Origin of the sequence: Niallia oryzisoli, from assembly GCF_043641075.1 — a bacterium.
Classification (GTDB): Bacteria; Bacillota; Bacilli; order Bacillales; family Cytobacillaceae; genus Bacillus_BD; species Bacillus_BD oryzisoli_A.
The window spans coordinates 76,383-134,053 of the sequence record NZ_JBHZRC010000007.1 but is presented as its reverse complement, the minus strand read 5'-3'; the positions used below and the strand labels follow the sequence as shown (position 1 = coordinate 134,053).

General features: G+C 38.3%; 55 protein-coding genes (2 of these 55 cut by a window edge). 37 read left to right on the top strand and 18 right to left on the bottom strand.

Annotated features, from left to right (window positions below; all coding sequences use genetic code 11):
• Window positions 1–146 carry the 5' portion of a hypothetical protein gene (locus tag ACHUFV_RS18710; protein WP_394236813.1) on the bottom strand. It extends 31 nt beyond the left edge of the window, so only the first 146 of its 177 coding nucleotides appear in the window; it begins with the start codon at window positions 144–146; its stop codon lies beyond the left edge, outside the window.
• Between the two features lie 296 nt (window positions 147–442).
• Between ACHUFV_RS18710 and ACHUFV_RS18705 the strand changes: the two genes are divergently transcribed.
• Complete coding sequence (locus tag ACHUFV_RS18705; protein WP_394236811.1) at window positions 443–847, top strand: VOC family protein; 405 nt, start codon at window positions 443–445, stop codon at window positions 845–847.
• Window positions 848–915: 68 nt separating this feature from the next.
• Here ACHUFV_RS18705 and ACHUFV_RS18700 read toward each other — a convergent pair whose 3' ends face one another.
• A complete protein-coding gene (locus ACHUFV_RS18700; protein WP_394236809.1) occupies window positions 916–1,752 on the bottom strand; it encodes an AraC family transcriptional regulator in 837 nt (278 codons plus the stop codon).
• A 618-nt stretch (window positions 1,753–2,370) separates the two neighbouring features.
• On the opposite strand from ACHUFV_RS18700, the gene iolE (ACHUFV_RS18695) reads away from it, so the two are divergent.
• From iolE (ACHUFV_RS18695) to iolG (ACHUFV_RS18610), 18 genes are all read left to right on the top strand, one after another.
• The gene (iolE, locus tag ACHUFV_RS18695; RefSeq protein ID WP_394236807.1) at window positions 2,371–3,285 is read left to right on the top strand and encodes a myo-inosose-2 dehydratase; all 915 of its coding nucleotides are present in this window, start codon (window positions 2,371–2,373) and stop codon (window positions 3,283–3,285) included.
• Window positions 3,286–3,335: 50 nt separating this feature from the next.
• Window positions 3,336–4,748 (top strand): sugar porter family MFS transporter, encoded by a 1,413-nt coding sequence (locus ACHUFV_RS18690; protein ID WP_394236911.1) that lies wholly within the window; start codon window positions 3,336–3,338, stop codon window positions 4,746–4,748.
• 143 nt (window positions 4,749–4,891) lie between these two features.
• Window positions 4,892–5,929 (top strand): bifunctional inositol 2-dehydrogenase/D-chiro-inositol 1-dehydrogenase, encoded by a 1,038-nt coding sequence (gene iolG / locus ACHUFV_RS18685; RefSeq protein ID WP_394236805.1) that lies wholly within the window; start codon window positions 4,892–4,894, stop codon window positions 5,927–5,929.
• Window positions 5,930–6,008: 79 nt separating this feature from the next.
• Window positions 6,009–6,872, top strand: coding sequence for a sugar phosphate isomerase/epimerase family protein (locus ACHUFV_RS18680; protein ID WP_394236803.1), 864 nt, complete (start codon window positions 6,009–6,011; stop codon window positions 6,870–6,872).
• 205 nt (window positions 6,873–7,077) lie between these two features.
• Window positions 7,078–7,923: a sugar phosphate isomerase/epimerase family protein gene (locus ACHUFV_RS18675; RefSeq protein WP_394236801.1), complete on the top strand. Its 846-nt coding sequence runs from the start codon at window positions 7,078–7,080 to the stop codon at window positions 7,921–7,923.
• A gap of 235 nt (window positions 7,924–8,158) precedes the next feature.
• The gene (gene iolG / locus ACHUFV_RS18670; RefSeq protein ID WP_394236799.1) at window positions 8,159–9,181 is read left to right on the top strand and encodes an inositol 2-dehydrogenase; all 1,023 of its coding nucleotides are present in this window, start codon (window positions 8,159–8,161) and stop codon (window positions 9,179–9,181) included.
• 78 nt (window positions 9,182–9,259) lie between these two features.
• Window positions 9,260–10,168, top strand: coding sequence for a myo-inosose-2 dehydratase (iolE, locus tag ACHUFV_RS18665; RefSeq protein ID WP_394236797.1), 909 nt, complete (start codon window positions 9,260–9,262; stop codon window positions 10,166–10,168).
• 124 nt (window positions 10,169–10,292) lie between these two features.
• The gene (locus ACHUFV_RS18660; protein ID WP_394236795.1) at window positions 10,293–11,213 is read left to right on the top strand and encodes a sugar phosphate isomerase/epimerase family protein; all 921 of its coding nucleotides are present in this window, start codon (window positions 10,293–10,295) and stop codon (window positions 11,211–11,213) included.
• A 184-nt stretch (window positions 11,214–11,397) separates the two neighbouring features.
• Complete coding sequence (locus ACHUFV_RS18655) at window positions 11,398–12,261, top strand: sugar phosphate isomerase/epimerase family protein (RefSeq protein WP_394236793.1); 864 nt, start codon at window positions 11,398–11,400, stop codon at window positions 12,259–12,261.
• Window positions 12,262–12,709: 448 nt separating this feature from the next.
• Complete coding sequence (locus ACHUFV_RS18650) at window positions 12,710–13,912, top strand: Gfo/Idh/MocA family protein (RefSeq protein WP_394236792.1); 1,203 nt, start codon at window positions 12,710–12,712, stop codon at window positions 13,910–13,912.
• Between the two features lie 225 nt (window positions 13,913–14,137).
• A complete protein-coding gene (locus tag ACHUFV_RS18645) occupies window positions 14,138–15,574 on the top strand; it encodes a sugar porter family MFS transporter (protein ID WP_394236790.1) in 1,437 nt (478 codons plus the stop codon).
• Between the two features lie 72 nt (window positions 15,575–15,646).
• Entirely contained in the window at window positions 15,647–16,588 is a 942-nt protein-coding gene (locus ACHUFV_RS18640; RefSeq protein ID WP_394236788.1) for a sugar phosphate isomerase/epimerase family protein, read from the top strand.
• A 149-nt stretch (window positions 16,589–16,737) separates the two neighbouring features.
• Entirely contained in the window at window positions 16,738–17,661 is a 924-nt protein-coding gene (locus ACHUFV_RS18635) for an AraC family transcriptional regulator (RefSeq protein ID WP_394236786.1), read from the top strand.
• 466 nt (window positions 17,662–18,127) lie between these two features.
• Window positions 18,128–19,147: an inositol 2-dehydrogenase gene (gene iolG, locus ACHUFV_RS18630; RefSeq protein ID WP_394236784.1), complete on the top strand. Its 1,020-nt coding sequence runs from the start codon at window positions 18,128–18,130 to the stop codon at window positions 19,145–19,147.
• Window positions 19,148–19,244: 97 nt separating this feature from the next.
• Window positions 19,245–20,756 carry a sugar ABC transporter ATP-binding protein gene (locus tag ACHUFV_RS18625; RefSeq protein WP_394236782.1) on the top strand — a complete coding sequence of 504 codons (1,512 nt, stop codon included), beginning with the start codon at window positions 19,245–19,247 and terminating at the stop codon, window positions 20,754–20,756.
• Between the two features lie 4 nt (window positions 20,757–20,760).
• A complete protein-coding gene (locus ACHUFV_RS18620; RefSeq protein WP_394236780.1) occupies window positions 20,761–21,753 on the top strand; it encodes an ABC transporter permease in 993 nt (330 codons plus the stop codon).
• A 121-nt stretch (window positions 21,754–21,874) separates the two neighbouring features.
• The gene (locus ACHUFV_RS18615; protein ID WP_394236778.1) at window positions 21,875–22,855 is read left to right on the top strand and encodes a sugar ABC transporter substrate-binding protein; all 981 of its coding nucleotides are present in this window, start codon (window positions 21,875–21,877) and stop codon (window positions 22,853–22,855) included.
• Between the two features lie 122 nt (window positions 22,856–22,977).
• Window positions 22,978–24,000: an inositol 2-dehydrogenase gene (gene iolG, locus ACHUFV_RS18610; protein ID WP_394236776.1), complete on the top strand. Its 1,023-nt coding sequence runs from the start codon at window positions 22,978–22,980 to the stop codon at window positions 23,998–24,000.
• A gap of 112 nt (window positions 24,001–24,112) precedes the next feature.
• Here the strand turns inward: iolG (ACHUFV_RS18610) and ACHUFV_RS18605 are convergent, their stop codons facing one another.
• Window positions 24,113–24,943, bottom strand: a complete 831-nt coding sequence (locus tag ACHUFV_RS18605; protein ID WP_394236774.1) for an AraC family transcriptional regulator — start codon at window positions 24,941–24,943, stop codon at window positions 24,113–24,115.
• Between the two features lie 178 nt (window positions 24,944–25,121).
• Here ACHUFV_RS18605 and ACHUFV_RS18600 point away from each other — a divergent pair, with 178 nt between their 5' ends.
• From ACHUFV_RS18600 to ACHUFV_RS18590, 3 genes are all read left to right on the top strand, one after another.
• Window positions 25,122–26,267, top strand: a complete 1,146-nt coding sequence (locus ACHUFV_RS18600) for a Gfo/Idh/MocA family protein (RefSeq protein ID WP_394236772.1) — start codon at window positions 25,122–25,124, stop codon at window positions 26,265–26,267.
• Window positions 26,264–27,157, top strand: a complete 894-nt coding sequence (locus tag ACHUFV_RS18595) for a sugar phosphate isomerase/epimerase family protein (RefSeq protein WP_394236770.1) — start codon at window positions 26,264–26,266, stop codon at window positions 27,155–27,157. The genes ACHUFV_RS18600 and ACHUFV_RS18595 overlap by 4 nt, the downstream gene beginning before the upstream one ends.
• 109 nt (window positions 27,158–27,266) lie before the next feature.
• Window positions 27,267–28,223, top strand: a complete 957-nt coding sequence (locus ACHUFV_RS18590) for a sugar ABC transporter substrate-binding protein (RefSeq protein ID WP_394236768.1) — start codon at window positions 27,267–27,269, stop codon at window positions 28,221–28,223.
• A gap of 212 nt (window positions 28,224–28,435) precedes the next feature.
• Here ACHUFV_RS18590 and ACHUFV_RS18585 read toward each other — a convergent pair whose 3' ends face one another.
• Window positions 28,436–29,200 (bottom strand): DeoR/GlpR family DNA-binding transcription regulator, encoded by a 765-nt coding sequence (locus ACHUFV_RS18585; protein WP_394236766.1) that lies wholly within the window; start codon window positions 29,198–29,200, stop codon window positions 28,436–28,438.
• A gap of 338 nt (window positions 29,201–29,538) precedes the next feature.
• On the opposite strand from ACHUFV_RS18585, the gene pdxS reads away from it, so the two are divergent.
• The 3 genes from pdxS to ACHUFV_RS18570 all read left to right on the top strand — a co-directional run bounded on the left by pdxS (window position 29,539) and on the right by ACHUFV_RS18570 (window position 32,149).
• A complete protein-coding gene (gene pdxS, locus ACHUFV_RS18580; RefSeq protein WP_394236764.1) occupies window positions 29,539–30,420 on the top strand; it encodes a pyridoxal 5'-phosphate synthase lyase subunit PdxS in 882 nt (293 codons plus the stop codon).
• 12 nt (window positions 30,421–30,432) lie between these two features.
• On the top strand, window positions 30,433–31,020 hold the full coding sequence (gene pdxT, locus ACHUFV_RS18575) for a pyridoxal 5'-phosphate synthase glutaminase subunit PdxT (protein WP_394236762.1): 588 nt from the start codon (window positions 30,433–30,435) through the stop codon (window positions 31,018–31,020).
• 157 nt (window positions 31,021–31,177) lie between these two features.
• On the top strand, window positions 31,178–32,149 hold the full coding sequence (locus ACHUFV_RS18570; RefSeq protein ID WP_394236760.1) for an MBL fold metallo-hydrolase: 972 nt from the start codon (window positions 31,178–31,180) through the stop codon (window positions 32,147–32,149).
• A 46-nt stretch (window positions 32,150–32,195) separates the two neighbouring features.
• On the opposite strand, the gene pdxR is transcribed toward ACHUFV_RS18570, so the two are convergent.
• The 5 genes from pdxR to ACHUFV_RS18545 all read right to left on the bottom strand — a co-directional run bounded on the left by pdxR (window position 32,196) and on the right by ACHUFV_RS18545 (window position 39,069).
• A complete protein-coding gene (gene pdxR, locus ACHUFV_RS18565; RefSeq protein ID WP_394236758.1) occupies window positions 32,196–33,623 on the bottom strand; it encodes a MocR-like pyridoxine biosynthesis transcription factor PdxR in 1,428 nt (475 codons plus the stop codon).
• 152 nt (window positions 33,624–33,775) lie between these two features.
• Window positions 33,776–34,828 (bottom strand): DNA-processing protein DprA, encoded by a 1,053-nt coding sequence (locus tag ACHUFV_RS18560; RefSeq protein WP_394236756.1) that lies wholly within the window; start codon window positions 34,826–34,828, stop codon window positions 33,776–33,778.
• Window positions 34,829–34,833: 5 nt separating this feature from the next.
• A complete protein-coding gene (locus tag ACHUFV_RS18555; RefSeq protein ID WP_394236754.1) occupies window positions 34,834–36,369 on the bottom strand; it encodes a YifB family Mg chelatase-like AAA ATPase in 1,536 nt (511 codons plus the stop codon).
• 1 nt (window position 36,370) lies between these two features.
• On the bottom strand, window positions 36,371–36,931 hold the full coding sequence (locus ACHUFV_RS18550; protein WP_394236752.1) for a transposase: 561 nt from the start codon (window positions 36,929–36,931) through the stop codon (window positions 36,371–36,373).
• A 791-nt stretch (window positions 36,932–37,722) separates the two neighbouring features.
• A complete protein-coding gene (locus ACHUFV_RS18545; RefSeq protein ID WP_394236750.1) occupies window positions 37,723–39,069 on the bottom strand; it encodes a sodium-dependent transporter in 1,347 nt (448 codons plus the stop codon).
• A gap of 293 nt (window positions 39,070–39,362) precedes the next feature.
• Between ACHUFV_RS18545 and ACHUFV_RS18540 the strand changes: the two genes are divergently transcribed.
• Together ACHUFV_RS18540 and ACHUFV_RS18535 are read left to right on the top strand one after the other, a co-directional pair.
• Window positions 39,363–39,644 (top strand): iron-sulfur cluster biosynthesis, encoded by a 282-nt coding sequence (locus ACHUFV_RS18540; RefSeq protein WP_394236748.1) that lies wholly within the window; start codon window positions 39,363–39,365, stop codon window positions 39,642–39,644.
• 63 nt (window positions 39,645–39,707) lie between these two features.
• Window positions 39,708–40,139, top strand: a complete 432-nt coding sequence (locus tag ACHUFV_RS18535) for a DUF2935 domain-containing protein (RefSeq protein ID WP_394236747.1) — start codon at window positions 39,708–39,710, stop codon at window positions 40,137–40,139.
• A 52-nt stretch (window positions 40,140–40,191) separates the two neighbouring features.
• Here ACHUFV_RS18535 and ACHUFV_RS18530 read toward each other — a convergent pair whose 3' ends face one another.
• On the bottom strand, window positions 40,192–40,599 hold the full coding sequence (locus tag ACHUFV_RS18530) for a hypothetical protein (protein ID WP_394236745.1): 408 nt from the start codon (window positions 40,597–40,599) through the stop codon (window positions 40,192–40,194).
• A 235-nt stretch (window positions 40,600–40,834) separates the two neighbouring features.
• Here ACHUFV_RS18530 and ACHUFV_RS18525 point away from each other — a divergent pair, with 235 nt between their 5' ends.
• Together ACHUFV_RS18525 and ACHUFV_RS18520 are read left to right on the top strand one after the other, a co-directional pair.
• The gene (locus tag ACHUFV_RS18525; protein WP_394236743.1) at window positions 40,835–41,062 is read left to right on the top strand and encodes a DUF1858 domain-containing protein; all 228 of its coding nucleotides are present in this window, start codon (window positions 40,835–40,837) and stop codon (window positions 41,060–41,062) included.
• A gap of 43 nt (window positions 41,063–41,105) precedes the next feature.
• The gene (locus ACHUFV_RS18520; protein ID WP_394236741.1) at window positions 41,106–42,350 is read left to right on the top strand and encodes a DUF438 domain-containing protein; all 1,245 of its coding nucleotides are present in this window, start codon (window positions 41,106–41,108) and stop codon (window positions 42,348–42,350) included.
• Between the two features lie 134 nt (window positions 42,351–42,484).
• Here the strand turns inward: ACHUFV_RS18520 and ACHUFV_RS18515 are convergent, their stop codons facing one another.
• The 6 genes from ACHUFV_RS18515 to ACHUFV_RS18490 form a co-directional block, all read right to left on the bottom strand.
• A complete protein-coding gene (locus tag ACHUFV_RS18515) occupies window positions 42,485–43,327 on the bottom strand; it encodes an undecaprenyl-diphosphate phosphatase (RefSeq protein ID WP_394236739.1) in 843 nt (280 codons plus the stop codon).
• A 26-nt stretch (window positions 43,328–43,353) separates the two neighbouring features.
• The gene (locus ACHUFV_RS18510; protein WP_394236737.1) at window positions 43,354–43,965 is read right to left on the bottom strand and encodes a DedA family protein; all 612 of its coding nucleotides are present in this window, start codon (window positions 43,963–43,965) and stop codon (window positions 43,354–43,356) included.
• 292 nt (window positions 43,966–44,257) lie between these two features.
• On the bottom strand, window positions 44,258–45,235 hold the full coding sequence (locus ACHUFV_RS18505; RefSeq protein ID WP_394236736.1) for an ABC transporter permease subunit: 978 nt from the start codon (window positions 45,233–45,235) through the stop codon (window positions 44,258–44,260).
• The gene (locus ACHUFV_RS18500) at window positions 45,228–46,136 is read right to left on the bottom strand and encodes an ABC transporter ATP-binding protein (protein WP_394236734.1); all 909 of its coding nucleotides are present in this window, start codon (window positions 46,134–46,136) and stop codon (window positions 45,228–45,230) included. Before ACHUFV_RS18500 ends, ACHUFV_RS18505 begins: the two co-directional genes overlap by 8 nt.
• Complete coding sequence (locus ACHUFV_RS18495; protein WP_394236732.1) at window positions 46,129–46,938, bottom strand: SGNH/GDSL hydrolase family protein; 810 nt, start codon at window positions 46,936–46,938, stop codon at window positions 46,129–46,131. Before ACHUFV_RS18495 ends, ACHUFV_RS18500 begins: the two co-directional genes overlap by 8 nt.
• Before the next feature lie 219 nt (window positions 46,939–47,157).
• A complete protein-coding gene (locus tag ACHUFV_RS18490) occupies window positions 47,158–48,126 on the bottom strand; it encodes an ABC transporter substrate-binding protein (RefSeq protein WP_394236731.1) in 969 nt (322 codons plus the stop codon).
• A gap of 214 nt (window positions 48,127–48,340) precedes the next feature.
• Between ACHUFV_RS18490 and ACHUFV_RS18485 the strand changes: the two genes are divergently transcribed.
• Both ACHUFV_RS18485 and ACHUFV_RS18480 read left to right on the top strand, forming a co-directional pair.
• Window positions 48,341–48,919 carry an IMEF encapsulin system ferritin-like cargo protein gene (locus ACHUFV_RS18485; protein ID WP_394236729.1) on the top strand — a complete coding sequence of 193 codons (579 nt, stop codon included), beginning with the start codon at window positions 48,341–48,343 and terminating at the stop codon, window positions 48,917–48,919.
• A gap of 23 nt (window positions 48,920–48,942) precedes the next feature.
• Window positions 48,943–49,791 (top strand): family 1 encapsulin nanocompartment shell protein, encoded by an 849-nt coding sequence (locus tag ACHUFV_RS18480; protein ID WP_394236727.1) that lies wholly within the window; start codon window positions 48,943–48,945, stop codon window positions 49,789–49,791.
• A gap of 95 nt (window positions 49,792–49,886) precedes the next feature.
• Here ACHUFV_RS18480 and ACHUFV_RS18475 read toward each other — a convergent pair whose 3' ends face one another.
• Window positions 49,887–50,351, bottom strand: coding sequence for a hypothetical protein (locus ACHUFV_RS18475; RefSeq protein ID WP_394236725.1), 465 nt, complete (start codon window positions 50,349–50,351; stop codon window positions 49,887–49,889).
• 140 nt (window positions 50,352–50,491) lie between these two features.
• On the opposite strand from ACHUFV_RS18475, the gene ACHUFV_RS18470 reads away from it, so the two are divergent.
• The 5 genes from ACHUFV_RS18470 (at window position 50,492) to ACHUFV_RS18450 (ending at window position 55,009) form a co-directional block, all read left to right on the top strand.
• Window positions 50,492–50,872 carry a 2Fe-2S iron-sulfur cluster-binding protein gene (locus ACHUFV_RS18470; RefSeq protein WP_394236724.1) on the top strand — a complete coding sequence of 127 codons (381 nt, stop codon included), beginning with the start codon at window positions 50,492–50,494 and terminating at the stop codon, window positions 50,870–50,872.
• Between the two features lie 375 nt (window positions 50,873–51,247).
• Complete coding sequence (locus ACHUFV_RS18465; RefSeq protein WP_394236718.1) at window positions 51,248–52,252, top strand: FecCD family ABC transporter permease; 1,005 nt, start codon at window positions 51,248–51,250, stop codon at window positions 52,250–52,252.
• The gene (locus ACHUFV_RS18460) at window positions 52,249–53,304 is read left to right on the top strand and encodes a FecCD family ABC transporter permease (protein ID WP_394236716.1); all 1,056 of its coding nucleotides are present in this window, start codon (window positions 52,249–52,251) and stop codon (window positions 53,302–53,304) included. Before ACHUFV_RS18465 ends, ACHUFV_RS18460 begins: the two co-directional genes overlap by 4 nt.
• Before the next feature lie 120 nt (window positions 53,305–53,424).
• A complete protein-coding gene (locus tag ACHUFV_RS18455; RefSeq protein WP_394236715.1) occupies window positions 53,425–54,246 on the top strand; it encodes an ABC transporter ATP-binding protein in 822 nt (273 codons plus the stop codon).
• Complete coding sequence (locus ACHUFV_RS18450; protein WP_394236713.1) at window positions 54,239–55,009, top strand: IucA/IucC family C-terminal-domain containing protein; 771 nt, start codon at window positions 54,239–54,241, stop codon at window positions 55,007–55,009. Before ACHUFV_RS18455 ends, ACHUFV_RS18450 begins: the two co-directional genes overlap by 8 nt.
• A 94-nt stretch (window positions 55,010–55,103) precedes the next feature.
• On the opposite strand, the gene ilvD is transcribed toward ACHUFV_RS18450, so the two are convergent.
• A complete protein-coding gene (gene ilvD, locus ACHUFV_RS18445) occupies window positions 55,104–56,786 on the bottom strand; it encodes a dihydroxy-acid dehydratase (protein ID WP_394236909.1) in 1,683 nt (560 codons plus the stop codon).
• Between the two features lie 299 nt (window positions 56,787–57,085).
• Here ilvD and ACHUFV_RS18440 point away from each other — a divergent pair, with 299 nt between their 5' ends.
• Window positions 57,086–57,671 carry the 5' portion of an amino acid ABC transporter substrate-binding protein gene (locus ACHUFV_RS18440; RefSeq protein ID WP_394236711.1) on the top strand. 257 nt of this gene lie beyond the right edge of the window, so 586 of the gene's 843 nt are visible here — the first part of the coding sequence; it begins with the start codon at window positions 57,086–57,088; its stop codon lies beyond the right edge, outside the window.

Here is a 57,671-nt window from a genome sequence, read left to right as displayed (position 1 = left end):
TGATATTCAATATAGTTTTTCAATAAATCATCATTCTTACTGTAAATCAATCCTTCATGAACAGTGAGACGAGCATTTCCGTAGTTATCCATTGATTCTTTATAATCAGCAATAAAAGCCGCTATTAATTTTGTTAGTTTTCTCATTTTAGTGACCTCCCTTTTAGTGTGTTTCGTAAATAGTGATTAAAGCAGCTCCATAGTTATTCATTGATTTTTCATAATCAGCTTTAATGGTTTTCATTAATGTTGTTAATTTCTTCATTTAAGTCATCTCCTTTTTCTATTTGATGAACTTATTATCTAATATTGGTTAACTTTTGGCAAAGTGTTTGAAAACGGAAACAATGACTGTGAAAACGTACATCATTAGACTAATTCTCTACTATCCTTTGTTTTTCATCACTTTTCGTTTGTTTTCATTTTATTAAGGAGGGAAGTAAATGATCAAAAGAGTAGAACACGTTGGGATTATGGCAACTGATATGGATGGGTCTATTCGATTTTATGAAAACCTTTTAGGATTCCAGATTCGTGTGAGGGTAAATAACGGGCAAAAAGAGTTAGTTTTTCTAACACATGAAGGTCTGCCAGGATTCGAAATTGAACTGATTCGTGATTTACAGTCCACTGTTACCTATTCAGAATATGGACTGGTCAATCATTTGGCATTTGTTGTGGATGATTTGGATCAAGTCATCAGCCGTTTTGAGCATGAAGGGATAACTTTCTTAACAAGCAAACCAAAACAAGGCATAGGTCGAAAAACGATTCGTTTTAAAGGACCAAATGGAGAGATTTTACAGTTAGTAGAAGAGCGTATGATTAACAAATTGAATGAAACTTAATTATAGAAAAGAAGCTATGGGATATAGAAAACCAATTCTCAAATTTTTATTTGAGAATTGGTTTTTTATTATATCTTTAATAGAAACTCTCTGTATTTTTTAGGAGAATAATTTGTATGATTCTTAAAGGTAGTAACAAAGTGTGTCACGCTGTTAAAGCCACATTTGAATGCGATTTCATTTATCGAGTGATTGGTACTAAATAAAAGTTTTTTAGCGTTGTTAATTCGAAAATCAATTAAATATTGATGCGGGGTGTAATTTGTTTGTTTTTTAAATAACCTTGAAAAATGATAAGGACTTATCTTAACATGGTCAGCAATATCATTTAAAGTAATGTCTTTATTATAATTACTTTCGATAAAGGAAACTGCAGTCTTAATCGTTTCTTCAAGCGTATGATCTGCCTTGTTTGAGATCCTTTCCAGTTCGTAAAGAATTCTATGAATTAGAATAGAGATTCCGTGTTCGTCAACTTTATCGGTTTCCATCATACTTAAGATTCTATTCATAAAGTCAGTAATATCACTGGAGTTTTCCAGTGAGAAAACACAGCCATGTTTTTGAAAAAGATAATCAAAATAGGCTCTGCTGGAATTACCATCGAAATGAATCCATTCAAATTCCGATTCCTCTACTGTCTTGTATAGATGGGGATGATAGCAATCGAGGAAAACAAAGGTATTTTCATTAGCAATATATTTATGATCTTTGTAATGAATCTCCATTTTTCCCTTTTTAATATACAAAAATAAGAATTGTTCAAAGCGGTCCCTTTTCGTTTGATAAAGTTCCGAGCATACATAGCTGCCAGCATTATAAAGATAGAAAAGGGCTTTTTTAGCAAAACAACTTGATGTGTGGAAAAATGACCTTGAACCTTTTAAAACCCCTAATTCCTCCATGTTTTCTCCTTTCAAAGGGTTGAAATGGTATATAATAATAGCAATTTTATTAAAAAAACTATAAAGGAAGCAACATCATGCAAAAACATAGCAATTTTTTTAAATAAAGCAGCATTTTTCTTTAATGATATTATAAATTTAGTATATTAAAATGAATAATAATTAGCAATAAATCAAAATGATATAACTGATAGATTATGATCTAATTTGTGGAATTCGTTTATAGATAAAATGAAAATGCCCAAAAACGTTGATTTAACGGGCTTTCTTACATACTCTTAACCAATAATAAGCTCAATTTAATGCCAAAAGGAGAGAAACTATAGTTTCTCTCCTAAAAGTCGTGCCCTCTTGACTGAAAGCGCTTTTACTATTATCATTAACTCATAGGTTATCAAGAGTTAACCAAAACATAATAATTAATGCATGATGAAATTGAAGTTAAAAATGTTAAAGGGAGGAAATAATATATAAATATTAATAGTTTTGAGTAGGATTTACTCAAGTTTTTCAGTGAAGTATACTTTCGTGAATTTTCTATTTTATCAATTAATTCACTAACTGCTCAATATTTAACCAAATGTTATGCAAAGCAATAGTAGGAAAGAGGGTTTTGCTATGGGGAATCAACAAATTTCATGGGGAATTGCTCCGATTGGCTGGCGTAATGATGATATTCCGGAAATAGGAGCTGAGAACACTTTATCACATTTACTAAGTGATATTGTCGTTGCCGGATTTGAAGGAACAGAAGTAGGTGGTTTCTTCCCAGAACCAAAAATATTAAACAAAGAACTTCAACTTCGTAATTTAAGAATAGCAGGTCAATGGTTTAGTAGTTTTATTATTCGTGATGGTGTAGAGGAAGCATCTAAGGCGTTCCATAGGCACTGCGAATACCTACAGGCAGTTAACGCAGCCGTAGCGGTTGTATCAGAACAAACCTACAGTATCCAAGGAACAGGCAAAAATGTCTTTACTGAGAAGCCTTTCTTCACTGATGAAGAATGGAACAACCTATGCCAGGGACTTAATGAACTTGGAAAAGTCGCTGAGCAATATGGTTTGAAGCTTGTTTTCCATCACCATATGGGTACAGGTGTACAAACCTTAGAAGAGATAGATCGCCTTATGGACAATACGGATCCAAATCATGTTCATTTGCTATATGATACAGGTCATATTTTCGTTTCTGATGGTGATTATATGTCATTACTACATAAACATATTGAGCGCATCAAACACGTTCATTTCAAGGACGTTCGCAAAGATGTAAGAGAGCAATGCGAAATGGACGGAAAATCATTCCTACAGTCATTCTTAGCTGGAATGTTCACCGTTCCTGGTGATGGATGTATCGATTTTACAGAGGTTTATCAGAAATTACTTGATGTTAACTATTCAGGATGGATTGTTATTGAGGCTGAGCAGGACCCGTCAGTTGCACACCCATTAGAATATGCTTTAAAAGCCCGTAAATATATTAATGAAGAACTATTAGTATTAGATAAAAATGCATTAGTCGGAAGTTAATAAAAAATAAAATATGGCCCTGGGGAGGGTAAAGCATGAGTAGTCAAGCAATTGAAAAAAAGCATGATCACAAGAAAGCTTTAAAAAAGATTACCATCATTTCGACATTCGGAGGGCTTCTCTTCGGATATGACACAGGTGTTATTAACGGAGCGCTGCCATATATGGCAAGACCGGATGAGCTTAACTTAACTCCGGTCACGGAAGGACTTGTAACAAGTTCACTGCTTTTCGGTGCGGCATTTGGAGCTGTATTTGGCGGACGGTTAGCTGACCGCTTCGGCCGACGTAAAATGATTCTTAATCTTGCCTTTCTCTTCTTCTTAGCAGCAATTGGATGTACAGTTGCACCATCTGCAGGTGTGATGATTGTTTTTCGTTTCTTATTAGGACTTGCTGTCGGTGCCGCATCTGTAATGGTACCAGCCTTCTTAGCAGAAATGTCCCCTGCTGAAAAACGCGGAAGGATGGTTACCCAGAACGAATTAATGATTGTTACGGGCCAATTACTAGCATTTGTGTTTAATGCAATCCTTGGTACTGCCTTTGGAGAAGAAGCGGCACATGTTTGGCGCTACATGTTAGTCATTGCATCACTGCCGGCCATTATCTTATGGTTTGGAATGCTGACTGTACCAGAGAGCCCGCGTTGGCTGGCATCAAAAGGAAAACTAGGGGATGCACTTCGTGTCCTTCAGGAAATACGTGAAGCAAGCCGTGCTGAAGCAGAATTAAAGGAAATTGAAGATAATATTAAGCAAGAAACAGGGATTAAACAAGCTACTTTTAGTGATTTAAATGTACCTTGGGTACGTCGTATTGTCATGATTGGAATCGGAATCGCTGTTGTACAACAAATTACAGGTGTTAACTCCATTATGTACTACGGTACACAAATTCTTCAACAATCTGGCTTCTCAACAGATGCAGCGCTTGTTGGTAACATTGCTAATGGTGTTATCTCAGTTTTGGCTACATTCGTGGGTATTTGGCTTTTAGGTAAAGTTGGTCGCCGCCCAATGCTTATTGTTGGACTAGCAGGAACTACAACTGCACTAACTTTAATTGGAGTATTCTCATTAGTACTAGATGGTTCAACAGCGTTACCGTTTGCTGTACTAGCTATGACAGTTACTTTCCTGGCATTCCAACAAGGAGCAATCTCACCGGTAACCTGGTTAATGCTTTCAGAAATCTTCCCGCTTAAATTACGCGGACTTGGAATGGGTGTAACAGTATTCTGTTTATGGATTGTCAACTTCCTAGTTGGATTATCATTCCCAATTTTATTGAGCGCAGTAGGATTATCTTCTACGTTCTTCATTTTTGCCGTGTTAGGAATTGCGGCTATTACATTCGTGAATAAGTTCTTACCGGAAACAAAAGGTAAGACACTTGAGCAGCTAGAAGCATATTTCCGAGATCACAAGAAATCGGAGACGAAAAAAGCAGTTAATCAGTAATCTTTAAATATTTAAATATTTAAATATTTAAAATATTGTAAGCGTTTAAGTCCACTGAACTATTTTTATAGTGTCAGCATATCACTAGAATAGTCCGGAACTTGAATAATAGATTAGATTTTTTCTAACAGGAGGAAAATATCATGACTTTAGGATTTGGTGTAGTTGGAACAGGTGCAATTGGAAGAGAGCATATTAATAGAATTACAAATAAATTATCTGGTGGAAAAATTGTTGCTGTAACGGACGTTAATCAAGAGTCAGCTAAACAAACGGTTGAGCAATATGGATTAGATGCAGTTGTATATCAAGACGATAAAGCATTGATTGCAGATGAGAATGTTGATGTTGTACTAGTAACAAGCTGGGGCCCAGCACATGAAGCAACGGTTGTAGCAGCTGTTGAAGCTGGAAAATATGTATTCTGCGAAAAGCCGCTTGCTACTACTGCAGAAGGTTGTATGCGAATTGTTCAAGCTGAAATGAAGCAAGGCAAAAAGCTAGTTCAAGTCGGATTTATGCGTCGTTATGACACAGGCTATGTTGCATTAAAACAAGCAATTGATAAAGGTGAAATTGGTCAGCCGCTAATGGTTCGTGCTGTACATCGTAACCCTGAAGTGGGTGAAGCATATGTAACTGAAATGGCTGTTGTTGATACATTGATCCATGAAATCGACGTTCTTCACTGGTTGGTAAATGATGATTATAAATCAGTTCAAGTAGTTTTCCCAAGAAAAACGAAATATTCTCATGGCAAACTTCAAGATCCACAATTATTTACAATAGAAACAAACAGCGGAATTGTGATGAATGTTGAAGTATTTGTGAATTGTAAATATGGTTATGATATTCAATGTGAGGTTATTGGTGAAGATGGTGTTGCTTATTTACCAGAGTTCCCAAGTGTTGTTACACGTAAGGATGCGAAGCTAAGCTCAGGTATTTTAATGGACTGGAAATACCGTTTCATGGATGCTTATGATATTGAAATTCAGGACTTCATGGATGCAATCATTAAAAAGGGTGCGCCACAAGGGCCAACATCATGGGATGGATATATTGCAGCAGTAACAGCAGATGCATGTGTTAAAGCACAGCAAACAGGTCAAAAAGAAGCGATTACACTTGAAGAAAGACCAGCATTCTATAGTGAAAAGGCTGTTCTTGAAACAGTTTAGGTTTATAAAGTAGAAGCGAGGCTGTCCCAATGGCAAAAGCCTAATGGGACAGTCGCATGTAAGAAAGGGGTAAATAAAATTGCGTTTAGCATATGATCCGTCACATTATCGTGACAATACGAATTTAAAAGATACAATCGATACAGTTGCCAGATTAGGGTATGAATGGGTTGAGTTTTCTCCAAGAAAAGACTTTATTTGGTTTTATGAATATCCAAAGGTAGATAAGCAGTTGATAAAGGATTTAAAAAGATATTGCCGTGATGCCGGGGTTAAAATCTCTTCCATTCTTCCGGTGCAGCAATGGTCATCACCAAACGAAGATGAACGTCAGACTGCCGTGAGAAACTGGAAACGCTGCATCGAAATCACTTCTGAATTAGAAGTCGATTTGATGAACAGTGAATTCAGTGGTGACAAGAGCCGTCCGGTGGAAAGTGAAGCAGCATTTCTTAGATCAATGGACGAGCTTATCCCGATTTTTGAAAATGAAGGGATTAAACTTAATTTACAATCACATCCAAATGATTTTATTGAGTTAAATATAGAAGCAGTTCGCATGATTCGTGCATTAGATAAGGACTGGATTAAGTTAGTTTATTCTGTACCGCATGCATTCTACTATGACAATGGCATTGGTGATGTAGCGAAGCACATCGATGAAGCAGGGGATTTGCTTGCTCATGTACTTATTGCCGACACATGGAATCATAAAGCAGCATTTGGATTACGCTATATTATTAACCCTCCTGATGCAAATGTAACCATCCACCAGCACATGAACCCTGGAGATGGGGAAGTAGATTTCGATACTTTATATCGTAAATTAAGAGAAACGAATTTTGACGGTATTGTTACAAATGCTGTATTCCATTATCCTGACCGCCCTGAATGGTCAAATGAAGTAACCTTAAAGTCTATTAAAGAAGGATTAAATATTTAACTTCATTCAGCAGAAGTCCCCCACTTTTATAAGTATGGGATGAATGTGGGGATTTAGACCACGGCTGAATGAAGTTAAGCCTCCGGCGGATGCCTCGGATTTTTTTATGTAATTTCTCGAGCGAGCTCGAGAAAAATCCGGGCGCAAATTCGACGGGCGAATTTGATTCATATTTTCAGCTAGTTCAGCTTAGGAGGAACAAATCATGAAACTGTCATTTAACGAAGGAACAACATGGGAAAGTGCATCCCTTCAACAAAATCTAGATCTTTGTGAAAAATATGGCTACGATTATATTGAAATTCGTAAGATAGATCAATTAATCGACTATTTAAAGGAAAATACTCTTGATGATTTAAAAGAGTACTTTGATACCCATCATATTAAACCTCTTTCTTTAAACGCTTTATGCTTCTTTAATAACCGTACTAAAGAAGACGAGGAGAAGGTGATTGAAGAGTTCAAAGAATACTTAGAGATTTGTAAAAAAATAAATTGCGAATATATCTGCGTTGTGCCTTCTAATATTGATGTAACGGAAAAAGGAAAAACATTAACAGAAGAGGTAAATGCAAGCTGTGTTCAGGTTTTAACACAACTATCCGACTTAGCAGAGCCTTACGGAGTAAAAATTGCTATTGAATTTATTGGAATTCCACAAAATACAGTTAATACATTTGCGCAAGCCTTCGATATTGTTAAGCAAGTGAATAGAGATAATGTGGGTCTTGTGTATGATACGTTCCAATTCACTGGAATGGGATCAAGATTTGAAGATGTGACAGATGATGCAGCTGAAAAAATCTTTATTTTCCATATCAATGACGTAGATGGGTACCCTGTTGGTCAAATGCATGACACAAATCGAGTATGGCCAGGTCATGGTGTGATAGATTTAGAAGCACATTTAAAGAGATTGAAAGAATTAAATTATGATTTTGCGGCATCTGTTGAATTATTCAGACCAGAATATTATCAAATGGATCCTGAAGAAGTGATTAAAAAGGCTAAAGAAACAACGTTGGAAGTATTGGAAAAGTATTATAAATAATTAATAAAAGGGAGCAGTTCATACTGAATGAACTGCTCTCTTTTATTATTATTAAATATAGAAAAAGCGATTGACTGAAAGCGCTTTTAATATTATGATTTTAATAGAAATTCATCAAAATATATCCAAAAGTTAACAGGATTTATAGAAATTTGTTTACTTGTAGACTCATTTTTTATAATCTTTTAACAACTTTATGGTGATTTTTGTGGTGCAGTGACGAAGGAGGATTAGGATGAGTGATATTAGAGTAGGTATCGTTGGGTTGGGGAGATTAGGAAGAACACATGCCATAAATTTAGCTGAAAATGTTCCAGGGGCTAAACTTGTAGCAGCCTGCAGCTTTGTTGAAGATGAACTGGAGTATGCTAAACGTGAACTTGGTGTAACAGAGACATATACCTCATATGAGGAAATGGTGGAAAGTCCTAATGTTGATGCTGTATGCATCGTTTCACCATCAGGCTACCATCCCGAGCAGATTCGCTTAGCAATGGAAAAAGGGCTGCATGTATTCAGTGAGAAACCAATTGGATTAGACATTGAAGATATTGAAAAAACAATGGGAGTCATTCATGCTCATCCTGATCAGGTTTTCCAGCTTGGGTTTATGAGAAGATATGATGAGTCCTATCAATATGCTAAAAAGATGGTGGACGAAGGAGCATTGGGTGAATTGACAGTCATTCGCTGTTACGGGATTGACCCAAGTTCAGGAATGGAAGGCTTCGTAAAATTTGCTCAGTCCAGCAACAGCGGCGGTTTATTCTCTGATATGTCTATTCATGATATTGATTTAGTTAGATGGTTTTCGAAAAAAGAAGTCAACCGTGTGTGGGCAATGGGGAAAAATGCTGCTTATCCTGAGTTAGATGATTTAAATGAATTAGAAACTGGCGCAGCAATGATGCAGCTGGAAGATAAAACAATGGCCATTTTGGTTGCTGGCAGAAATGCAGCGCATGGCTATCATGTGGAAACGGAATTAATCGGAACAAAAGGAATGCTCCGTGTTGCAGCTGCTCCGGAGAAAAATCTAGTGACTATTTTTGATGAAAATGGTGTAGTGAGACCGACTTCACAGAACTTCCCTGAACGTTTTAAGGATGCGTTTGTAAATGAAATGAGAGAATTTATTTCATGTATTAAAGAAAAACGTCAGCCAGAAGTTGGTGCAATTGATGGTCTGCAAAGTACAAAAGTAGCAATTGCATGTCAAAAATCTGTTGAAACCAATCAATTAGTTGAAGTGGAATAAAAGTAAAACATATATTTGATAGTTACGTTTTGCAGTTTCATTTAGTTATATCATTCGATTTTCGGGAGGAAATAAACAATGTCAGCAGAAACAAAAATTACGTTTGGTTGTGCGCCGATCGCTTGGACTAATGATGATATGCCTGAGTTAGGCAGTGAAAATAGCTTTGAACAGTGTATCAGCGAAATGGCGTTAGCCGGCTATACAGGAACAGAGATTGGGAATAAGTATCCTCGTGACCCTGAAACATTAAAGAACTATTTAGAGATTAGAGGTCTTCAAGTAGCAAGTGCATGGTTTAGCTCATTTTTAACAACAAAGCCATTTGAAGAAACAAAGCAGGCATTCATTGAACATCGTGATTTCTTGCATGCAATGGGAGCAAAGGTGATTGTTGTTTCTGAGCAAGGGCACAGTGTCCAAGGACAGATGGATACACCTGTTTTTAAAGAAAAGCCAGTGTTTACTGACTCTGAGTGGGATTTATTAACCCAAGGATTAGAAGCTCTTGGGGAGTTAGCTGGTGAGAAGGGAATGGCAATTGTATACCATCACCATATGGGTACTGGTGTGCAAACAACTGCTGAAATTGACCGTTTAATGGAAAGTACTTCACCTGAAAAAGTATCGCTATTATTTGATACTGGCCACCTTGTATTCTCTGGTGAAAATCCAATTGAAATCTATCAAAAGTATCAATCACGTATTAAACACATTCATTTTAAGGATATCCGTGAATCCTTGGCTAAAGAAGTTAAGGACAATCAGGATAGTTTCCTTGTAGGTGTTAAAAAAGGTGTCTTTACTGTGCCTGGTGACGGTATGATTGATTTTGACCCAATTATGAAAGCTGTCATTGAAAGCGGATATGAGGGCTGGATTGTTGTGGAGGCAGAGCAGGACCCTGCAAAGGCTAATCCTTTTGAGTATGCTTTAAAGGCAAGAAAATATATTGATTCTTTAATGCAGCAAACACAATTAGTTTAATTTTTATTTAACATAACGAAGGTTCAAAAAAACAATATTAGATAGGGATGTCTCGAAAAATGGGACATCCTTTTCCTGTATAGAATAAATGGTTAGTAATTTGCTAGAAAAGGAGCTGTTTTAGATGGCGATTAAAATTTCAGGAGCACCTTGTTGTTGGGGAGTAGACGATCCAAAAAACCCTTACCTCCCACCTTGGGAAAGAGTGTTAAGTGAAGCATCACAGGCCGGTTATAAAGGAATTGAGTTAGGGCCTTATGGTTACATACCGCTGGATATTGAACAAGTGCAGGCTGAGCTTGCTAAAAACAATTTGACAATTATTGCTGGAACCATTTTTAACGATTTGCTATCAGCGTCTAATATAGAAAATGTACTAAAACAAGTGGATGATATTTGTTCCTTGATTACAAAGCTACCAGCAACACCGAAGGAAGCGGGTCAGAAATTCCCAACACCGTATCTAACCGTCATGGATTGGGGACATGATGAACGTGATTATTATGCAGGTCATCCAGATAAAGCAGTTAGGTTATCTGATGAGGATTGGAAGCAAATGATGGAGCATATTCGATTAATTTCTGAACGGGCAAAAAGCTACGGGGTACGTGCCGTTATTCATCCACATGCAGGAGGATACATCGAGTATGAAGATGAAATCAACAAACTTTTGGAAGATATCCCATATGAAACGGCTGGACTTTGCCTTGATACAGGCCATCTTTATTATGCAAAAATGGACCCTGTTGAGTGGCTTCGAGAATGTGCTGACAGGTTAGATTATATTCATTTTAAAGATATTGATATTGATGTCTATAACGAAGTAATGGGGGAACGTATCTGCTTTTTCGATGCCTGTGCTAAAGGCGTCATGTGTCCAATTGGACAAGGTGTAATTGATTATGATTCCATTCATAAATTATTGAAGGAAATCAATTATCATGGCTATATCACGCTTGAGCAAGAGCGTGATCCTAGAAACTCAGATACAAGTTTACGTGATGTAAAACAAAGTGTTGATTATTTAAAGAGTATAGGTTTTTGATTGTCGTTCATTTTCATAAGGTCGAAATAGGTAATGGTATGCTACTGAGAAGTGCTTGTCTTTAAAATACAAAAACAAGTCTTCATAGTGTAAATACTTTATCTATGGTATGTCCTATAATCATAAATAATTGGTTTATAATTTGTTACTAGCCAATTTTTAATAAAGAAAGGGGAAAATTTAATTGCGTTTAGCATATGATCCGTCCCATTATCGTGACAATACTAATTTAAAAGATACAATTGATACCGTAGCTAGATTAGGCTATGAGTGGGTGGAATTGTCACCACGGAAAGATTTTATTTGGTTTTACGAGTATCCAAAGGTAGACAAGCAGCTTATCAAGGATTTAAAAAGATATTGTTCTGACGCAGGTGTAAAAATCTCGTCTGTTCTTCCAGTACAGCAATGGTCTTCGCCAAATGAAGCAGAACGCCAAGCTGCAGTGAGAAACTGGAAGCGTTGCATAGAAATTACCTCTGAATTAGGCGTGGATTTAATGAATAGTGAATTCAGCGGTGACAAAAGCCGTCCGGTAGAAAGTGAAGCTGCTTTTGTCCGTTCCATGGAAGAGCTTATGCCAATTTTTGAAAATGAAGGGATTAAACTAAATCTACAATCCCATCCAAATGATTTCATTGAATTAAATATAGAAGCTGTCCGCATGATTCGTGCATTAGAAAAGGATTGGATTAAGTTAGTTTATTCGGTACCCCATGCTTTCTACTATGATAATGGCATTGGAGATGTAGCGAAGCACATCGATGAAGCAGGGGATTTGCTTGCTCATGTACTTATTGCCGATACATGGAATCATAAAGCCGCATTTGGATTACGCTATATTATTAATCCTCCAGATGCAAATGTAACCATCCACCAGCATATGAATCCTGGAGATGGGGAAGTAGATTTCGATACATTATACAGGAAACTAAGAGAAATCAAATTTGATGGAATTGTCACAAATGCTGTGTTTCATTATCCAGACCGTCCTGAATGGTCAAATGAAGTAACATTGAAATCTATTAAAGAAGGATTATTCATATAAGAAATATTGCTTAAAAAAAGGGAGTAGATCTGAAAATGATCTACTCCCTTTTTAAATCTGATAAAAAAGATGTCCTTAAAATACAAAAACAAGTCTTTATAATACAAATACTTTATCTATGATATGTCCTATAATCATAACTGTAAACGATAAACATCCGATTAGCTTAATAGGTAGCTGTCAACGCTTACAAAAAGGAATTTAATGCTTTTTTCAAAAGAAGATAGTAAATGATCTCTTTATTGTAAAAAAAGGATATTCATAGTTTAAAAATGTATTTTATCATATGTCCCAAGATTACATTTGTAAATATAATTTACAGAATATTCAGTTTTGTTTTAAACGAAGATTAACAAGAATATTAGAATAACAAATGGAAGAAAAATCGGAGTTTGTTGTCTTATATCTGTATCTATTAATTAGTTAATTTAAAAGGGAGGACTTTAAAATGTTAAATGGGGAAAAGAAAATTGCAAGACCATTACGTTGGGCAATGATTGGCGGTGGGAGACTAAGTAATGTTGGTTATAAACATCGTACTGGGGCATTAAGAGATAACACTGCATTTCAATTAGTAGCTAGTGCATTTGATATAGATCCTGAAAGAGGAAAAGATTTTGGTGTGAATCTAGGAGTTGAAGAAAGCCGTTGTTATCCAGACTATCAAACTATGATTGCAGAAGAAGCAAAGAGGGAAGACGGTATCGAGGTTGTATCTATTGCGACTCCAAATGGTACACATTATGCCATTACGAAGGCAGCTTTAGAAGCAGGACTACATGTTATTTGTGAAAAGCCGCTATTTTTCACTTCTGAAGAAGTACTAGAGATAAAGGAGCTTGCCGAAAAACAAGGGAAGATTGTAGGTGTAACATACGGCTTCTCTGGTAACCAAATGCTTCTGCAAATGCGTGCCATGATTGAGCAAGGAAAACTTGGAGATATTCGTGTAGTAGATTTACAGTATACACATGGTTTCAATGCAACAGACAGTGCCGAAAAAGCGAGTGATGCACAAAAATGGCGTGTGGATCCAAAGGTTGCTGGACCTAGCTTTGTGTTAGGAGATCTTTCTACTCACACGTATTATATGTCTCAATTAATTATGCCAAAGATGAAAATTAAAGAATTATTATGTGACCGTCAGAGCTTCATCCCATCTCGTGCTCCACTAGAAGATAATGCTTTCGTCATGATGCGCTATGAAAATGGAGCTGTGGGAAGACTTTGGACATCCTCTATTAATGCAGGATGTATGGATGGCCATAGAATTCGTATTGTTGGCTCTAAAGCAAGTTTGGAATGGTGGGATAGCAAGCCAGGTGAATTAAAGTATGAGGTTCAAGGTGAGCCTGTCCAAACGTTGATTCGTGCTATGCCTTATTTAGATGAAAGCTGCAATGCTGATGAGCGCTTAGGTGCACTGCATCAGGAAGGATTGTCTGAATCCTGGGCAAATATCTATCTAAAATTTGCGATAGCCATCGATGCTAAAAATCGTGGTGATGAAAAGACATTAAATAATCTTGTATATCCTGATATTAATGCTGGTTTAGATGGCGTTGTATGGATCGAAAATTGTGTTCGTTCGGCAGATAACGGATCCTCTTGGGTAGAATTCAGTCAAGCTAATCAAAAAGCTACTGTTTGATATAGCTGCAATCCATATAAGATAAACCTATTTTCGCAGAGGGCTTTGTCCCTCTGCGAAAAAAAGAGATTTACTGTAAACGGTAACATAACGGATGATTTTGTAAAAGTAAACAACTGATCAAAGGGCTATGGTTGGTAGTAACCGGATATTAGTAAGTGGGGGACACGCAAGTTTGTGAAGTAAGAAAAATTGATGAAAGATTTACCCTGGGGAGGATAAAGTATGAGTAGTCAAGTTAGCAAACAAAGAGACCACAATAGCTACTTAAGAATTATCATGATTTCTGCAACATTCGGAGGGCTTCTCTTTGGATATGATACAGGAGTTATAAATGGTGCATTGCCATTTATGTCAAAACCCGATCAGCTTAATTTAACGCCTTGGACAGAAGGCCTAGTTACAAGTTCACTGCTATTAGGTGCCGCAATTGGTTCTTTATTAGGAGGACGTCTTGCAGACCGGTATGGCCGCCGTAAAACGATTATTGCTTTAGCATTGTTATTCTTCGCTGCGGCGCTTGGAACAAGCTTTGCTCCGAATGTTCCTGTTATGATCGCGTTTCGATTTTTGCTAGGACTTGCTGTTGGTGGATCATCATCAATGGTGCCTGCTTTCTTAGCAGAATTAGCACCTACTGAGAAAAGGGGCAGGATGGTTACCCAAAATGAATTTATGATTGTTATTGGTCAATTTGCTGCCTACGTTATTAATGCCATTTTAGGCGTTACATTAGCAGATAGCGGTCATGTTTGGAGATACATGTTAATTATCTGTGCCATTCCTGCAATAGGGCTGTTCTTTGGAATGTTAAAGGCCCCGGAGAGTCCACGGTGGCTGGCTGCTAAAGGAAAAGGGAATGAAGCATTACATGTTATGAAGAAAATCCGTGATGCGAAACAAGCTGAAATTGAATTTAAAGAAATTCAAGAAGCATTAAAAGGCGAAACAAATATTGATAAGGCATCCTTTAGTGATTTTTCTGCACCTTGGTTAAAGCGTCTATTATTAATTGGAATTGGCGTTGCCATTGTAAATCAAACTACCGGAGTTAACTCAATCATGTATTATGGCACGCAAATTCTTCAAGAATCTGGTTTTGGTACAAAAGCCGCGCTTATCGCCAATATCGCTAACGGATTAATTGCAGTAATAGGAGTAGGATTTGGCCTTTGGTTAGTAGGCAAGATGAAGCGGCGACTAATGTATATGATTGGATTATCTGGAACAACTGTTTCGCTTTTACTTATTGCCGTCAGCTCAATGGTTTTTGAAGGCTCTGCCGCACTTCCTTATGTCGTGCTCTCACTAACAATATTGTTCCTAGCCTTTATGCAAGGGTTTGTTGCACCTGTAACGTGGTTGGTTATTGCTGAATTATTCCCTGCTAAGTTAAGAGGTCTTGGCTCTGGTATCTGTATCTTTTTCTTATGGATTGTAAACTTTATTATTGGGTTAACTTTCCCGATGTTGTTAAGCTCTATTGGTTTATCTGGAACATTCTTTGCGTTCGTTGCAATTGGAGTATTAGCAGTAGGATTTGTGTTTAAGTATATGCCTGAAACAAGTGATAGAACATTGGAAGAGTTAGAAGAGTATTTTCGAGCAAAATATGGTGATGATAACGAAAAAAATGAAAAACCGATGGCTGGAATTAGATAAACGCAAGTATTCATACACTGTTTTTATAAACTATTAGATTAATATTCAAGGATAGTAGGAGGAATAGAAATAATGAAATTATCATATGTAACAGACAGTTTAGGTCACTTACCTTTTGAAGAAATGTTAGATACTGTAGCCGAAATGGGTATTGATACAGTTGAAATGACAACAGGCGGCTGGTCACCTGCGCCGCATTTACGATTAGATGAATTACTAGAAAGTGAAACGAAAAGAATTGAATTTTTAAATGCATTAGAAAAACGAAATATCAGACTTTGTGCATTGAATTGCTCTGGAAACCCGCTAGATCCAGGTGAACTTGGAAAACAACATCGAGATGTAACAGAAAAAACAATGGAATTAGCAGGATTACTAGGGGTCAAGAAGATTGTCATGATGAGCGGGTTACCAGCTGGAAGCCCTGAAGATAAAGTTCCAAACTGGATTACATACACAGTTAGCTGGCCGCCAGTATTAAAGGACATTTTAGATTATCAATGGAATGAAGTAGCAATCCCGTACTGGAAGGGTTTAGTGAAAAAAGCAGAAGCTTGTGGAGTAGAAAAAATTGCCCTTGAAAACTTTAGCTCTATGCTAGTGTACAACCCTGAAACCTTATTTAGATTACGTAATGCGGTTGGACCAATGGTTGGTTTAAATCTTGATCCAAGTCATTTGATTTGGATGGGTGCGGATCCAATTCTTGCTGCTAGAGAATTAGGTGACGCGATTCACCATGTACACGGGAAAGATGTTAGATTAGAAAGACATTTATCAGGTGTTAATGGAATCTTGGAAACAAAAGAAGTAACAGATACAGCCAATCGCGCATGGAATTATGTGGCTGTTGGCTGCGGTCAAGATTTACAATGGTGGAAAGAGTTCTTCTCTGTGGTAAGAATGATGGGATATAACGAGGAAGTATCTCTAGAAATGGAAGACTTGACAATGTCTGTTGAGGCTGGAATCAAAACATCTGTTGATGCATTAAAACAAACGTTAAGCTTTTAAACTAATATTCTCTGCTTAGGATACTATGGGTTTTTATGACTTTGTCTAGAAGCCCTTTTATTTACGATTTCTCTCCATTGGCTTACAATCATTATGTATATATATTTCTATGAATTAGCCCAGACAAATTAGAAAAGGGGTGTTCGTTGTTGGATTTAAACCACTATTTATCAGGGAAGGTCTCGCTGAATCAATATGCACATCGAATAGCGCAAAACGGTGCGTCTTTTCAAGTTCATTATTGGGGAGTGATGCCGACTCATCTTGATAATTTGCTGCACAAACACTCCTTTTTCGAGATTTGTTATGTTGTTGATGGAATAGGATTGTATGTAGATGATGATCAAACCTATCCACTTCAAAAGAACACGATATTTTTTTCCAGACCCGAGGTTACACACCAAATAAAAAGTGAAGACGGCTTATTCCTTTTGTATGTTGGCTTCGAATTAATCGAATCTGAATCAAGTGAAGACTGGGTAAGGAGAATAGAAGAGGCTAAAAGCTGTTCCAAAGTGGTTATATATGAAAAGGATGATACAAATATCTTGTTATTATGGCAGTCTTTATTGATTCAAGCGACAAAGCATAAATTTGCTTTTTTCAACGATATCCTAACAAATTTAGCTTCTTCATTAATTTTTTCACTGCTGCAGACCTTTGTGCCCTATTCAATTAAAGATGATTACAAGATACATCCTGAAACAACCTCATTATTAATTAATACCGCTACGCTTCACATTAAGGATAATCTATCAGACTCTCTGAAGCTTGCTGATGTTGCTAGACATTTGCATATATCTGGGAGGCATTTATCACGAATGTTTGTATCGGAGCTAGGTCTTAATTATTCAGAGTATGTTCAAAATGAAAGATTACAGAAAGCGGCAGAACTCCTCAAATCAACAGACATGTCTATTAAAGATATTGCTGAAGAAACCGGATTTACATCTGTTTACTATTTTACCCGCGTGTTTACTTCAAAGTTTAGGAGTTCACCAGGCCGATTCCGGTCACTATATTCCAACGTAAAAACCACAATATTTAATAATGATACGATCTCGTCCATTTAGTTGTTGCATCTAAATGGACTTTTTTGATTTCTGGGAAGTGTACATTTATACAAGTTTCATTTGTGAAAATACCATTTCCTATTAAATCTTTTTATTAATTTTTTTGTTTTTAAAAAATATATTGACTGAAAACGCTTTTAATATTATTATCAATTCATAGAGATTATCAAAAGTTAACCAAAAAGTAACATAAAGTTCGGTTTTGTTATTGACATAATTGTTAAAATATGATTAAGTTTATGTACTTTATCAATAATTTTGAATTGGCAGTCAATAATTCATCAAAAGAAGCCCATCTTAGTCTATTAAATTTTTTACTTGTTTATTCTTTTTTATTAACCAATTAAAAATTTAATAAGGTACGATGGGTTTTAAAATCTACAACAATGAAAACGTTTACTTCTACGAATTTTCTGAAATGGGAAATGTATTACCAATATTAAAAAATTAACGAGGTGATATAAAATTGGCAAAGAAAATCCGTACTGCTGTATTTGGACTCGGTAGGCTAGGTTATTGGCACGCTGTAAATGTTACAAAAAACCGTCATGCAGAACTTGTGACTGTATGTGATGTGAACTTAGAAAACGCAGAACGCATAGCCAAAGAACTAGGAGTATCTAATTATACAAATAATCCAGAGGAAGTTTTTCAAGACGATACAATTGAAGCTGTCATTATTGCAACTCCAACGAGTACACATTTTGAATTATTAAAAAGAGCATCAGAAACAGGTAAAGCAGTTTTCGTGGAAAAACCTCTGACAACTGATTTAAACGATGCAAGAAAAATTCAAGAAATTATACATACTAATAAAACTATCTGTCAGGTTGGTTTTATGCGCCGCTTTGATCCTGCGTATGCAGAGGCGAAAAGACGAATTGCTGCTGGTGATATCGGAAATCCAATCTATTTCCGAGGGATTTCTCGAGATCCTCAAGCACCACATGAGTCGTTTGTTGAACATAGCGGTGGTATTTTTATCGATGTTTCCATACATGATTTCGATATTGCCCGGTATCTAATGAATTCGGAAGTAACGTCAGTAAGTGCTCATGGAAGTGTTTTAAAATATCCTTTTGTTAAGAAGTATGATGATGTTGACCAGGCTCTAACTTATATTGAATTCGCATCTGGTGCTTCTGGGGATGTTGAAGCAAGTCGAAATGCCTATTATGGCTATGATATCCGCGCAGAAATAATAGGCACCGAAGGATCAATCTTTATTGGCAATTTAAGAGAGCATGATATTCAAATTTTAACAAAGGCAGGAAATACTCACGATATTTTACCAGATTTCCCTGTTCGCTTCAAAGATGCTTATAATATTGAACTCGAAGACTTTTTCAAAGCTGTACTTGAAGAAGGAACACCGCAAATCACAGTGGATGATGGAGTAAAGGCACTTGAAATTTCATATGCAGCTAGGAAATCCTATCAACGAGGGCAAAAAGTAAAATTAGAAATGTTTCAAAGTTTTGTATAAACATTCAATTAGCTCGAGTTGAATCTAGCTAATTGAATTATAAAAATATTAAAAAGCTTCCCGCTAACATGAGGAAGTTATAGAAAGGAGTCTATTCATGGTCTCATCTTCAGGGAGTCTCCTCGAATTAAAAGGTATTATGAAAAGCTTCGGTCAAAACCATGTTTTAAAAGGGATTGATCTTGAAGTTAGAGCTGGGGAAGTACATGTACTATTAGGGGAAAATGGTGCAGGAAAGTCTACCTTTATTAAAATTATCACGGGTGCCTATCAAAAGGATGCGGGTGAAGTTTATTGGAATGGCCAAAAGGTTGATATCCAAAAACCATCTGATTCAATTGCGTTAGGTATTGCCACCATCTATCAAGAATTAAACGTTATACCAGAGTTAAAAGTCTATGAAAATATCTTTCTTGGGAGGGAGCTCAAAAAGGGCGGGAAATTCTCCATGCTTGACATCGATGCGATGCGGAAAGAAGCAGAACGCTGTTTAGCGGTGCTTGGCCAAAGTCCGGATCTTGCCGACAAACCTGTAGGAGAGCTCGGTATCGGGCAGCAGCAGCTTGTCGAGGTAGCGAAAGCCATTGCATTGGATGCAAAGTTAATCATATTGGATGAACCAACGTCCAGCTTGAGTGCACAAGAAGTAGAACAGCTCTATGAGGTTGTTGAAGGTTTAACAGCAAAAGGGATTGCCATTGTGTTTATCTCTCACCGACTTGAAGAAATCAAGCGAATGGGCCATCGATTAACTATCCTTCGTGATGGCTACAAAATTGAGACCATTCCGGTCGCAACAACAGATCCGGATTACTGGATTGAGTTAATGGTAGGCCGTTCGTTGGATGAAAAGTTTCCTAAACAATCCTTTACACTTGGAAAAGAGGGCTTTAGAGTTGAAAATCTTCTCGTTGAAGGAACAAAGGAGCCAGTTAGTTTTACCATCAACTACGGTGAAATTGTCGGTTTCTCTGGACTTGTAGGAGCAGGAAGAACAGAACTGGCCAGAGCGATCTTTGGTGCAGACGGAAAAAATAAAGATGCAAAAATATATATCGAAGGAAAAGAAGTAAACATAAAATCTCCACGTGATGCGATTGATGCTGGGATTGCCTTTATTACAGAGGACCGAAAAAGTGAAGGACTTCTGCTTGACCAGCCGGTTGATATGAATATTGCGCTTGCCAATATGAAGGGTTTTCGAAATAAAAGTAAACTACTTAATTTAAAAGCAATGCGTGTGGAAGCGGAAAATTATATTAAAGAATTAAAGGTTCGTCCAAGCAGTATTGACCTTCATGCAAGAAACTTCAGCGGCGGAAACCAGCAAAAGGTAGTAATAGCAAAATGGCTTTGTACAAAGGCAAAGGTTTTCATTTTTGATGAGCCGACAAGAGGTATCGATGTTGGAGCTAAAGTAGAGGTTTATCGCTTAATGAACCAGCTTGTCGAAAATGGTGCGATTGTATTTATGATTTCTTCAGATCTTCCAGAAATACTAGGTATGTGTGACAGGGTATATGTAATGCATGAAGGTAAGATTACAGGAAATATACCAATTGAAGAGGCTACGCAGGAAAGAATAATGAAAGCGGCTACAGGAGGTTGAGAAAATGAGTCAAGTAGCAGTAGATACAGTAAATGAAACAGTCAAGGATAAGAAAACGTTAAAGAGTTATCTTGGTAAGTTCGCACCACTTTTGGCTCTTGTTATTTTGTGTGCAGGCTTTGCCGTATTATCAGACAAATTCTTAACAGTAGATAATGTCACAAATATTTTCCGTCAATCATCTATTAATGCTTTATTGTCTGTTGGTATGCTTTTAGCTATCTTAACAGCGGGGATTGATTTATCAGTTGGTTCCATTCTTGCCCTATCTATTATGGTCATGGGACTGGTGTCAGTAACATGGAATATGCATCCAATATTAGGGGTTCTTTCAGTGCTTGTTGTCGGTGCAGGTTTTGGGTATGTAAACGGAATCTTGTTAACAAAATTACGATTACCACATCCATTTATTTCAACGATGGGTACACAATTCATTGCTCGTGGCTTAGCGTTAATTGTAACAGCTGCAGCACCGATCGCGGGATTCCCATTCATGATTCAGTTTTTAGGCAGTGAGTTTATCGGACCAATGCCAGTCAGCTTCTTACTGGTTATTGTTGTATATGTAATCATGCATATTTTCTTAACAAGAACTCAGACAGGACGCTATATTTATGCAATCGGCGGCAACCCGGAAGCAGCACGTCTTTCTGGTATCAACGTTGACCGCATTTTAATTATCGTATACACGATCAGTGGATTAATGGCAGGACTTGCCGGATTAGTTATGGTTGGACGCGTTAACTCAGCTTTCCCGCTTGCTGGACTTCAGTATGAGTCAGATGCCATCGCAGCTGTTATCATCGGCGGTGCCAGCTTCATGGGCGGTGTCGGTACTGTATCAGGTACTTTAATCGGGGCTATGACAATCGCCGTTCTCCGTAATGGATTGAACCTATTAAACGTTTCAGCAGATTCTCAGTTGGCGATCATTGGTATGGTAATTATCGGAGCTGTGTTTGTAGATGTACTTCGTAACCGTAAAAAGAAAAAATAAAGAAAACTAGATTAGCAGATAGAAAACAAGATAGAAAACCGGGGAAAATGCAATATCAGCAGTATCAAATTAGGGATCAATAAAAATAACTATACAAACTATGATTACTGGGGGCATTCTTATGAATAAGAAGGTTAAATTATTTGGTATGGCAGTAGCACTTTCAAGTATGGTATTTGCAGCTGGCTGCGGTAAAAGCGAAGAAGCAAAAAGTACCGAAGCGAGCGGCGGAAAAGGCGGCGGCGAGAGTGTATCAGTAGTTCTTAAAACATTATCAAGTCCATATTGGAAATATGTTGAAGCAGGGGCCAAGGCTGCCGGTGAAGAGCTTGGAGTAGATGTAACAGTTGTTGGACCATCTTCAGAAGCAGAAGTTATTCAACAGGTTAATATGCTAGAGGACCAAGTCAGCCAAGGTCCTGGTGCGGTCGTTGTTTCTCCAACACAGCCTGAAACAGTTGTACCAGTATTAGAAAAGGCAGCAAAGGATATGCCGGTCCTTCTTATTGATAGCGATGCAGATTTTGATGGAAAAACAACATTTATTGGAACAGAAAACTTTTCTGCAGGCCAAGAGGGCGGAAAGCTACTTGCTTCTATGCTTAAAAAGGGCGATAAAGTGGTACTAATTGCTGGAGCTCTAGGAAACCCTGCGACAGATACACGTATCAAAGGTGCTAAAGAAGCCTTAGAGGCAGCAGGCATGGTAGTTGTAGCAGAGCAGCCTGCAGATAGTGATAAAGCAAAAGCAATGTCAGTTATGGAAAATATCCTGCAGAATAACAAAGATGTAAAAGGTGTATTTGCAGCCAATGATGATATGGCCATCGGTGCATTACGTGCAATTGAAGCAAAAGGCTTGAAGGATGTTAAAGTAATGGGTGTTGACGGAACAATGGAAGCTGTCGAGTCTATTATAGCTGGAAAATTAGCTGCTTCTGTAGCACAAAGTCCATATAATATGGGATATGCGGGTGTTGAAAATGCAGTTAAAGCTATGAAAGGTGAAAAAATAGAGGAACGTATTGACAGTGGAATTGACTTAATTACAAAAGAAAATGCTGACAAACAGCTTGAGTTCTTAAAGAGTATTGCTAAATAATTTATTAATGTAAAATGGGGCTTGCAGTGGGCATAACCATCCAGCTGCAAGCCAAATTATGCTAAAGGCAAAAATCTCTGCTTATGCAAGTTTGAGCCGTATTGAATAGGAGGTAGTGGTCGATGACAACATTGACTATTGGTATTATTGGAGCAGGTAGAATTGGGAGATTACATGTAGATAACTTACGGTTAATCCCTCAAATTCGTATTAAAAGTATTTCGGACGTATTTGTAACTGATCAGCTAAAAGCATGGGCAGACGAAAAACAGATTGAAGTTGTAACAGCAGATTATCATGATCTTCTCAATGATTCAGACATTCAGGCAGTATTTATTTGTTCCCCAACATCAACACATGCAACCATCATTAAAGAAGCCGCTGAAGCTGGTAAGCATATTTTCTGTGAAAAGCCGGTTAGCTTTTCAGTTGAAGAAACAGAAGCAGCGTTGGCTGTGGTTGAAAAATCAGGAGTGAAGCTTCAAGTAGGCTTTAATCGTCGCTTTGATGCAAATTTCCGTAAAGTACGCAATCTTGTTCAAGAGGGAACAATTGGTACTCCACATGTGTTGAAAATTACATCTCGTGACCCTCAGCCACCAGGTGTTGATTATATTAAATCATCAGGCGGATTATTCATGGATATGACAATTCATGATTTTGATATGGCGCGTTATATTATGGGCAGCGAAGTTGTTGAGGTTTCTGCGCACGGTGCAGTACTAGTAGATTCGGCAATTGGTGAAGCTGGCGATATTGATACAGCTATTATTACATTAAAGTTTGAAAACGGTGCACTTGGCGTAATCGACAATAGCAGACAAGCTGTTTATGGTTATGATCAGCGTCTTGAAATTTTTGGTGATAAGGGTGTTGCGCAAGCAGATAACGTTCGTGAAACAACTGTTGAAGTATCAACTGTCGATCATGTTCAAAAAGAGAAGCCATTATACTTTTTCCTTGAACGTTATACACAAGCGTATATTGATGAAGTAAATGAATTCATCTCTGTTTGCTTACAGAATAAAGAAGTAAGCTGCAGTGGTTTTGATGGACTACAAGCAGAGCGTATTGCGAAAGCAGCCAAGCAATCCCTTGAAACTGGTGTGCCTGTACAGCTTAATCAATTAGTTAAAGCAAAATAAACTAAATTTCATTTATAAAAGTAAAATAGATTGGGTTTTTAACTCAATCTATTTTACTTTTTTTGTCGTGTAGTTCTAGTTTTTAAGACATGATATTTTAGAAGGGTTGTAGTTAAAACTGTAAATCTCTAAATTTTTTGGGTGATACATTTGTATGCTGTTTAAAAATTTTTATAAAGTGGGGGACGCTGTTGAACCCACTCGCATATGCAATTTCTTGAACTGATAAATTAGTGTTGTGTAAAAGTTTCTTTGAGTTATTAATTCGATAGCTGATTAGGTATTGATAAGGTGAACAGTTCATGTGTTTTTTAAAAACCCTTGAAAAATGGAAGGGACTTAAATTGGCGCGATTAGCTAGATCAATTAAGGATATTTGGTCTTGATAGTTACTTTCAAGATATTTGATGGCGCTCCTAATTGAATTAATATGGGTCCCTTCTGCATGATTGGATAGCTGTTTTAATTCATAGAGGATTTTATGAATCATAATGGATGCTTCATCTTCATCTAAAATGTCTCTCTCAGCCATATCCAAAATACTAGACATACAGTCGGTAATCACAAAATTACGATAAATGGAGTACACACACCCATGGTTACTGTAGAGAAATTCAAAATAATCATTACTGGCATTTCCTGAGAAGTGAAACCAATCAAAAATTGTATCTTCTTCTGCCTGATAGAGATGTGGTTTAAAGCAATTCAGGAAGACAAATGAGTTTTCAGTAGCGATATATTCCTTTTGATCATATTGAATTTTCATTCTTCCTTTCTTAACATACATAAACAGATAACTATTCCAATTATCCCGCTCCACGAGGTATTCATTCGTGCAATGAAAAGTACCTGAATAAATTAAGTAGAAAAGTGCCTTTTTCGAGAATTCACTTGGCATATGAAAGAACATTTTCGAATGTGACAATACCCCTTTTTCAATCATGTTGAAACCCCTTTCTTTCCGTTCCTGTTATAAATTTTGAAGTAATAATTGATTAGTAGAATATAGAGCAAGAATATTATGTTTTTTGCCAATTATCAGTAATGACTTTGTATTTATAGTTTAATACAATAAACACATAGCAGCAATAAAGATTAATTTATAAAGGGGAAATGATGAGATGGAAATCAGAATTGGACTAGTTGGCGCTGGATGGATGGGGAAGGCACATACAAATGCATTTAATAACGCTTTAATGACGTTTGGTCCCGAAGCTGGGAAGCCTGTTTTTGAAGTAGTATCTGATGTAAGTGAAGCTGCAGCAAAAAATGCGAGTGAGCAGCTTGGGTTTTCTAGATGGACAACGGATTGGAATGAGGTTGTTCAGGATGAAAGGGTTGACATTGTTGATATCGCAACCCCAAATGCTTTTCATTACGAAGTAGCGAAGGCAGCATTGGAAAATGGAAAACATGTGTATTGTGAGAAACCACTTACGCTATCTGCGGAACAATCATTAGAGCTTGCCGAATTGGCTAAGCAAAAAGGTGTAGTGAATTATGTCGGCTACAATAATGTCATGAATCCAGCTAACGCATATATAAAAGACCTTGTTCAGTCAGGGAAACTCGGAGAAATTATCGGATTTTTCGGAACATATTCGCAGGATAGCCTGCTTGATCCAAGTCTACCGATTACATGGAGACATATTAATAAATTCTCAGGTTCAGGGGCTTTAGGCGATCTTGGTTCGCACCTTTTAAGTATCTCACAGTATATTTTAGGTAATATTGAAAGCGTTAACGCACTGTCTAAAACGTTTATTAAACAAAGACCGGTATCACCTGGATCCACAGAACTTGCAGATGTTGAAAATGATGATTTGATTGCTATCCTAGCAAACTATGAAAATGGTGCTACAGGTACCATTTCATCAAGCCGAATTGCTGCAGGAAGAAAAAATTATTTAACATTTGAAATCCAAGGAACGGAAGGTACCGTTCATTATTCATTAGAACGTATGAATGAAGTGAATGTATATTTTACAGCTGATAACAGTGCCGATAGAGGGTTCCGAACTGTATTTTTAGGTCCAGATCATAAAGGATACAGTGCATTTTATCCAGCGGCTGGTATTGCCATCGGTTATAACGATATGAAAGTAATAGAAGCTCACGAATTACTTTCAGCTGTTTCAAACGGCACTCCATATACTTGTGATTTTGAATTTGGTGCTAGTATTGATCAAACGGTTGATGCTATTTTGGAATCTGCTGCTAAACAAAATTGGGTTCAAGTAAAAAACAAAGGAGGAGTCACAGTATGACTATAAAAATCGGTACAGCGCCAGATTCTTGGGGAGTTTGGTTTCCCCAAAATGAAAAACAAACTTCGTGGGAACGCTGCATGGATGAAATGGCACAATCCGGATATCAAGGAATTGAGCTTGGTCCTTGGGGTTACCTTCCTAATGATTATGAACAACTAAAACAGGAACTTGGAAAAAGAGACTTAAAACTTACTGCCACGACACTTGTCGGTGACCTTACTTCCGATGAGAAAACATCAGAATTGATTGCTCTTCTTGATGAAATGGCTGGGCTCCAGTTAAAATTTCCAACAGCTAAATATGTGGTGTTAATTGATGATTGTTATACTGATTTATTTACAGGTGAACTTATTCGACCTGAAATATTAAATGACGATGACTGGAATCAGTTTATTAATAATATTAATCGAGTTAAAAATCACGCAAAAGCCAAATATGGTCTACAAGTAGTTTTCCATCCACATGCTCAAAGTCATATCGAGACGGAAGAGCAAATTGAAAGGTTATTAAGTGATACAGATATTGACCTATGTCTAGATACAGGTCATCATGCTTATGCAGATGGAGATCCGGTAGAATTCATGCGTAAGCATCATGCACGTATTCCTTATCTCCATATTAAAAGCTGTGACTTAAAGGTAAGAGAGCAAATGCAAAATGAAGGATGGTCATTTGCCAAAGCTGTTAGTGAAGATGTGATGTGTGAACCGGAACTAGGAGTAGTAGATATGGAAGCGTTTTTTGAGGTCCTACATGATATTCAATTTAATGGCTGGGCTATTGTTGAACAGGATATGTATCCAGCGCCATTTGATAAACCGTTTCCAATTGCCAAAAGAACAAGAGAGTATTTAGATAGAATTAGTAAGAAAGTTGGTATTAGATAATTAAGCTGAATTAGTTTATACGTGAGAAATGGTCAATTCTTACGTATAAACTAAATGATATTGTAAGCGCATCCATTGTTATTGTCTATTAATTAGGGGAGGAATACCAGTGAAAAAATTATCAGTAATACTAATGTTATGTTTATGTATTTTACTATTATTTGGCTGCAGTAATCAATCCAGCGAAACAACTGCAGCGGGAGAAACAAAGTCAGATGATATAAAAGTACATGTAGTTCTAAAGACATTAAGTCATCCCTATTGGAAAAGTGTAGAGGCAGGAGCTAAGAAAGCAGGAGAAGATTTAGGGGTCAGCGTTGAAGTGAATGGTCCGCCATCAGAAGGTGATATCATTGAACAGGTAAATATGATGGATAATGCGATAAGTCAAGGTACGGATGCACTTCTTGTTTCTCCATCCCAACCATCGACTGTATCAAATGTATTTGATCTAGCTAAATCAAAAGATATTCCTGTCCTTCTTGTTGACACAGATGCAGATTGGCAGGATAAAGTCACTTTTATTGGAACGGATAATTACACTGCGGGTAAAGAGGGCGGAGAATATCTTGCCTCTCAGTTAAAAAAGGGAGACAAGGTAGCATTAGTTGAAGGTGCTAAAGGAAATTTAGCATCTGATGAGCGTATTAAAGGTGCAAAAGAAGCATTAGAAAAAGCAGGAATGAAGATTGTAGCACAGCAACCAGCAGATAGTGATAAATTCAAAGCAGCGGGTGTTATTGATGCCGTGTTACAAAACCATCGTGATTTAGCTGGAGTATTTGCAGCTAACGATGATATGGCTATTGGTGTATTAAGTACAACAGAACAATTGAAACTGAATATCCCAATTGTCGGAATAAATGGAGGGGATGAGGCGACGGAATTAATTAGTAAGGGGAAATTAGCCGCGTCAGTTGCCCAGAGTCCATACGATATGGGATACATGGGAGTAGAAAATGCTGTAAAAACCATTAAAGGAGAGAAAGTGGAAAATAGAATCCCAACACCAATAAAGGTAGTAACAAAAGAGAATGCGGAAGAACATTTGAAGGAAATTCAATGATAATCAAAAAACTATATAGTTGAAACGTAAAATTCGGCATGGTCAATTTGTGGTCATGTCGAATTTTTCTACACTCACAAATTGAATAAATTAAAAAAGCCTTATTATCTAAAAGGAAAAAGCTCATCAGGAATTAAAGTGATCTGCTTACACCTTTAATCCCTGATGAGCTTTTAAGTATGAAGAAATAGTTGAATTAAGAATGAAGATGATTACTCTGTAACAATAAGCTGAATATTGTTCTTTGTAGCATATTCTTGATAAGACTCATTTGGCATCCTGTCGGTAATTAAATAATCAATCTCATCTAAACCGCAGTAAGTTTTTAATCCATACCTATCGAATTTATCATGATCTACCAATAAGTAGACCTCTGAACTTCTTTCAACAACTGTTTGTTTTAATTCACTTTCAAGTGGTGATGCATTCGTTATACCATTTGTCAGAGAGATGCCCGTTGAGGCCATAAAGGCTTTGTTAATATTATAGGTTTGTAATAGCTCCCTATTTTGCAGGCTGCCGAATGAATTCGTTTTACGCTCGAGAATGCCGCCAAATGAAATAATATTTAAATTTTCATATAACAGTGAGCGAACGATAAAGTCTAGACTATTTGTAATAATGCTCAGATGTTTTGTTTTTATAAATTCAAACATTTCTATTGTAGTTGTACCGGAATCGATAAAAATAATATCGCCATCCTCCACATGTTGTGCAGCAGCTTTTGCTATCATCACTTTTTCAGCTTGGTTACGTATCTGACGGTCAGTGAAGGATTCAAGTTTGGCACGACTGTCATCATTTACCGCTACCCCGCCATATACCTTCTTAATATCTCCTTGTTCAACTAATTCTTGAACATCTCTTCTGATTGTATTTTTAGATACATTAAATACTTTTACTAGTTCATCTAAAGATACTGATTTGTGTTCAAGAACGTATTCATGAATTTTATTAATACGTTTATCTTTAATCATCGTTGATTTCTCCCTCGGACTAATACGTAGAATTTTATTATTGTTATCGTTTACATTTAATTTATACTATTATATTACCAAAAAAATCACCAAAACTTAACCAAAATTTTAAAATAATATCATGTAAATATTTAGAATAAATGGTATAGAAAAGATATTCTATTTCCACTATTAATTATATTGTATGTACTTATTTTTTAAAAGTATAGCACATTCATATTTTTAGTCCTGTATTATGGACTGATTTATCTGAAAAATATGGATGTGGAGGAAAATCCATAATCCTGTTATAGTCTGTTTATCGCGTTAAGGCAGAAAAAGACTTAGGAGGAATATCAATGAATACAGGTACAGATCGTGTAAAAAGAGGAATGGCAGAAATGCAAAAGGGCGGCGTCATTATGGATGTCGTGAATGCAGAACAGGCGAAGATTGCAGAGGAGGCCGGTGCAGTTGCTGTCATGGCGTTAGAGCGTGTTCCATCTGATATCCGTGCTGCAGGCGGTGTAGCAAGAATGGCTGACATTTCAATTGTTGAAGAGGTGATGAATGCTGTTAGTATTCCTGTAATGGCAAAGGCAAGAATTGGTCATATCGTTGAAGCTAGAGTACTAGAATCTCTTGGTGTTGATTACATAGATGAAAGTGAAGTGTTGACACCAGCAGATGAAGAATACCACTTGAATAAAAAGGACTTTACAGTACCATTTGTATGTGGATGTCGTGATTTAGGCGAGGCTGCACGCCGAATTGGCGAGGGTGCGTCTATGCTTCGTACGAAGGGGGAGCCTGGAACAGGGAATATTGTTGAAGCTGTTCGCCATATGCGTAAGGTAAATGCGCAGGTTCGTAAAGTTGTTCATATGAATGAGGATGAGTTAATGACAGAGGCAAAAATTCTTGGCGCACCATATGAAATTTTGCTGCAAATTAAAGAATTTGGAAAGCTTCCTGTTGTTAACTTTGCAGCCGGCGGTGTGGCAACTCCTGCTGATGCTGCATTAATGATGCAATTAGGAGCGGACGGTGTATTTGTTGGTTCTGGAATTTTCAAATCAGAAAACCCAGCCAAATTTGCAAGAGCCATTGTAGAAGCGACAACGCATTACCAAGACTATCATTTAATTGCTGAGCTTTCAAAAGGACTTGGTGCTGCCATGAAAGGAATCGAAATTTCAACACTTGCACCGGAAAACCGTATGCAGGAACGCGGCTGGTAAGGGGTTTTTGAAATGATAACAATTGGAGTGTTAGGACTGCAGGGGGCCGTAAGAGAGCATGTCCACTCTGTTGAGGCCTGTGGTGTTGAGGCGGTCGTCGTTAAAAGAATAGAAGATTTAGAAGGCATCGATGGATTAATTCTCCCTGGCGGTGAAAGTACAACAATGCGTAAACTCATAGATAAATATGGGTTCATGGAGCCATTGAAGGAATTTGCCAGCAAAGGAAAACCGATGTTTGGAACGTGTGCTGGATTAATCCTGCTCGCTAAGGAACTGACAGGTTATGCAGAGCCGCATCTTGGCTTATTCGATGTAACAGTTGAACGCAATTCCTTTGGCCGCCAAAAGGAAAGCTTTGAAGCGGAGTTGAACATTCAATACTTAGACGAGCCATTTGTTGGCGTGTTTATCCGTGCGCCGCATATTGTGAAGGCAGGGGAAAGCGTTGAGATACTCGCTAGGCATGATGGTAGGATTGTCGCTGCCCGTGAAGGACAATTTCTTGGCTGCTCGTTCCATCCGGAGTTGACAGAGGATCATCGTTTTACTGGTTTGTTTATTGAGATGGTTAAAGAGTCTGTAAAAATTAAAAGTTAAAAAGTTTGTGGAAAAGGCTTGCCGTTGTGGCAGGCCTTTTTGCGTAAAGGGTATATCTGGGCAGCATTTTCTGCGCAAGTGAATGGATTGCTTAGCCAGCGTATGTTAGAATTTTATCAAAAGATTCTCAATTTATAGTAAAAGGAAGCAATGTCTTATGAAGAATGGTTCGGAAAGCTTTGATCAATTGTCAATGGTAAAAAAAATTACTGAGGATATCTATTTGTTATCGATACCAGTTCCTTTTGGAATGGTTCAGGTGAATTGTTATTTACTGCGTGGAAAGAAGGGCTTCACAGTAATTGATACCGGCATATATTCAAAGGAAGCAATAGATATTTGGGAAAAGGTAATGGAAATGGGCGTTACAATTGAGCAGATTGTTTTGACTCATTATCATATTGATCATTTAGGACTTGCTAGATGGTTCCAGGAAAAGCATAGGGTACCTGTCTATATCTCCAGTATTGGCGATAGGGAAATAAAAAGACGGCTAAAAAAGGATCATGCAGATTATGTAATTAGCTTGTTTAAGCAGCATGGCTATTTGGATTATACTCGTTTAGGATCAGAAATTGACTCATATATTTATGATTTTGAACCGGATGGAACCTTTGAAGACGGTGAGCAGGTTAGGTTAGGTAATGAAATGTATGAAGCCCTTTGGACACCTGGCCACTCTGCAGATCATTTTTGCTTTTATCAACACCAGCAACAGATTATGATCGTTGGTGATTTAGTATTGAATAAAATAGCCCCAATTGTATTAATCGAGTCCCATCATGATGTAAATCCTCTACAGGAGTATTTTTCCTCATTGGAACGGGTTGGGAAGTATCCTGTATCTATTTCGCTACCTGGTCATGGGAATGTCATTAGTAATGTAACAAAGCGAATGGAGGATATTCGTTCCGGACATCACCACCGTTTAGAGGAAATGTTAAAGGCTATTGAGAATGAAGCGAAATCATCCTTTGCCGTTTCTCAAGAGATATATGGAAAGAGAAAGGGATTAAGAACAGCGACACATATGATGGCCACGATGACAAGATTTATCTATCTTGAGTCAATAGGCAAAGTAAAGTCTGAATTAATTAATGGTACATTACTGTATAGTCTAGTTGAATAATACGTAGTTCAAGGAAGGGGATGCGATACCCCCTTCCTTTTGTAAACTAAACTAGTACACTTGCGAGTCTTCTAATTCCCTCGATTATTTTACTAGACTCAAGATGGGCAAAGCCAAGCAGCAGTCCCTTACGAGGACTTTCTAAGCAATAGGGGCTAAGCGGGAAAACACCAACACCTGCTTTTAAGGCGGCATTAACTGCATGATACTCATCGAATTGCTCATTACCTTCCAATAATACATGTAGTCCTGATTCAGTTCCAAAAATATGGAATCTATCTGCTAATCCTGAAGTTGTTAAGGTCTGAATAATATCACGATGACGCTTATGATAGATAGAGCGCATTCTTCTGACATGCTTCAAAAGATCTCCCGTTTCGAAAAATTGTCCAAGTGCAAGCTGCTCCATAACGGGTAAGTGACGGCAGACAAATTCCTGAACTTTTGCCATTCTAGCAATGGCCTCCTCAGGGCCAATTACAGCTGCTAAACGAATGCCGGGAGCAAGGAGCTTTGTAAAGCTTAGTAAATATAAAATGTTTGTCGGCAGCTGCGAGTATAAGCTTGGCATTGGACCGCCGCGATAGCGGAATTCTCCATCATAGTCATCTTCAATGATCCATGTTTGATTTTGCTGGGCAAATTGAATTAATTCCTGTCTGCGATTCGCCGTCATTAACACACCGCTTGGGAATTGGTGTGAGGGAGTCGTAAAGATCATTTTCGTATGAGGAGAAATCTGACCCACGCAGATTCCTTGATTATCAACGGGAATTGGCTCAATCCTCATATTGCGATAGCGCATCGATGTCCAGGCAACCGGAAATCCGGGGTCTTCAACAGATACTAAATCGCCTTCCTGCAGAAGAGCCTGAGCAATAATATCCATTGTCTGCCTTGCCCCTAAGGTAAGGAGAATTTGATTTGGCTGAACATGAATCCCTCTTTCAATGGCTAAATAGCGGCTGATTTGTTCCCGTACCGATTGTAAGCCATAAGAAGAGCTGTAGCCCCAGTCAAATACATTTTCTTCTTTCATTGCTGTATTGGAAGCACGACGCCACGATTTTTGAAAAATGGGGTCAATATAAGGAACATGCAGACGAAAGTCAATTTCTGCTTTTTCTTCATAATCTACTTCAGGCCAGTGGTCCACACCCTCCTTTTTTTCCTCTAGAAAAGGTTTCGACGGAATCGTTGGAACCATATGTTCAGCCTGTTCGTTGTTTTCAGGCATAATCTCACACACACGGGTTCCGCCTCTTCGTGAGGTTATCACATATCCGCGAGATTGCAGCTCCTCGTAGGCAATTTGCACACTGGATCTAGATATCGAAAGCTCCTGTGCAAGCTGACGAGTAGGAACCAAAGGATCCCCAGGCGAAAGCTGTCCATTTGTAATATAATCAATCACTTGATCCACAATCTGCAACCAAATTGTTCTCTTATCTTTTTTATCGAGTTTAATATACATAAATATCCATCTCCCAATCTATGAATATGGATTGATATTACTATCATAAAATAGTTTCAATTATAAATCCATAAAATTTGGTGTCAGGCACCATAAATGGACATTTTGTATATTGTTGTTCATATAGGGGGGACAGTCAGAGGTAATACAATCTATCGGATGCTTACCATTTCCCCTCTAATGATGATTTTTCCTTCTAATTCTAATGTGACGAGTTTATCCAACAATTGTTCATCAGTGGAATTAAGAGCATATTGTAATTTAGGAATGGTAAGGGGAGATTCGGATAGTAACTTTATGATGGGGTCTTCCTCTTGTAATGGAGTTAATAGAGGACTAGATTTAGTAGAATGAATCGAGCGGAGGCTCTCAATACCTAAGTAGGGAATGGCACCTCTAGCTAGAAGAAGATTACTACCTTTTCCTTCATTTAAATAAATAGAGTGCGGCAAAGCGTATATAGGTTTACCCTGCTTTCTGGAAAAATCCGCAGTCCATAGTGCGCCGCTATTTTCACTTGCCTCCACAACCACAAGTTCCTGTGACCATGCACTAATGAGAGCATTTCTTTGTAGGAATTGCTTTGGAGAAGGTTTTGTACCAGGGGGATATTGTGAAAGAAATGCACCTCCTTTTTCTAAAGTTTTATGATAGAGAGAATGCTGTTCAGGTGGATAGCAAACGTCTGGACCACCGCCAAGAAAAATAGCTGTATAGCCTCCCTGCTTTATGCAGGATGCTTGTGCATAACTATCAATCCCCTTTGCAAAGCCGCTTATCAATGGTACATCATGTAGAGCTAAAGCTGTGCCAATGTCCTCAGCGGCCTTTCTGCCATATGCTGTACATCTTCTTGATCCGACAACTCCAATTGAATCATTTATCTTTAGTAATTGACCCTTATAATATAGAAGAATAGGTGATTCTTGCGCAGCTTTTGCAAAAGAAGGGTAAAGGTCATTAGTAAAAGGGAGTAACTTTATTCCTTTTTCTTCACATCGTTTCAAAATTTCCCGTGCCCTGCTTAAATCTCGACTGTTTATGACTGAGTGAATAGCACGTTTATTTAGATGTGGAGTTTTTTCTAAGTCACATTGAGAGGCAAAATAAATCTTTTCAGGTGTTTCAAATTCAAGAAGTAATCTTTTTTGTAAAATAGGGCCGACATATCTAATTAGGCTTAACCAAATCCAATAAATATCCACTCATATCATCCCCTGTTTTGAAAGGCAAAAGTATCCTTTTCAAGATCTCTACTTAATAAACTCTTTTTCATATGGCTGCATTTTATATTGGGCTCTCCTTCAAGGTCAGCAATTGTACGTGCAATTTTGATGTATTTGTGTATGGTTCTCCCACTATATTCGAAGTGTTCAGCGGCTTTTAGCAGCAGCTTTTGAGACTCTCCATCAAGTGGACAGAATTCTTCAAGTAAAGATGCTGGAAGTTGACTATTACTAGTAATACCAGGTAAATCCTTATAGCGATTAATCTGAATAAAACGTGCTCGTTCAATATCTTGTCGTAAATCATACGAGCTTTTCCCATGCTGTTGCTTATTGAAAAAATCGACTACTCCCACATATTTTTGAATATCCATTCGATCAAGGATTGGACCGGAGATTTTTTTTCGATAAGATACTATTTCGTAATCAGTACAGCGGCAATACTTTTGACCAAAGTAACCGCATGGGCACGGATTCATTGCTCCTACTAGTGTAAAACTGGCTGGATAGGTATGGGTTCCCCATACACGAGATATGGTAACTGAGCCATCCTCCAGTGGCTGTCTCATACTGTCTAATGACTTCTTTGTAAATTCAGCAATTTCGTCTAAGAATAGGACGCCATGATGAGCAAGGGAAATTTCGCCTGGGAGAGCATAAGTGCCTCCTCCAATTAAAGCGTTTGTGGAAGCATTATGATGTAGAGACCTAAATGGGCGTTCTGTTATTAATTGTCCAGGGGACTTTAACAGATTGGCGACACTATATATTCTCATTACCTCGAGAGCTTCCTCTTCCGTCATTTTCGGTAAAATGGTGGGAATTCGTTTAGCAATCATACTCTTGCCGCATCCGGGAGGACCAATTAATAGAATATTATGGCCTCCTGCAACAGCAATTGTGATATATTCGAGCAGTCGTTCATGCCCTTTCACCTCCGAAAAATCTAAGTAAGAGGGTTCCTTGTTTTTGGATCTGTAAAATGAGTATACATTTGAGAATGGAAAAGGCCTTTCCTCCAATAAGTCAACTGCTTCATTCAAAGTGCTGCAGCCAAATATCTCTAAACCTTTAACTATTTTTGCTTCATCCACATTTTCTTTAGCAACAATGATTTTTTTTATATTGGATTCCTTTGCTTTAATGACCATTGGTAATATTCCAGAAACAGGACGGATTGATGCATTAAGGGAGAGTTCACCAATGAAACCTGTATCGGTGATGCAGGGGGTATTGATTTGATCTGTTCTGATAAGAAGACCGACAGCCATTGCAAGATCGTAGTGGGTCCCTGTTTTTTTCATAACAGATGGAGCTAAGTTAAAGACAATTTTCTGCTGGGGAAAGATAAAGTTTGAATGTACAATTGCTGCTTCTAAGCTCTCCTTGGCCTCTTTTACAGCTTTATCACCAAGGCCCACGATGGATATAGAAGGGAGTCCAGATAATACATCTGTTTCAACATCAACAACATGCCCCTCAATACCAGATAAAGTAAAGCTTTTTGTCGTTGACGCCATTTCACAAGACCTCCATAGTATCATTGGAGTCTGATTGATTGGTATATTCAATATAATATTTGGTAGGTGGTTCTGGAAAATGAGATAAGATTTGAGTGGTAGAAATAAGTGGGTTGTCTTCGTTATAATAATAAGCCCTGCAGCTACTCCAAAGATAATCTTCTGGGTGTTTAACAAGGTTTGCTTTAACTGGATTACGATGAATATATCGATTAACCTCTAATTCATAATCAATAGAAGTAATGAACTCTGAGCCAAATCTATTCTCAAAAACATGACCTGAAAAGTCATACCGCTGGTTGTAGTATTTGGCGTATCTTGTATGAAGGTGTTTCATGAAATAGCTCGGGGTTGCTTCAATTAATTCCAATTGAAAGTGGATATGATTTGACATGAGGCAATAGGCAAGAAGGTGAAAGGGATATTTTTCTTTTGTTTCTGTCAATAACTCTAAATAGTGCATTCGGTCATAATCATCGTGAAAAAGCGGGTACTGACGCATGCCTCTGCTAGTAATATGATATTTTGCACCCGGAAACCAAACACGGCTTTTCCGTACCAAGAAAATCACTTCCCATAAAGTAATGTAGATAGTGTGGTGTCAGGCACTCTAAATGGACAATAGCTAACAAATGTCTTTTTGAGGTGCCTGACACCGATGTTTGTAAGGGTTTACAACTGTGTTTAAAAATAACATTAATTCGCCACTTTGATATTAGTGTAGTATTTATTCTTAATGTTCTTGTAGGTGTCGAGATCTTTTAGATCAGAGCGTAGAGTGTCACATGTGCAATGTGTCAATCTGTGCTTATAGTCAATTTTAATCCATTCGCTGTCTTTAAGTTCTTTATTGCATACTTTGCAAATTCCCATGATAGATGTCTCCTTTACTATTTGTGTATTTATTCACATTCTAACATATAACTATATCTAAATGTTTGAATATTTGTTGAAGTTTACTTTTTTTATTTTGCTACTTTTAATTGGAAAGAGTACTTATTTAATAAATTCTTGTATGTATCTAAATCCTTTAAATCAGAGCGTAAACTATCACATGTACAGTGAGTTAATCTGTTTCTGTAGTCCATCTTTATCCAATCAGTATCCTTTAATTCTTTATTGCAAATTTTGCATGTGCTCATTAGTAATCCCCTTCTTACATATAGTTTGTGTATTTATTCACATTATAACATGTGTTAATCGTCACTGTCCATATATAACTGAATATTTTTTGAATAAATAATGTGTAACTATTGGGTAAGTTTCTAGAATAAAAGTGTCAGGCACCCCAGAAAGACAAATGTATCACATTTGTCTTTCTGGGGTGCCTGACACCACATTAATAACACCGTATTAACCTATAATCCCGGTTGTGCTTAAGAACACTAGGATAATAACAATTGGGATAACCCATGTCATTAAGAGTTTCCATGTGTGAAAGTAAGACGGCGCTAATGTGTTAGCCTGGAAAAACTCATTTTTTACTAGAGACTGATTCATTTTATAAATAATAAAGAAAGCAATAAACAGGTTTCCGAGAGGGAGCATGATATTACTTACCAGGTAATCGGTTAGGTCAAATACAGTTCTATCAAGCCATTTAAAATCAGCCAGCAGACTTGATGACAGAGCGGCAGGAATACCGGCTAAGAATACGATGATCCCTGAAACCCAAGAAACCTTTTTCCGCGAATGCTTCCCGTTGGCAGTAAAAGCAGCAACAATAATCTCTAATAAGCTAAAGGATGAGGTAAGCGTTGCAAATAAAAATAGGATTAAAAATAGACTTAAAAACAATTCGCCAAACGGCAGCTGTCCAAAAACGGTCGGAAGGACAATAAAGAGTAAGCCCGGTCCCTCGGTTGGCTCAAGGCCAAAGGAAAATACAACAGGGAAAATGGCCAGTCCTGCTAGCAGAGAAACAAATATATTCATGAACACAACAGAATTTGCCGAAGCAGGAATACTGACATCCTTATCTAAGTAGGAACTATACGTTACCATACAGGAAAATCCGACGGCTAAAGCAAAGAACGACTGACCGAGAGCGTATAGAACAGATTCACTTGTGATTTCTGAAAAGTCAGGCTCGAGGAAAAATTTTACGCCTTCCATTGCACCGTCCAATGTCAAAGAGCGAATCACTAGTATGATAAAAAAGATGAAGAGCAGCGGCATCATATATTTATTTGCTTTTTCAATTCCATTTTGCACGCCAAGGGCAATAACCACAATGTTAACAAGGATGAAAATGGCTAGTCCTAAAATGGTAATAGCCGGGCTGCCGGTCACCGTACCAAATAACTCTGGATAGTTAGCAGCTTCTTGAATCACTCTGCCGAATATAGATAACAGGCTGTATATGAATACCCACCCTCCGACAACGCAATAAAAGGAAAGAAGGAGGAAGCAGCCAACAACTCCCATGCGGCCAATATTCACCCATAAACTGTTGGGAGCTAATTTTTTATAGGCACTGATGGCTTCCATTCCCGATCCACGGCCAATGATAAACTCTGAGATAAGCATAGGAAGTCCGATTATTAAAGTAAAAATAACAAAAATAAGAAAAAACGCCCCACCGCCGCTTATACCGGTGACATAGGGGAATTTCCAAATGGCCCCCAAACCAATGGCAGCACCTGCTGATGATAAAATAAAACCCAGCTTGGATGACCATTTCTCTGTGTTTTTTTCCATAAAAACTCCTCCAAAATATGATCAGTACGATAGCAACTATGATGTTTTCAATAGAGTAGGGTTATATTAAAAAGCAAACATATTTAACAAACAAACGATTGTTTTTTCCATAGCTATAGAACCTTTTATGTCCTTTAACATCATAACATAATCAAGCTTGCATATAACATGTTTGAAGAGGGATCGTATGATCAAATAATTTGAAATCCCTAATAGAGACAACTTTATGCCCCCGGTGGTATAATGGATATACAAATAGCAGGGTCTGTAAATAAATAAAGGGGGATGAGTTTATGTTTATCGTTAGTGCGGAAGCAAATGCAGAAATTCAAAATAGAAAGGCTGAATATGGGAAGGAGTATGTTCGCCTTCAAATGCGACATAGCTGCTATATGAAAGTAAAGCTGACTTTCGAAGATGAGATTCTTCCAAACGATGTAGAAGAGGTGGTTGATGGGGTCCGTTTTATCATCGACAAAGGCCATGAGCATTACTTTTTCAATAAAAAAATTGTTTACGGCCCAGATAAATTTGGGTTTAAAGAATTTGATTTAGCGCCGCTAGAGCAGGCTTAAGGTATATTCAAAAGTTTCTCCCATATACTGTACTGTTATAAACATGTACAAGGGGGGGTTGTTTTGCAATTCTACTATGGACCGCAAATGCCTTTACGAATATTAGATGAAGCAGAGTTTTGGAAGCATCAGGAAGAGGAGCATACAGTGGTGATTCGCGCGCTTGTACCAAATCTTGAGGAGGAATATGTAGAGGCATTGGAAGAATGGGAAGCAGCACTTGGTGAAACACATAAAAAGGTGGTTCGATTTATTGAAACGGTTGCCCGCTCCGGCTACCAAATTTCTCAAGCACTGCAGCAGCAGGTCATGCAGCTGGTTTCCTTTAGCCTCCAGCAAAGCCTGCAGTTTATTCATCTATGCCAGCAAATCAAAACCAAGAGCAAGGCCGTGAGCGCGAACCCAACGGCAAAAACAGTCATAGATCATATCATTCGCGAGTCTGAGTATTTTGTTGGTATTTCCCAGGCGCTCTTGTATCAGCAACAGGCATAATCATATATTTTTATAAAAGAGAAGCAGTGCCTGACGTTCAGACACTGCTTTTCTATTTATCATAATAGCGAATATAATCATAATTAGAAGTTGGTACTTTTTTAATGACCTCACCGTTTTCATTTTTATAAATTTCATATTCTCGGTAGGTTTCTACAATATAACCATCTACTTTCGTTTTATCCTCGAGCATCATTTCCAACGTATAGTTCTGGGCTGCAGCTTCTTCACTTTCCTCTGTTTCACCCACAGTTGCTTCTTCATTAGCCGAAACCTGTTTACCTTCAGCTTCCGCAGCATCCTCTTCCGTGACCTCAGCCTCCGCTAATAAAACTTCATTTGGAATACTCGAAACTCTGACATTCTCTTTGTTTATCAGGGAATAAGGGGACTCTAAATAAACTAATAGAATTAACGTTATGGCAAGTCCGATCATGGGAATGGATTTTTTCCATTTCACTATCCATCGACTCCTTCAAACTTCCGGATTCTATAAACTAACCGCCTCTCTCTACATTTATATGCATGTCCGCTCTCTCTAGTACTGTTGTCCACACTTTGTTAACATTTGCGAAAATTTCCATCTGGAAAAGTGATATTCATCACGGTGCTTTTTTTTACAAATAGTATACTTTCAGTATGAGAATTGTTCTCATCAAAAAAATAAAAAGATCTCACTAATGGGGTGAGTAAAGATGGATAAAATGATTGACTTTCAAAAATCAGTTTATGAATTATGTACTGAAGATTCCTTTGTCATGGAAATCATGAAGGAGCTTGGCTTTGACCAAATCACAAAGCCGGGTATGCTGCAAACCGCAGGACGAGTAATGACAATCGAAAAAGGAGCTCGGATGAGAGGGATCGAGCTGTCAGACATTGCACAAACCTTTGAAAAACACGGATACATCGTGAAGCAATAGATAGGAATAAATACGAACATTATATTCCCAGGAGGATGGAACCATGAGCGAACTAATTAATAACCGTGAAGTTATGGAAAATAAAAATGAACGTCAAGCGATGCTAAAGGAAATTATTAAAGAGCTTCATGCCGGAAAAAGCGTTGAGGAAGTAAAAGCTAGATTTGAAGAGGCTGTAGGTGATGTAACTGTTGCGGAAATTTCTCAGATGGAGCATGATTTGATGATTGAGGAGGGAATTCCAGTTGAGGAGGTACAGCGACTTTGCTCTGTTCATACAGCGATTTTTAAAGGCTCAATTGAGGAAATTCACCGTTCCGACAAGCCAGAGGATCAGCCAGGACACCCTGTTCATACATGGAAGCTAGAAAATAAGGAAATAGATATGCTTGTTAACTTCAAGCTTCAGCTTCATTTGGAACGTTTTGAGAAAGAGGATTCCGATGAAAATCGATTTAAGCTGCTTGAAGACTTGAATTTGCTTTTAGATGTAGATAAACACTACTCCAGAAAGGAAAATCTGCTGTTCCCTTACCTTGAAAAGTATGGAATTGACGGTCCAACAAAGGTTATGTGGGGCGTAGATGATGCGATTCGTCTAGCGATTAAGGAAGCAAAGGCATTTTTAGTAGAATACGATGGAAATAAGGTAGAAGTAATCGGCGTACTAAAGCATGTGGTAAAAGAGGTTTCTGAAATGATTTTTAAAGAGGAAAATATCCTGTTCCCAATGGCTCTCCAAACGTTAACAGAGGATGAGTGGGTAAAGATTGCTGCAGAAAGTGATGAAATCGGCTTCTGTTTAACAGCTCCTGCTGGAGTATGGAAGCCTGAGCGCCATCCTTTAGCTATTGAAGAGGCAAAGGAAGAAGAGGTAAAGGCAGACGGTTTTATCCGTTTTGAAACAGGAATTGTATCGCTGAAGCAATTAGAGACCTTGCTGAACCATCTCCCAGTTGACCTAACCTTTATTGATGAAAATGATGTCGTACGCTACTTCTCTCACGGAAAAGAAAGAATCTTTGCGAGAACAAAGGCCGTGATCGGTCGTACTGTTCAAAACTGTCATCCACCGCAAAGTGTACATGTCGTTGAAGAGCTTCTACGAGATTTCAAATCCGGTAAAAAGGATGCAGAGGACTTCTGGATTCCATTCAAAGATAAGTTTGTTTATATTCGTTACTTTGCTGTTAGAGATGAAGAAGGTAAATACTTGGGTACACTTGAATTTACACAAAATGTAGCACCGATACGTGCGTTGGAAGGCGAAAAACGTATTTTATCATAAGGTAAAAAAGGAATTGCACCCAATCGTGGTGGAATCGCACCAACCTGAAGCATAATTGCATCAAAACCACCAACAACTGCACATCTACCAACAAAAGGGACTCCTGTAGCTTAACAGGAGTCCCTTTTTATCAACTAGAAATATAATATGAAAATAATCACCGCTACGATGATGCGGTAAATAGCGAACGGTACAAGCTTGATCTTATTAATCAGCTTCAGGAAGAAGCGGATGGAGAATAGGGCAAAAACAAATGCGCTGATAAAACCGGCAATAAAGAATGGCAAAGCATCCACAGTGAAGTACTGCCAGTTTTTCAAAAGAGAAATGAAGCTGGCTCCGGCCATAATAGGAACTGCCATGATAAAGGTAAAGTCAGCTGCAGTACGGTGATTTAGTCCAAACAAGACACCGCCTGAAATGGTGGCGCCAGACCGTGAAAACCCTGGCCATAGGGAGAAACACTGAACAAGTCCAATAATAAAGGCATGCTTATATGTGATTTCATCAAGGGAATTGACAGTCGGGCGTTTTCCGCCAAATTTATCTGCTATAATCATGAGAATCGCACCAAGGATCAAACCAATTGCGACTGTTTCAATGGAAAATAAATGCTCATCAATATAATCTTCAAATAATACACCAAGTGCACCTGCAGGAATCAAACCCACGATAACATGGAGCAGGTTTAAATGACCTCCGCCATGTACGGTTACCGCTCTTTCTTTATTGAAAAGGCGGTTCAACCCAAGTATGTCAATAAAACGATCTTTAAAGACAATAACAGAAGCAAGGATAGATCCGAGCTGGATAACAACCTTAAATGTATTGGCTACATATTTTGTGAGGAATTCTTCGGATTTCAGCCACATATCATCCACGATGATCATATGCCCGGTAGAGGAAACCGGCGCAAACTCCGTTAAACCCTCCACCATTCCGAGAATAATGGCTTTGATTAGTTCTATAAAATCCATGGTGGAACAAACTCCTTATTATTGTTTTAAGCTTTTTTTCGTTTATTGCGGAAAAAGAAGAATAAAAATACAACAATTCCCACAGCGATAATAGCATAGGCAATATTTGAATAGACATCCATAAAGCCTGTGATGGCATGCCAATTGTCACCCAATGCAGCACCGACAGTTACTAGAATAATATTCCAAATTAACGTTCCGACAAAAGTGAAAATAAGGAATAAACTAAACTTCATGTTAGACATACCAGCAGGAATGGAGATTAAACTGCGAATAAGCGGAACCATCCGGCAGAATAATACGGTCCAAATTCCATATCGATCAAACCATGCATCTGCTTTGTGGATATCATCCTTTGATACCCTTAAAATATGTCCGAAGCGGTCAATGATTTTCTCCAGTCTTTCCACATCAAGCAACAGGCCAATTCCATATAAAATGACAGCCCCAACAACTGAACCAGCAGTTGACGCGATCACGACACCTGGCACCGTCATACTGGTATAGGTGGTCATAAAGCCGCCAAACGGGAGAATAATTTCAGATGGGATAGGTGGAAAGACGTTTTCTAAAGCGATCATGAGAAAAACGCCAATATATCCGTACTGCTCCATAAAACTTGTAATCCAGCTTTCCATTTTCAACCTCCAACTAGTTATCACTATATGTATAAGTTACCTTTGTCCAAAAATTTCACTAGACGTTACATGTCAGTAGTATTCTTTGGACAAACTCCATTACAATAGTATGTCTCTTGAAAAAAGTCCATGCTGAAAGATTAACATAAATTGAAGTAAATGCCCATGATTTTTCCAACATCCTGCCTGTTTCACTTCCAATATACTAGATGAAACTCGAAAAACTTAAAAAGGTGCCTGACACCTGAAAAAGACATGTGTCTTTTTCAGGTGTCAGGCACCATTTGACCGATTAGTATACGTCCTGTGTTGTAAATACAAGGAAGGAAACAAATAGGGAGGCTAGCCACCATATGAATAAAAGGGTGATTGAAAACAGCAAAGTCATTCCTTCAATTGGCGGAGCCACACCGCTCAAATAGCCTGTTAAGTTTAAATTCACCATAAACAGATATTTGGCAAACTCCCATGATGAAACCATGTTGCTTAAAATGGAACCGGAAATGAGTGCAGCAAGCATGATTCCCATACCGGCAGCAGTGCTTCGAATCAGTACGGATAGCATAAAGGACAGCGTCCCGACAACAACAGCAACAAACCAAACTAATCCAAATTCCATAAATAAAAAACGCCATTGACTGACAAGCCGCACTTCTGATGTGTCCAAATTTCCACCCTGAGCAGTAAAGCCGGTAATGATGGGAGCGTTCATCCCACGATATCCAAACACTACCCCTGAAAGGAGATAGGCTAGCACACCGACAATGGCGATGATGATGGAGATGGACAGGATTAACGCTAAATATTTACTTAATAAAATCTGCCATCGTTTAACAGGTCGTGTCAGCAGCAGTTTAATGGAGCCAAGTGTATGCTCGGAGGAAACAAGGTCACTGGCAACCACCATCACAAGCAAAGGAATAAACATCGATCCTGCGTTTTCTATGAACATTCTTACAAACGAAGGTGCCCCTGGCTCTGTTGGATTAATATCGTGATCCAAATAGTATTGTGATTGCTTCAACGTAATTTGCAGGCGCTCACGAAGATCCTCTGACATCCGGCTTGAGCTAAGCCGGTTGGAAATATCAACAATTTGTGCCTGCACCTGTGCTCTCCAGTCAGACCCAAGCTTTTCCTGGCGTTCTAGTGTTTCTTTATACTGCGCATATGTAAATAGTGCAACCAGTACGGCTGTAATTAAGGCGATAACAATTAATCGTTTCCGGGCTAGAATCTTCATCATTTCGTTATGAATAAGCTTAATCAACAGTTTCACCGCCTGTCAGCTGTAAAAATAAATCCTCGAGGACAGGAATTTTACGATTCATCTCTAGAATAGAGATACCTTCTTCCATTAACGTTTTACTCCATTCAGCTGCTTTTTCATCAATAAGAGGAGTAAAGATATAACCATCCTCCACTTGTACTTCAGTAAAACGCTCCAGTATTTCTTTGCCCCGCTGTAGTGGGGAGACCTTCCAAGCAAGCTTTTCCTGTTTTGTCAGTAGGTTTTCCACTGAATCAACACTGATGATTTCTCCTTTTTGCATAATGGCCACCCGGTCGCACAGAAGCTGGATTTCGCTTAATAGATGACTAGAAACTAAAACACTCAATCCCTCGTTCTCAGCAAGATTGCGAATGAATTGCCGCATTTCACGGATTCCTGCTGGATCGAGTCCATTTGTCGGTTCATCTAGAATGAGCACCTTTGGTCTATTTAACAGAGCCTGGGCAATTCCAAGTCTTTGCCGCATCCCAAGTGAGTAGGTTTTTACTTTATCGTGGATCCGGTCATCAAGACCGACAAACCGAATCGTTTCCTCTATTTGTTTTTCTGAAATGGATGGAAGCATTCGTGCAAAGTGAAGCAGATTATCCCAGCCTGATAAGTATGGATATAGCTCTGGATTCTCAACAATACAGCCTAAATACTGCATGGCCTTTGTAAAATCCCTTCGAACATCAAAGCCGCAAATGGAAATGGATCCGGTGGTGGGCTTGATAAGACCGGTCAGCATCCGGATGGTTGTTGTCTTCCCGGCACCGTTGGGTCCAAGAAAGCCAAATACTTCTCCTTTATGTAGTTCAAAGTTTAATCCTTTAATAATTTCCTTTCGTCCAATGGTTTTTCGCAGATTCTTCACTGCTAACGTTACGTCAGTCATTAGACTCGGTCTCCTTTTCCCAGTTAATGAGCGGGGCCAATCTATCTGAGATCAACTTATAGCCGGCGTGATTTGGATGGAATTTATCTGAATATAAATACTCGTTAACAGACAGCTGGAATAAATCAAAGGTTGGAACAAAAACGACCTTCTCAAATTGTCCGGCGTTTAATTCCGTCGCATAATTCCAGCCCCTAACAACCGTATTGGTCGCATCGCTATCGTCCAAATCAATAAATGGATTATAAAGTCCAAGAATAAAGATTGTGGCATCTGAATTATGCTGACGGATGGTAGTGAAAATTTGCTGCAAGTTGGCTAAATAGGTCTGCTGCAGCCCCTGCACCTTTTCTAGATTTAAATCTACCAATGTTTCTCCCTGCTGAAAAAGATCATTCCCACCAATAGTCATAAGAATGACGTCCGCTTCTTCTAATTGCCGGCCAATATTCTGCATGCCTAATTGCTGCAGAAGCTCTGCTGAAGTTTGACCATTGATTCCGAGGTTATACACTTGAACCTCCTGCGGACGTAACCGTTCCTTTAGTTCCTCGGTCACTAGACCAACATAACCCAATCCTGCATCATCTCCGGTTCCTCTCGTAAGGGAATCCCCTAGTGCCACCACTGTCAGGTCTTTCCCCGTTTGTTCAGTTGCACTCTTTGTTTCTACTGGTTCCTTATCTATCGTTTCGGCCTTCCCATTGTAGAAATCTCCTATAGACAAGAAGAACCCGAAAAGCCAAAGTAACGATAGTAAGGAAGCGATGATGGTAGTCACCCGGGCTGCGTTCTTTTTCATGGTCATCATCTCCTAAAGGTGATAATTCGTTGTATAGAGTTGAAAAATAGTCATTCCATCACAATTATTTCTATTGTCGTTACAATTTAGTCTTATTTTCTAAATATAGTATAAATGAAGGGGGGAGGAAAGTATTTGACAAATAGGGAAACATTCGCGGATGGAGAATAAAAGACAAAAAGTATCTAGAAGAGTACTAGATACTTTTTGTCTTTTCCATTACTTTAGAAATGTATTTTCAATATCATCTAACATTAGGTTAGCTGCTTTTACTCCACCTGCTGTATTCCATATAACATCGTCTACTTTGTGGACTTCACCTTTTTGAGCTACCTCTAGGTTTTTGAACAGAGGATCCTCTAGCCATTCCTTTTCAAGCTTAGCTGCGGCACCGTCTCCCGTTTCATAGGTGAAGTAGAAGAGGATATCTCCATCCATCAAAGGCATTTGTTCCTTTGTTGCTCCTTTAATAGCAAACTCGTTTACATTCTGGCTTTCAGGTCTTGCAAATCCAAGCTGATCAAGAATCACACCAGAGAAAGAATCCTTTTGATAAATCCGAACATCTCCAGCCATAAAGCGAACCATTGAAACTTTCATATTCAATTTGTCACCTAGTTTTTCTTTTAGACCGGCAATACGAGTATCGTACGCGTCAATAATTTCTTTTCCCTTTTCTTCTTTATTAATGGCTTTAGCATAAAGTTCAAAGTTGTTTTTCCAATTACCACGTAAATCCTCAGCGAATACGGTTGGAGCAATTGCACTTAGCTGGTCGTAAATCGCTTCCTGGCGCATTTTATTTCCAATAATTAAGTCAGGCTTTAGTGCAGCAATGGCTTCTACATTTACTTCACTTTCTAATCCAACTACTTCAGCATCCTTCATTTCATCTGCAATATGGTCATACCATGGGTCGCCTGTCCATGATTGAACGGCACCAACGGGTGTTACGCCAAGAGCTAAAAGAGCCTCAGTTCCTTCGTTTGTTAAAATAACAACTTTTTCTGGTGCTTTTTCAATGGTTGTCGATCCCATGGCATGTTCAACGGTATAGCTAGTGTTTTCTGCTTTTGGGTTTTCTTCCGTTTTCTCGGAACTAGCCTTCTCCTCAGTACTACCGCAGGCAGCAAGGAAGAGGATTAGCATGATTGAGAAGAATGATAGAATAGTGCGAGTTAACTTCATTATTGTTCCTCCTATAATTGCTAATGATAATCATTATCAACTTGAATTATATGAATATTGTAAAAGCACCCAAGGGTATTTGTCAACACTTAATTGAAAATGATTATCAAACTCATTGATTAATAGAATTTTTAGAAGGAGCAAAACAGCAGGTTTAACACTCTTAATAAATGGATATAAATTAAACGATGAAATTAACGGGGAGGGGTTATATGTGGAAGCAACCTTTATAGAAATGGATGCCATTTTTAATCGAACGAAGAATGCTTTAGTAGAGTTTATGGGGATCCTTACACCAATTGTTGAAAATGCAAAGGATGACCATGAACGTCTTTTTTGGCATCACATTTTCGAAGAGGAAGAACATCGCTCGGATCGCTTGAATATTCTCATGCCAAAGATTCAAGCAGGTGTACCCCACACTGATAATCAAGTTGAGCTGATCCATTTATTACAGGATATCAGTATAGAGAAGTTTGGTTTACATAATTTTTTAGAGCACTTAGATTTATTTCTTTTTCAATTTAAAGGAACGGAATATGAAGAGCGAATCCAAGCATTACGAGATTTCACCTATGAGGACTATCAACAAATGAAGGTCATTATGGATAGGTTGAATCAGGAATTCCAGGAGGGAGTCGAATTTAAAACATCTATTCCAACGGATGAAAAGGAAGAGAACAGTTCAAATGTAAAAATTGAGGCGTATTCACTGGAGCCTGTACAAGAGTCTCCTCCTGTTAAACAAAGCTATCGGAAAAGGTTAACGGTGGGAAGCTTGAAACAAAATTAGGAAAAATGGGGAAGTGATATTTTATGGATAAAGCAATACAGTTTTCTGAATCCTCCTTAACAAGAGAAGAATGGCTGGAGCTTGACCAAACGGTATTTGATAGTGTTAGAAAGCAGTTAGTCGGCAGAAAAGTAATCGATATCTATGGACCACTTGGAGAAGGGGTTCAATCTGTTACAAATGATATTTATGAAACGCCTGAACGGGGATCCCTTAGTTTTCATGGGGAGGACTTAGGTCTTTCAGTTCCTACAAAGAGAATTACGCTTACAATTCCTTTATTGTATAAAGACTTTATTTTATATTGGCGGGATATACAGCAGGCTAAAACACTTGGCAGCCCGATTGATTACTCAGCGGCAGCTAATGCGGCACAGCAATGTGCATTATTAGAGGATGATCTTATTTTTAATGGATCAAAGGAATTTGATATCCATGGGATCATGAATGTAAAAGGGAAATTATCTCATATTCGCAGTGATTGGATGGAATCAGGAAATGCTTTTAGCGACGTTGTGGAAGCGAGAAATAAACTGCTGAGAATGGGTCATACAGGACCGTATGCTCTTGTCCTGTCCCCTGAATTGTATGCACTCGTCCACCGTGTTCATCAAGGAACACATGTGTTGGAGATTGAGCATATCCGTGAATTAATGCCTGCTGGAGTGTTTCAATCGCCAATGATTAAGAGTGGTACAGGAGTTGTCCTTGATGCCGGGAAACAAAATATCGATTTAGCAGTGGCAAGTGATTTTGATACTGTATTCTTAGATCAAGACAATATGAATTATTATTTCAGGGTATATGAAACCATTGTTCCGAGAATAAAGCGCCCAAGCGCGATATGCACATTAGAGGATTTCTCTGATTGATTTCTGCATAGAAAAAAAGAGGGCGTCCCATAAGATTTCCATTCAGTACGATCGTAGTCATACTGGCGGCACCTTATAGGAATCCCTCTTTTACACTAGGCAATAGAATAAACATTTTGTTTTGGATAGATATGATTGATGTTTAATTCTCTTGTCGCTGCAGCCAATCCTATATCTTCAATAATCATTTTGGCTTCTTCTAAGAAAATAGGATTTAGACTGTCTTTATTAATTTCAACTAATTTCTTTAGATATTTTAGTTTATCTTTAGTTTTTACAGCTTTATAGGCTTGATTATTTAATTCGAAAATCTTTTTATGCTTTGGCTCTTGCAACAAACCAAGTTCTGTAATATTGACGATAATGTTTTCGTGATCTTCCGTTACAAACCCAATTGAATAGATGGAAGAACCAAGCAAATCAAGATGTGTAATAACAGCATTTTGATAAACTTCTCCAGTCCGAAAGCGAAGCGTTTTTGCTTCGATTACACCGCCAATTTTTCTTTCATTCACTAGTAATTTATGAATATCCTTTAAACCGTTAATTTGATAAGCCATGTCGTCATCTCCTTTTTTATGTGAAGGAAATATAATATCTTAATGAGAATAATTTTCATTATCATTATACATAGGAAACTAGCAAATGGTCAATAGAATTATTTTGAAACAATTCTCATAATTGAAAGGGGATACAAAACATGAAAAAGTTAACAATCGGTTCTTTGAAGTATGACAGTATAAAGCACAGTATTTCTCCTGAGCAGCCTAACGTAATTCCAATTCAAAAGAATAATGATCCAAACACCGCAGCCAGTAGAATAAATAATGTATTGGCTATAGAGCAAAACCAGCATTCTTTCCAAGTAAAGGTGCAAAAGGGTCAATCCATTTTGGATGCTGCTCTAGAGCAAAATCTTAATTTGGAGTATAGCTGTAAAAAAGGAACCTGCGGTAAATGTAAAGTTAAGGTAGTGGGCGGAGGCACATATCTTCAACCGGTAAACAGCCGTGAGGAAAAGAAATTACACTATTTAACAAAAAGTGGATACAGGCTTGCCTGCCAGGCAATAGCTAAATGATGTACCTGTTAAATAAAGATTATACGAAACACCTTAAATGAATGTATCTCGTTATTTGAGATACATTTATTTTTTTTGCTATGTTAAAGAACAATGTTAATTTTGTGTAAATGTTGATTGCAGTGGAAGGCACGAAGACTCCCGCGGGAGAAGCGAGACAGTCGAGACCCCGCAGACACGAAGTGTCGAGGAGGCTCGGCGGTCGCCCGCAGGAAAGCGAAGTGCCTGAAACGGAAATCAACAAACTATGTTAAAAGAGTATTTACAAAAAAAACTAATTGAAAATGATTATCAAACTCATTGACAGAATAATAGTTTATAAAATAGACTTAATTTACGAAATACTTCTTAAAGAAATAGAGAGGTTTTAAGGATATGCTGCTAAAGACAAACAGTCAGAGGTTCATTGGTCTTATCATAGCTATTATTTTATTAATCTTGTTAATGTGTGCCAGTGTGGTTTATGGCTATACAGACACAACCTGGAAAATGGCATTGGATGCTTTTCAAAGTAATAATGGATCAACCGAACATCTGGTTATTACAACTGTTCGGTTACCAAGAGCATTAATTGCTGCAGCAGTTGGCAGCAGTTTAGCTATCGCTGGTGTACTTTTGCAAACATTAACGAAAAACCCTCTCGCTTCGCCTGAGATTTTTGGAATCAACTCGGGAGCTGGTTTTGCTGTTGTGATTGGGGTAACGCTTTTTTCAATTGGAAATCTGCAAGCCTTTGCATGGGCTGCATTTTTAGGTGCAGCGGTAGCGGTTGCGGGAATTTATTCAATCGGATCGATTGGCAGGGAAGGAATGACACCATTAAAGCTCACATTAGCAGGGGCCGCATTGACGGCAATGTTTTCTTCCTTTACACAGGGGTTTCTTGTCTTAAATGAAGCAGCATTAGAGCAGGTTTTGTTTTGGTTAGCGGGGTCTGTACAGGGCAGAAAGCTTGAAATATTAACAGGATTATTACCTTATTTAATAATTGGCTGGATTGGATCTCTTTTACTTGCTTCGAAATTTAATATCTTATCAATGGGCGATGATGTTGCAAAAGGATTAGGCCTCAATACGTTTTTATTAAAGGTTGGCGCAGCTGTGATAATCATTCTATTATCAGGAGGATCGGTTGCTATTGCAGGACCGATTGCGTTTATAGGGATTGTTATCCCTCATTTGACGCGTGCCATTGTAGGGATTGACCATCGCTGGATTATTCCATTTTCAGGTCTTCTTGGCGGTATGCTTTTACTGACAGCAGATATTCTTGCTCGCTATGTGATTATGCCGGAAGAGGTACCTGTTGGTGTAATGACTGCTATTATTGGAACGCCATTCTTTATCTATATTGCAAGAAGGGGGTTTAATGCAAAATGAGTCCTTACAAGAGTGTCAGATGGTTTAGCGGCAAAATCTCCTTTCTATTAGATAAACGTGCGGCAAAGGTGTTTGTAATCATGGTACTAGCTGCTGCGATGGTTTTTATCGTCAGCACAGGGACAGGCGATATGAAGATTAGTCCTCTATCCGTCATTCAAGTTCTATTCGGCGGCGGTACGAAGATGGAACAGCTCGTTGTGACGAATTTTCGTTTGCCAAGAATAATCATAGCGCTTATGGTTGGAGTCTCCTTGGCAGTGGCTGGTGGAATTCTTCAAGGGATGGTTAGAAATCCATTAGCATCACCAGATATGCTTGGAATTACTGGAGGTGCAGCTGTTGCTGTTGTTGGCTTTTTGGCATTCTTTAGTGATAAAAATAACGCTTTAACTGTAAGTATTAAATGGCTGCCATTAGCCGCCTTTGTAGGTGCCGGATTCATTGCGCTGCTTGTATATTTTCTAGCATGGAAGAATGGAGTTTCACCTATTCGACTTATATTAATTGGTATTGGACTATCTGCACTAACCCAGGCACTCACAACCTTAATGATGATTTTAGGCCCTATTTATCGTGCAAGCCAGGCAAATATTTGGATTACCGGAACTGTAAATGGGTCGAATTGGGATCAGGTTATGATATTGGTTCCATGTACGGTCCTCCTTGTTGGAGCAACCTTCATCATGGCACGAAACATGAATGTGCAGGAGCTTGGAGATGAGATAGCGACCGGGGTAGGGGGCCATGTTCAACGGCAGCGTTTTTATCTAATGATAATTAGTACAGCACTAATTGGAAGCTCTGTTGCTTTTGCCGGAGGAATTGGCTTCGTAGGCTTAATGGCACCACATATGGCAAGAAGACTTGTAGGATCGTCTTTCGGTGCATTATTACCTGTTTCAGCATTAATTGGAGGAATACTTGTCATGCTGGCAGACTTAATAGGAAGATCTTTATTTTCTCCATTAGAAATCCCGGCAGGAGTATTCACCTCGGCAATAGGAGCACCTTATTTTATATACTTACTCTTTAAAACTCGGAATTCATAGAAAAGCGGAAGCGCCTTGCCCAGCGGCTTAAGACCTCGAGCGGCTAGGTGCAGATTTTGAAAAATAGATAAGAGAAAGACATGGATAGGATTTTGTAGAAATCGTAAAAGGAGGACCAGTATGGAGCAGGCAATTGAGACGAAAGAGCTTACTCTTTCATATGGTGATTCAATTATTATAGAAGAAATGAATCTTTCCATACCAAAAGGGGAGGTTACCGTTTTTATTGGGGGAAATGGCTGTGGAAAATCTACACTTCTCCGTTCGATTGCCCGGCTATTGAAACCAAAATCGGGGGCAGTTTTAATTGAAGGAAATGCCATTGCAAAAATGTCAACAAAGGATGTTGCGAAACAAATGGCTATTCTTCCACAGTCATCTACAGCACCTGAAGGTCTAACGGTTCTACAGCTTGTTAAACAAGGCCGTTATCCATACCAAACATGGCTGAAGCAGTGGACGAAGGAAGATGAGGAGAAAGTAAATCAGGCGCTAGTAGCAACAGGGATTGAAAAATTGAAGGATCGGGCTGTTGATTCCCTATCTGGCGGTCAACGTCAGCGAGCATGGATTGCGATGACATTGGCTCAGGATACGGATATTATACTTCTTGACGAACCAACTACCTATTTAGATTTAACACATCAAATAGACATCCTTGATCTGCTGTTTGAGCTTAATGAGAAGGAAAAAAGAACCATTGTCATGGTTCTACATGACTTAAACCTAGCGTGTCGCTATGCACATAATATAGTGGCAATCAAGGAGAAGAAAATCTTTGCTCAAGGAAAGCCTGAGTTTGTGATAAATGATAAGCTAGTCAGGAGTGTATTTGGGTTAGAATGCGACGTGATCGTTGACCCTCATTACGGCACCCCTTTATGCATCCCTTTTGGAAAAGGAAGACGTATGAATAAGAAGGATGGAATCGTATATGCCTGATATGTTAAATAAAGCTGAAATAGAAGCGTTAAGCCAGTTTCGTCTAACCACGGAAAAAAATCCATCAAATCAATCTATTTGTTTAAATGAATTATTTAATGATCATATATTGTTAGCCTATTTGAAGCAGGCAGGTACTGTTATTGGATCTTCGAATAGTAAGGTAACAGCCTCCCTTTTCATTAAAAGGTATGCTTTTTTGGCAGCCATTTCGTTATATGCGATGACAGTATTGAATAAAAAAATAAACCTGTCATGTCATACTATTAGTCTTCAAACTGAAGAAGGAGATAGAAGCTGGTTACCCCGATTTTATTTCCCTCAATTATGTGTTGAAGTTGCTTCTACAGATAGGGAACGTTTTAGAGAAGAGGTAATTAAAGATGTATTCCTTAATCATATAAGTGCAATGATTACACAAATATCAAACGTTACACAACAGTCCAAAAGAATTCTATGGGAAAACGTCGCCATTTATTTATTTTGGCTTTATGAAAAAGTGCTAACAAAAATAAATGATAATGAAATAGTGAAAAGGGCATATGAAGACTATGATTACCTAATCAATGAAGCACCTGGCAGTCTTTTTGGAGATATCCGGGAAAATCCATTGAAAAAGTTCTATGATAATAAAAAGTATGTGGATGGTAATAAGGATGAAATACGTATTAGAACAACCTGTTGTTTATATTATAGGTTAGAAGGTTCTCCGAAACGTTGTAACACCTGTCCTCATAACTGCAGGACGGAAAAATCCATTTAGAGGATGCTTCTGGCGTCCTCTTTGTTTTTCTTTAGAGAGTGGGGATTTTTAGAAATACATAAAAAGGAACCCCATAAGGAGGTTCCTTTTATTATTAGATTTTTAAAACACCGCCGGAGCTTGCGTTTGTAACAAGCTTGGAGTAGCGGGCTAAATATCCTTTTTTCACTTTTGGTTCAAAGCCTTTCCAATTGGCTTTGCGTTTTGCCATTTCTTCATCAGAAACCTCAAGCGTAATCTTACGGTTGTTCATATCAAGTTCAATAATATCGCCGTCTTCAACAAAAGCAATTGGACCGCCTTCAGCAGCTTCTGGAGAAATATGTCCAATAGAAATTCCACGGGATGCACCTGAGAAACGACCATCCGTAATTAAACCAACCTTCGCGCCAAGACCGCGTCCCACGATTTGAGAAGTAGGAGCAAGCATTTCAGGCATACCAGGACCGCCTTTAGGGCCTTCATAACGGATAACGACAACGTTACCTTCCTGTACCTTACCAGTGATAATTCCAGAAAGAGCATCCTCTTGAGAATCAAAGCAGATGGCAGGGCCTCTATGATAGCCGCCAACAGATGGGTCAACCGCACCAACTTTAACAATCGAACCTTGCGGTGCAAGGTTACCGAAAAGAACGGCAAGTCCGCCTTGTTCTGAATGCGGGTTATCAAGTGGACGGATGACATTCGTATCTAAGATTTCTGCACCCTCAACATTTTCGCGTAATGTTTTACCTGATACAGTCAAGCAGTCGCCGTTAATGGATCCCGGCTTTTTAAGAACCTCGTTAATGATTGCACTAACTCCGCCAGCTTTATGCACATCTTCAATATGATAGTCTGAAGCAGGTGCAATTTTCGCTAGATGCGGTACACGGGCAGCTACTTCATTGATACGTTCCAATGAGTACTCGATCTCTGCTTCTTGCGCTAGTGCTAATGTATGCAGAACAGTGTTTGTAGACCCGCCCATAGCCATGTCTAATGCAAAGGCATTGTCAATTGCATCCAATGTTACGATATCACGAGGTTTAATATCCTTTTTAATCAGCTCCATTAATTGTTTAGCTGACTTTTTAACAAAGTCACGGCGCTCAGGAGCTGTTGCTAGAATTGTACCGTTACCTGGAAGGGCAAGTCCAAGTCCTTCTGCTAAACAGTTCATAGAGTTTGCTGTGAACATTCCTGAACAAGAACCGCATGTAGGACATGCAACAGTTTCAATTTCCTTTAATCTAGTTTCATCAATATTACCGGCCTGATAAGCGCCTACACCTTCAAATACAGAATTTAGATTAAGTGCATTTCCTGCTGAATCCTTTCCAGCCTCCATAGGACCGCCGCTTACAAAAATAGTAGGGATATTAACACGAAGGGCTGCCATCATCATCCCTGGTGTGATTTTGTCACAATTTGGAATACAAACCATACCATCAAACCAGTGTGCTGATACAACAGTTTCTACTGAATCCGCAATAATCTCACGACTTGGAAGGGAATAGCGCATTCCGATATGTCCCATCGCAATTCCATCATCTACTCCAATTGTATTAAATTCAAAAGGAACACCGCCGGCTTCAATAATTGCCTCTTTTACTAATTTTCCGAATTCTTGTAAATGAACATGTCCAGGAACAATATCAATATAAGAATTACAAACCGCGATAAATGGTTTTCCAAAATCTTCCTCTTTTACTCCAGCTGCACGAAGCAGGCTTCGATGTGGTGCACGGTCGACACCTTTTGTAATCATATCACTGCGTAATTCTGCCAAAATAATTCCCCCGCTTTCTAGCAATCTATCTTTTAAGTTAATTTTTGAACTTTTTATTATTTTAGCACTATTAGTTGAATAAGGGTAGAATTTTTGACTTGGAATAAGGTGGGTGATTTAAGGAATTGATTGTGAAATTAGCCATTTTGATTCGAATTCCTTCCATAGAATATTCTTTGCTATTATTTTTTTGAAAAAATTTTATTAAGACGAGCTATTGCATAATTAAGCCTCAGAATAAGAATCCTATTAAAAACAATTATTTTTTGGATTGATAAACCATACTATCAGGAGGCAATAAGATGAAGAAATATTCTGTACTGTTTATTCTTTTATTCAGTTTAAGTATGATGCTTTTTGCATGTGGTACAAATGACGCAAAACAAGACAATGAAGAGAATAATGCTACTAAGACTGAAGATAAGAATGAGACAAAAGAAGAGGGGCTGCTAGGGAAAATTAAAGAGGAAGGAAAGCTCAAGGTTGGAACAGAAGGTACATATGCTCCGTTTACATTCCATGATGACAAAGGTGAGTTAACTGGTTTTGATGTGGAGATTTCGAAGGAAGTTGCGAAACGATTAGGTGTTGAAGCTGAGTTTTCAGAAACACAATGGGATGCCATTTTTGCCGGATTAGATGCCGAGCGCTTTGATATGATTGCGAATCAGGTTGGAATCCGCCCAGACCGTCAGGAAAAATACGACTTTTCCGACCCTTATATTACCTCAAAGGCTGTGTTAATTGCATCTGAAGATAATGAAACCGTTAAAAGCTTTGAGGATATAAAAGGCTTGAAAGCCGCCCAATCGTTGACAAGTAATTATGGTGATATCGCTCGTGAGTATGGAGCTGAAATTGTAGGTGTAGAAGGCTTTACGCAGTCAA

Excerpts from the sequence above, each read along its gene's own strand:
- ACHUFV_RS18480 (WP_394236727.1), top strand. The coding sequence starts at position 48,943 with ATGGATAAAGCAATACAGTTTTCTGAATCCTCCTTAACAAGAGAAGAA.
- iolG (WP_394236799.1), top strand. The coding sequence starts at position 8,159 with ATGAGTGATATTAGAGTAGGTATCGTTGGGTTGGGGAGATTAGGAAGA.
- pdxR (WP_394236758.1), bottom strand. The coding sequence starts at position 33,623 with ATGTATATTAAACTCGATAAAAAAGATAAGAGAACAATTTGGTTGCAG.
- ACHUFV_RS18545 (WP_394236750.1), bottom strand. The coding sequence starts at position 39,069 with ATGGAAAAAAACACAGAGAAATGGTCATCCAAGCTGGGTTTTATTTTA.
- ACHUFV_RS18620 (WP_394236780.1), top strand. The coding sequence starts at position 20,761 with ATGAGTCAAGTAGCAGTAGATACAGTAAATGAAACAGTCAAGGATAAG.
- ACHUFV_RS18525 (WP_394236743.1), top strand. The coding sequence starts at position 40,835 with ATGGATAAAATGATTGACTTTCAAAAATCAGTTTATGAATTATGTACT.
- ACHUFV_RS18700 (WP_394236809.1), bottom strand. The coding sequence starts at position 1,752 with ATGGAGGAATTAGGGGTTTTAAAAGGTTCAAGGTCATTTTTCCACACA.
- ACHUFV_RS18455 (WP_394236715.1), top strand. The coding sequence starts at position 53,425 with ATGGAGCAGGCAATTGAGACGAAAGAGCTTACTCTTTCATATGGTGAT.
- ACHUFV_RS18650 (WP_394236792.1), top strand. The coding sequence starts at position 12,710 with ATGTTAAATGGGGAAAAGAAAATTGCAAGACCATTACGTTGGGCAATG.
- pdxS (WP_394236764.1), top strand. The coding sequence starts at position 29,539 with ATGAATACAGGTACAGATCGTGTAAAAAGAGGAATGGCAGAAATGCAA.
- pdxT (WP_394236762.1), top strand. The coding sequence starts at position 30,433 with ATGATAACAATTGGAGTGTTAGGACTGCAGGGGGCCGTAAGAGAGCAT.
- ACHUFV_RS18460 (WP_394236716.1), top strand. The coding sequence starts at position 52,249 with ATGAGTCCTTACAAGAGTGTCAGATGGTTTAGCGGCAAAATCTCCTTT.
- ACHUFV_RS18495 (WP_394236732.1), bottom strand. The coding sequence starts at position 46,938 with ATGAAAAAGAACGCAGCCCGGGTGACTACCATCATCGCTTCCTTACTA.
- iolE (WP_394236807.1), top strand. The coding sequence starts at position 2,371 with ATGGGGAATCAACAAATTTCATGGGGAATTGCTCCGATTGGCTGGCGT.
- ACHUFV_RS18515 (WP_394236739.1), bottom strand. The coding sequence starts at position 43,327 with ATGGATTTTATAGAACTAATCAAAGCCATTATTCTCGGAATGGTGGAG.
- ACHUFV_RS18675 (WP_394236801.1), top strand. The coding sequence starts at position 7,078 with ATGAAACTGTCATTTAACGAAGGAACAACATGGGAAAGTGCATCCCTT.
- ACHUFV_RS18615 (WP_394236778.1), top strand. The coding sequence starts at position 21,875 with ATGAATAAGAAGGTTAAATTATTTGGTATGGCAGTAGCACTTTCAAGT.
- ACHUFV_RS18570 (WP_394236760.1), top strand. The coding sequence starts at position 31,178 with ATGAAGAATGGTTCGGAAAGCTTTGATCAATTGTCAATGGTAAAAAAA.
- ACHUFV_RS18645 (WP_394236790.1), top strand. The coding sequence starts at position 14,138 with ATGAGTAGTCAAGTTAGCAAACAAAGAGACCACAATAGCTACTTAAGA.
- ACHUFV_RS18585 (WP_394236766.1), bottom strand. The coding sequence starts at position 29,200 with ATGATTAAAGATAAACGTATTAATAAAATTCATGAATACGTTCTTGAA.
- iolE (WP_394236797.1), top strand. The coding sequence starts at position 9,260 with ATGTCAGCAGAAACAAAAATTACGTTTGGTTGTGCGCCGATCGCTTGG.
- ACHUFV_RS18555 (WP_394236754.1), bottom strand. The coding sequence starts at position 36,369 with ATGGCGTCAACGACAAAAAGCTTTACTTTATCTGGTATTGAGGGGCAT.
- ACHUFV_RS18660 (WP_394236795.1), top strand. The coding sequence starts at position 10,293 with ATGGCGATTAAAATTTCAGGAGCACCTTGTTGTTGGGGAGTAGACGAT.
- ACHUFV_RS18640 (WP_394236788.1), top strand. The coding sequence starts at position 15,647 with ATGAAATTATCATATGTAACAGACAGTTTAGGTCACTTACCTTTTGAA.
- ACHUFV_RS18465 (WP_394236718.1), top strand. The coding sequence starts at position 51,248 with ATGCTGCTAAAGACAAACAGTCAGAGGTTCATTGGTCTTATCATAGCT.
- ACHUFV_RS18490 (WP_394236731.1), bottom strand. The coding sequence starts at position 48,126 with ATGAAGTTAACTCGCACTATTCTATCATTCTTCTCAATCATGCTAATC.
- ACHUFV_RS18475 (WP_394236725.1), bottom strand. The coding sequence starts at position 50,351 with ATGGCTTATCAAATTAACGGTTTAAAGGATATTCATAAATTACTAGTG.
- iolG (WP_394236776.1), top strand. The coding sequence starts at position 22,978 with ATGACAACATTGACTATTGGTATTATTGGAGCAGGTAGAATTGGGAGA.
- ACHUFV_RS18595 (WP_394236770.1), top strand. The coding sequence starts at position 26,264 with ATGACTATAAAAATCGGTACAGCGCCAGATTCTTGGGGAGTTTGGTTT.
- ACHUFV_RS18500 (WP_394236734.1), bottom strand. The coding sequence starts at position 46,136 with ATGACTGACGTAACGTTAGCAGTGAAGAATCTGCGAAAAACCATTGGA.
- ACHUFV_RS18600 (WP_394236772.1), top strand. The coding sequence starts at position 25,122 with ATGGAAATCAGAATTGGACTAGTTGGCGCTGGATGGATGGGGAAGGCA.
- iolG (WP_394236805.1), top strand. The coding sequence starts at position 4,892 with ATGACTTTAGGATTTGGTGTAGTTGGAACAGGTGCAATTGGAAGAGAG.
- ACHUFV_RS18705 (WP_394236811.1), top strand. The coding sequence starts at position 443 with ATGATCAAAAGAGTAGAACACGTTGGGATTATGGCAACTGATATGGAT.
- ACHUFV_RS18605 (WP_394236774.1), bottom strand. The coding sequence starts at position 24,943 with ATGATTGAAAAAGGGGTATTGTCACATTCGAAAATGTTCTTTCATATG.
- ACHUFV_RS18470 (WP_394236724.1), top strand. The coding sequence starts at position 50,492 with ATGAAAAAGTTAACAATCGGTTCTTTGAAGTATGACAGTATAAAGCAC.
- ACHUFV_RS18450 (WP_394236713.1), top strand. The coding sequence starts at position 54,239 with ATGCCTGATATGTTAAATAAAGCTGAAATAGAAGCGTTAAGCCAGTTT.
- ACHUFV_RS18510 (WP_394236737.1), bottom strand. The coding sequence starts at position 43,965 with ATGGAAAGCTGGATTACAAGTTTTATGGAGCAGTACGGATATATTGGC.
- ACHUFV_RS18625 (WP_394236782.1), top strand. The coding sequence starts at position 19,245 with ATGGTCTCATCTTCAGGGAGTCTCCTCGAATTAAAAGGTATTATGAAA.
- ACHUFV_RS18540 (WP_394236748.1), top strand. The coding sequence starts at position 39,363 with ATGTTTATCGTTAGTGCGGAAGCAAATGCAGAAATTCAAAATAGAAAG.
- ACHUFV_RS18520 (WP_394236741.1), top strand. The coding sequence starts at position 41,106 with ATGAGCGAACTAATTAATAACCGTGAAGTTATGGAAAATAAAAATGAA.